General features: G+C 42.5%; 51 protein-coding genes and 1 pseudogene (2 of these 52 cut by a window edge). 27 read left to right on the top strand and 25 right to left on the bottom strand.

Annotated elements, in window-relative coordinates:
- The 6 genes from glyS to ACE01U_RS06670 all read left to right on the top strand — a co-directional run.
- Positions 1-755, top strand: the final stretch of a protein-coding gene (gene glyS, locus ACE01U_RS06695; protein WP_395579006.1) for a glycine--tRNA ligase subunit beta. It extends 1,315 nt beyond the left edge of the window; the window shows 755 of its 2,070 coding nt (coding positions 1,316-2,070); the start codon falls outside the window, past its left edge; it ends in the stop codon at positions 753-755.
- 69 nt (positions 756-824) lie between these two features.
- On the top strand, positions 825-2,825 hold the full coding sequence (locus ACE01U_RS06690) for an AAA family ATPase (protein WP_395579005.1): 2,001 nt from the start codon (positions 825-827) through the stop codon (positions 2,823-2,825).
- A gap of 111 nt (positions 2,826-2,936) precedes the next feature.
- A complete protein-coding gene (locus tag ACE01U_RS06685) occupies positions 2,937-3,326 on the top strand; it encodes a hypothetical protein (protein WP_086209636.1) in 390 nt (129 codons plus the stop codon).
- 299 nt (positions 3,327-3,625) lie between these two features.
- Positions 3,626-4,147 carry a hypothetical protein gene (locus ACE01U_RS06680; RefSeq protein WP_395579004.1) on the top strand — a complete coding sequence of 174 codons (522 nt, stop codon included), beginning with the start codon at positions 3,626-3,628 and terminating at the stop codon, positions 4,145-4,147.
- 166 nt (positions 4,148-4,313) lie between these two features.
- A complete protein-coding gene (locus ACE01U_RS06675; RefSeq protein ID WP_395579003.1) occupies positions 4,314-4,877 on the top strand; it encodes a hypothetical protein in 564 nt (187 codons plus the stop codon).
- Between the two features lie 118 nt (positions 4,878-4,995).
- Positions 4,996-5,499: a hypothetical protein gene (locus ACE01U_RS06670; protein WP_151706457.1), complete on the top strand. Its 504-nt coding sequence runs from the start codon at positions 4,996-4,998 to the stop codon at positions 5,497-5,499.
- Between the two features lie 98 nt (positions 5,500-5,597).
- Here ACE01U_RS06670 and ACE01U_RS06665 read toward each other — a convergent pair whose 3' ends face one another.
- The 3 genes from ACE01U_RS06665 to ACE01U_RS06655 all read right to left on the bottom strand — a co-directional run bounded on the left by ACE01U_RS06665 (position 5,598) and on the right by ACE01U_RS06655 (position 8,292).
- On the bottom strand, positions 5,598-6,554 hold the full coding sequence (locus ACE01U_RS06665) for a 2-hydroxyacid dehydrogenase (RefSeq protein WP_395579002.1): 957 nt from the start codon (positions 6,552-6,554) through the stop codon (positions 5,598-5,600).
- 123 nt (positions 6,555-6,677) lie between these two features.
- Positions 6,678-6,872 (bottom strand): hypothetical protein, encoded by a 195-nt coding sequence (locus ACE01U_RS06660; protein WP_395579001.1) that lies wholly within the window; start codon positions 6,870-6,872, stop codon positions 6,678-6,680.
- A gap of 133 nt (positions 6,873-7,005) precedes the next feature.
- Positions 7,006-8,292 (bottom strand): hypothetical protein, encoded by a 1,287-nt coding sequence (locus ACE01U_RS06655; protein ID WP_395579000.1) that lies wholly within the window; start codon positions 8,290-8,292, stop codon positions 7,006-7,008.
- A gap of 122 nt (positions 8,293-8,414) precedes the next feature.
- Between ACE01U_RS06655 and ACE01U_RS06650 the strand changes: the two genes are divergently transcribed.
- Both ACE01U_RS06650 and ACE01U_RS06645 read left to right on the top strand, forming a co-directional pair.
- Positions 8,415-9,194, top strand: a complete 780-nt coding sequence (locus ACE01U_RS06650; RefSeq protein ID WP_395578999.1) for a class I SAM-dependent methyltransferase — start codon at positions 8,415-8,417, stop codon at positions 9,192-9,194.
- Positions 9,195-9,206: 12 nt separating this feature from the next.
- A complete protein-coding gene (locus tag ACE01U_RS06645; protein WP_291372394.1) occupies positions 9,207-9,767 on the top strand; it encodes a hypothetical protein in 561 nt (186 codons plus the stop codon).
- Positions 9,768-9,814: 47 nt separating this feature from the next.
- Here ACE01U_RS06645 and ACE01U_RS06640 read toward each other — a convergent pair whose 3' ends face one another.
- The 3 genes from ACE01U_RS06640 to ACE01U_RS06630 are packed head-to-tail and all read right to left on the bottom strand — an operon-like array spanning position 9,815 to position 12,158.
- Positions 9,815-10,225, bottom strand: a complete 411-nt coding sequence (locus ACE01U_RS06640) for a GFA family protein (protein WP_086209645.1) — start codon at positions 10,223-10,225, stop codon at positions 9,815-9,817.
- Positions 10,226-10,283: 58 nt separating this feature from the next.
- A complete protein-coding gene (locus ACE01U_RS06635; protein ID WP_395578998.1) occupies positions 10,284-11,495 on the bottom strand; it encodes a TIGR03862 family flavoprotein in 1,212 nt (403 codons plus the stop codon).
- Positions 11,496-11,498: 3 nt separating this feature from the next.
- Positions 11,499-12,158 carry a class I SAM-dependent methyltransferase gene (locus ACE01U_RS06630; RefSeq protein WP_395579050.1) on the bottom strand — a complete coding sequence of 220 codons (660 nt, stop codon included), beginning with the start codon at positions 12,156-12,158 and terminating at the stop codon, positions 11,499-11,501.
- Positions 12,159-12,243: 85 nt separating this feature from the next.
- On the opposite strand from ACE01U_RS06630, the gene ACE01U_RS06625 reads away from it, so the two are divergent.
- Positions 12,244-12,417: a DNA gyrase inhibitor YacG gene (locus ACE01U_RS06625; RefSeq protein ID WP_086209648.1), complete on the top strand. Its 174-nt coding sequence runs from the start codon at positions 12,244-12,246 to the stop codon at positions 12,415-12,417.
- Positions 12,418-12,583: 166 nt separating this feature from the next.
- A complete protein-coding gene (locus ACE01U_RS06620; RefSeq protein ID WP_110974278.1) occupies positions 12,584-12,763 on the top strand; it encodes a hypothetical protein in 180 nt (59 codons plus the stop codon).
- A gap of 50 nt (positions 12,764-12,813) precedes the next feature.
- Here the strand turns inward: ACE01U_RS06620 and ACE01U_RS06615 are convergent, their stop codons facing one another.
- From ACE01U_RS06615 to ACE01U_RS06595, 5 genes are all read right to left on the bottom strand, one after another.
- Positions 12,814-13,458, bottom strand: coding sequence for an MBL fold metallo-hydrolase (locus ACE01U_RS06615; RefSeq protein WP_395578997.1), 645 nt, complete (start codon positions 13,456-13,458; stop codon positions 12,814-12,816).
- A gap of 12 nt (positions 13,459-13,470) precedes the next feature.
- The gene (gene hemH / locus ACE01U_RS06610) at positions 13,471-14,493 is read right to left on the bottom strand and encodes a ferrochelatase (protein WP_395578996.1); all 1,023 of its coding nucleotides are present in this window, start codon (positions 14,491-14,493) and stop codon (positions 13,471-13,473) included.
- A gap of 69 nt (positions 14,494-14,562) precedes the next feature.
- Positions 14,563-15,588, bottom strand: coding sequence for a DUF4062 domain-containing protein (locus ACE01U_RS06605; protein WP_086209652.1), 1,026 nt, complete (start codon positions 15,586-15,588; stop codon positions 14,563-14,565).
- A gap of 132 nt (positions 15,589-15,720) precedes the next feature.
- Positions 15,721-16,590 (bottom strand): glutamate racemase, encoded by an 870-nt coding sequence (gene murI, locus ACE01U_RS06600; protein WP_395578995.1) that lies wholly within the window; start codon positions 16,588-16,590, stop codon positions 15,721-15,723.
- A gap of 47 nt (positions 16,591-16,637) precedes the next feature.
- Positions 16,638-17,249, bottom strand: coding sequence for a DUF1285 domain-containing protein (locus ACE01U_RS06595; protein ID WP_395578994.1), 612 nt, complete (start codon positions 17,247-17,249; stop codon positions 16,638-16,640).
- Between the two features lie 191 nt (positions 17,250-17,440).
- Here ACE01U_RS06595 and ACE01U_RS06590 point away from each other — a divergent pair, with 191 nt between their 5' ends.
- Entirely contained in the window at positions 17,441-19,153 is a 1,713-nt protein-coding gene (locus ACE01U_RS06590; RefSeq protein ID WP_395578993.1) for an electron transfer flavoprotein-ubiquinone oxidoreductase, read from the top strand.
- Between the two features lie 273 nt (positions 19,154-19,426).
- Here the strand turns inward: ACE01U_RS06590 and ACE01U_RS06585 are convergent, their stop codons facing one another.
- Positions 19,427-19,705 carry a hypothetical protein gene (locus ACE01U_RS06585; protein WP_395578992.1) on the bottom strand — a complete coding sequence of 93 codons (279 nt, stop codon included), beginning with the start codon at positions 19,703-19,705 and terminating at the stop codon, positions 19,427-19,429.
- Positions 19,706-19,777: 72 nt separating this feature from the next.
- Entirely contained in the window at positions 19,778-20,035 is a 258-nt protein-coding gene (gene tusA, locus ACE01U_RS06580) for a sulfurtransferase TusA (RefSeq protein WP_086209657.1), read from the bottom strand.
- 213 nt (positions 20,036-20,248) lie between these two features.
- Here tusA and ACE01U_RS06575 point away from each other — a divergent pair, with 213 nt between their 5' ends.
- Together ACE01U_RS06575 and lnt are read left to right on the top strand one after the other, a co-directional pair.
- Complete coding sequence (locus ACE01U_RS06575; RefSeq protein ID WP_395578991.1) at positions 20,249-21,088, top strand: CorC family transporter; 840 nt, start codon at positions 20,249-20,251, stop codon at positions 21,086-21,088.
- Positions 21,085-22,644, top strand: coding sequence for an apolipoprotein N-acyltransferase (gene lnt, locus ACE01U_RS06570; RefSeq protein ID WP_395578990.1), 1,560 nt, complete (start codon positions 21,085-21,087; stop codon positions 22,642-22,644). The genes ACE01U_RS06575 and lnt overlap by 4 nt, the downstream gene beginning before the upstream one ends.
- Before the next feature lie 65 nt (positions 22,645-22,709).
- Here lnt and ACE01U_RS06565 read toward each other — a convergent pair whose 3' ends face one another.
- The 4 genes from ACE01U_RS06565 to gspF form a co-directional block, all read right to left on the bottom strand.
- Positions 22,710-23,048, bottom strand: a complete 339-nt coding sequence (locus ACE01U_RS06565; RefSeq protein WP_119064121.1) for a tRNA-binding protein — start codon at positions 23,046-23,048, stop codon at positions 22,710-22,712.
- Positions 23,049-23,208: 160 nt separating this feature from the next.
- A complete protein-coding gene (locus ACE01U_RS06560) occupies positions 23,209-23,544 on the bottom strand; it encodes a hypothetical protein (RefSeq protein WP_086209661.1) in 336 nt (111 codons plus the stop codon).
- A gap of 282 nt (positions 23,545-23,826) precedes the next feature.
- Positions 23,827-24,264, bottom strand: a complete 438-nt coding sequence (gene gspG / locus ACE01U_RS06555; RefSeq protein ID WP_086209809.1) for a type II secretion system major pseudopilin GspG — start codon at positions 24,262-24,264, stop codon at positions 23,827-23,829.
- Positions 24,265-24,297: 33 nt separating this feature from the next.
- Positions 24,298-25,503: a type II secretion system inner membrane protein GspF gene (gene gspF / locus ACE01U_RS06550; RefSeq protein WP_004692652.1), complete on the bottom strand. Its 1,206-nt coding sequence runs from the start codon at positions 25,501-25,503 to the stop codon at positions 24,298-24,300.
- 152 nt (positions 25,504-25,655) lie between these two features.
- On the opposite strand from gspF, the gene ACE01U_RS06545 reads away from it, so the two are divergent.
- The 7 genes and pseudogenes from ACE01U_RS06545 (at position 25,656) to ACE01U_RS06515 (ending at position 33,079) form a co-directional block, all read left to right on the top strand.
- Positions 25,656-27,878 (top strand): primosomal protein N', encoded by a 2,223-nt coding sequence (locus tag ACE01U_RS06545; RefSeq protein WP_110974269.1) that lies wholly within the window; start codon positions 25,656-25,658, stop codon positions 27,876-27,878.
- 82 nt (positions 27,879-27,960) lie between these two features.
- Positions 27,961-29,802 (top strand): monovalent cation:proton antiporter-2 (CPA2) family protein, encoded by a 1,842-nt coding sequence (locus ACE01U_RS06540; protein WP_110974268.1) that lies wholly within the window; start codon positions 27,961-27,963, stop codon positions 29,800-29,802.
- Positions 29,803-29,852: 50 nt separating this feature from the next.
- Positions 29,853-30,728 carry an Hsp33 family molecular chaperone HslO gene (gene hslO / locus ACE01U_RS06535; RefSeq protein ID WP_086209664.1) on the top strand — a complete coding sequence of 292 codons (876 nt, stop codon included), beginning with the start codon at positions 29,853-29,855 and terminating at the stop codon, positions 30,726-30,728.
- Positions 30,729-30,931: 203 nt separating this feature from the next.
- Positions 30,932-31,283, top strand: a pseudogene (locus ACE01U_RS06530) (DUF2147 domain-containing protein).
- A 144-nt stretch (positions 31,284-31,427) separates the two neighbouring features.
- Entirely contained in the window at positions 31,428-32,381 is a 954-nt protein-coding gene (locus tag ACE01U_RS06525; RefSeq protein WP_395578989.1) for a DnaJ C-terminal domain-containing protein, read from the top strand.
- A 10-nt stretch (positions 32,382-32,391) separates the two neighbouring features.
- The gene (locus ACE01U_RS06520; RefSeq protein WP_086209667.1) at positions 32,392-32,748 is read left to right on the top strand and encodes a chaperone modulator CbpM; all 357 of its coding nucleotides are present in this window, start codon (positions 32,392-32,394) and stop codon (positions 32,746-32,748) included.
- A gap of 70 nt (positions 32,749-32,818) precedes the next feature.
- Positions 32,819-33,079 carry an HP1242/YdcH family protein gene (locus ACE01U_RS06515; protein ID WP_086209810.1) on the top strand — a complete coding sequence of 87 codons (261 nt, stop codon included), beginning with the start codon at positions 32,819-32,821 and terminating at the stop codon, positions 33,077-33,079.
- A gap of 120 nt (positions 33,080-33,199) precedes the next feature.
- On the opposite strand, the gene ACE01U_RS06510 is transcribed toward ACE01U_RS06515, so the two are convergent.
- From ACE01U_RS06510 to rpsO, 3 genes are all read right to left on the bottom strand, one after another.
- Positions 33,200-34,435, bottom strand: coding sequence for a magnesium transporter CorA family protein (locus ACE01U_RS06510; protein ID WP_119064125.1), 1,236 nt, complete (start codon positions 34,433-34,435; stop codon positions 33,200-33,202).
- 140 nt (positions 34,436-34,575) lie between these two features.
- Entirely contained in the window at positions 34,576-36,663 is a 2,088-nt protein-coding gene (gene pnp / locus ACE01U_RS06505; RefSeq protein ID WP_395579049.1) for a polyribonucleotide nucleotidyltransferase, read from the bottom strand.
- A 274-nt stretch (positions 36,664-36,937) separates the two neighbouring features.
- On the bottom strand, positions 36,938-37,207 hold the full coding sequence (rpsO, locus tag ACE01U_RS06500) for a 30S ribosomal protein S15 (protein ID WP_004692669.1): 270 nt from the start codon (positions 37,205-37,207) through the stop codon (positions 36,938-36,940).
- Between the two features lie 253 nt (positions 37,208-37,460).
- On the opposite strand from rpsO, the gene ACE01U_RS06495 reads away from it, so the two are divergent.
- The gene (locus ACE01U_RS06495) at positions 37,461-38,759 is read left to right on the top strand and encodes a serine hydrolase domain-containing protein (protein ID WP_395578988.1); all 1,299 of its coding nucleotides are present in this window, start codon (positions 37,461-37,463) and stop codon (positions 38,757-38,759) included.
- Between the two features lie 4 nt (positions 38,760-38,763).
- Here ACE01U_RS06495 and ACE01U_RS06490 read toward each other — a convergent pair whose 3' ends face one another.
- The 4 genes from ACE01U_RS06490 to ACE01U_RS06475 all read right to left on the bottom strand — a co-directional run bounded on the left by ACE01U_RS06490 (position 38,764) and on the right by ACE01U_RS06475 (position 49,787).
- Positions 38,764-39,711, bottom strand: a complete 948-nt coding sequence (locus ACE01U_RS06490) for an IS30 family transposase (protein WP_395578987.1) — start codon at positions 39,709-39,711, stop codon at positions 38,764-38,766.
- 815 nt (positions 39,712-40,526) lie between these two features.
- The gene (gene recD, locus ACE01U_RS06485; RefSeq protein WP_395579048.1) at positions 40,527-42,311 is read right to left on the bottom strand and encodes an exodeoxyribonuclease V subunit alpha; all 1,785 of its coding nucleotides are present in this window, start codon (positions 42,309-42,311) and stop codon (positions 40,527-40,529) included.
- Positions 42,312-42,350: 39 nt separating this feature from the next.
- Positions 42,351-46,103, bottom strand: a complete 3,753-nt coding sequence (locus ACE01U_RS06480; protein WP_395578986.1) for a UvrD-helicase domain-containing protein — start codon at positions 46,101-46,103, stop codon at positions 42,351-42,353.
- 3 nt (positions 46,104-46,106) lie between these two features.
- On the bottom strand, positions 46,107-49,787 hold the full coding sequence (locus ACE01U_RS06475) for an exodeoxyribonuclease V subunit gamma (protein ID WP_395578985.1): 3,681 nt from the start codon (positions 49,785-49,787) through the stop codon (positions 46,107-46,109).
- A 178-nt stretch (positions 49,788-49,965) separates the two neighbouring features.
- On the opposite strand from ACE01U_RS06475, the gene ACE01U_RS06470 reads away from it, so the two are divergent.
- Entirely contained in the window at positions 49,966-50,508 is a 543-nt protein-coding gene (locus ACE01U_RS06470; RefSeq protein WP_395578984.1) for a hypothetical protein, read from the top strand.
- 175 nt (positions 50,509-50,683) lie between these two features.
- Here the strand turns inward: ACE01U_RS06470 and pap are convergent, their stop codons facing one another.
- Positions 50,684-52,114: a polyphosphate:AMP phosphotransferase gene (gene pap, locus ACE01U_RS06465; protein ID WP_395578983.1), complete on the bottom strand. Its 1,431-nt coding sequence runs from the start codon at positions 52,112-52,114 to the stop codon at positions 50,684-50,686.
- Positions 52,115-52,309: 195 nt separating this feature from the next.
- On the opposite strand from pap, the gene ACE01U_RS06460 reads away from it, so the two are divergent.
- The 5 genes from ACE01U_RS06460 to ACE01U_RS06440 all read left to right on the top strand — a co-directional run.
- Positions 52,310-53,014, top strand: coding sequence for a DUF8198 family protein (locus ACE01U_RS06460; protein ID WP_395578982.1), 705 nt, complete (start codon positions 52,310-52,312; stop codon positions 53,012-53,014).
- A gap of 167 nt (positions 53,015-53,181) precedes the next feature.
- Positions 53,182-54,126, top strand: coding sequence for a bifunctional demethylmenaquinone methyltransferase/2-methoxy-6-polyprenyl-1,4-benzoquinol methylase UbiE (gene ubiE, locus ACE01U_RS06455; protein ID WP_395578981.1), 945 nt, complete (start codon positions 53,182-53,184; stop codon positions 54,124-54,126).
- Between the two features lie 23 nt (positions 54,127-54,149).
- Positions 54,150-54,821 carry a ubiquinone biosynthesis accessory factor UbiJ gene (locus tag ACE01U_RS06450; protein WP_086209678.1) on the top strand — a complete coding sequence of 224 codons (672 nt, stop codon included), beginning with the start codon at positions 54,150-54,152 and terminating at the stop codon, positions 54,819-54,821.
- Positions 54,822-54,833: 12 nt separating this feature from the next.
- Positions 54,834-56,453 (top strand): ABC1 kinase family protein, encoded by a 1,620-nt coding sequence (locus tag ACE01U_RS06445; protein WP_151706438.1) that lies wholly within the window; start codon positions 54,834-54,836, stop codon positions 56,451-56,453.
- A gap of 161 nt (positions 56,454-56,614) precedes the next feature.
- Positions 56,615-57,671, top strand: the 5' portion of a protein-coding gene (locus tag ACE01U_RS06440) for a patatin-like phospholipase family protein (protein ID WP_395578980.1). The gene runs 20 nt beyond the window's last position; 1,057 of the gene's 1,077 nt are visible here — the first part of the coding sequence; the start codon lies at positions 56,615-56,617; its stop codon lies off the right edge, out of view.

Genomic DNA, 57,671 nt, shown 5'->3' with positions numbered 1-57,671 from the left:
GTGATGTTTTACCACAAACTAAAACAGGTACTACGATTGCCCTTGCGGACCGTTTAGATACTTTGACTGGTATTTTCGGTATTGGTCAAGCGCCTACAGGTTCTAAAGACCCGTTTGCTTTACGTCGTTCTGCGATTGGTATTTTGCGTTTAGTGACTGAAAATAATCTTGATGTTTCGATTGAAGAATTGATCAAGCTTGCTTTGGCTGCCTATGGCGATGTATTGAAAGACCATGACAAGACTTTGGCGGATGCTGTTGCATTCCTTGAAGGTCGTTACCGTGCCAAGTATGAAGACCAAGGCGTTGCAGTTGATGTGATCCAAGCTGTTCAAGCGCTTTCTCCAAAATCACCTCTTGATTTTGATAAGCGTGTGACTGCGGTAAATCATTTCCGTAGCCTGCCTGAAGCGGCTGCTTTGGCTGCTGCGAATAAACGTGTTGCAAATATTTTGGCGAAAGAAGCTGCACCTACGGGTGAAATTGTTGAATCTAAGTTAGTTGAAAATGCTGAAAAAGCACTTTATGCAGAGATTCAAGCTATTCTGCCTGTAGTTCAACCGCTTTTGGACGCGAAAGACTACACGGCTGCACTTTCTAAGTTAGCTGCGTTACGTGCGCCAATTGATGCTTTCTTTGATGGCGTTATGGTGATGGCAGATGATAGCGACTTGAAAGCAAACCGTTTACGTTTACTAGCTCAGTTACGTGATTTGTTTACCAGTGTTGCGGATATTTCGGTGTTGCAACACTAAAGTCTTAGTTACTTGAATTTAAAAGAAAACCCTGCTTGAATGAGTGGGGTTTTCTTTTGAGCAATAAAAATGAAGCTAGTCAAAGTACATGTACAAAATTATAGAAGTATTTCAGATAGTGGCGAAATTGAGATTGAAAAGATCAAAACGGTATTGGTTGGCATCAATGAAGCAGGAAAAACAGCACTATTAAAAGCTATTAATAACTTAAATCCAGCAAGTGATATTGAAAAAGTTGATATTTTAAGAGACTTCCCTCGTTCTAAATATTCTGAATATGTACAAAATAAATCTGCTGAAGAATTAAAAAAGACACCTCTAGTGAAAGGTTGGTTTGCGCTAGAACAATCAGATATAACAGAAATAGAGACATTACCTAATTTTGTAGACAATCTGATTGATTATAGTACCTTTATATATGTCAGGAATCAAAACTACGATTATTGTTCTCATGATATTCAAAATTTTTCCAAAACAACTTTTGGTGATATTAGAAAATCAACACTCCGACTTATCGAAGCTCTAAAAATAAATCCAACCTCCCAAGAGATAATTACGGCTATAGAAAGTTTTTTAGAAAAGAATAAATATGATGTATTTCCTATTTCTGAGCAAGATTCAAAAGAATTTATTCAATTTCTTGAAAAATCGGAATTAAAGATAGATGATGATAATGAGAAAGAAATTAATAGAATCGCTGAACTAACTCAACTAGCTAAGAAAAACATATTTCATGCTGAACTTTTAGGAATCCTAAATAAAAAACTTCCCAAATTCATATATTTCAACAATTATATAAAAGTTAAACCACTCATACACTTACAACAATTGGCAGATAGGCAAGAGCGACAAACTATTGATGACAAATATTACGACTATGGAAATTTATCATTACTAAAATTTCTTGGCTACACACCAAGAGAGCTATCAAACTTAGGAGTAGAAAATAATAGTACTGATACTGATGAATTCCGAAAAAAACGAGATGAGCGCCAATATAAATTAAATGCGTCAAGTATAAGACTCACAAACTCCATTACAGAAATTTGGAATCCGAATAATTCAAAAGATGAAGCATCCCAACTTCGAGTAATTGCCGATGGTCAATATTTAAAAGTTGCAGTAACTGATAGATTAGGAGCTGAAATAGAACTTGATCAAAGGTCTGAAGGCTTCCAATGGATGGTTTCTTTTTTCATAGTCTTTGAATCACAAGCTGATAATGATTATAAAAATTGCATTCTTTTATTAGATGAACCAGCTACTAGTTTACACGCTTTGAAGCAAAAAGAATTTATTAAAACCATTAGTAAATTAGCTGAGAAGAATCAAACTATTTATACAACACATTCACCATTTATGATTTCTCAGGATGAGTTAGATTTAGTCAGAATTGTAGAATTAACAGATAGAGCAATTGGTACAAAAGTTAATAATACTATTATTTCCAATGATCCTGCTGCACTTTTCCCATTACAAGAAGCTCTAGGCTATAACTTAGCTCAAAGCATGTTTACAGCTAAAAAGAATGTACTTTTAGAAGGGTTAACAGATTTATGGTATTTAGAGGGTATCAACTCTTTATTTGATAAAAATTTAGATCAAAATATTGCCCTTCTGCCAGTAGGCACTTCTGCAAAAATTTCATACTACGCATCCATGCTGAGTAATAATGATTTGAAATCTGTAGCTCTCTTAGACTCTGACTCAGCAGGTGATAAAGCTGCACAGCAAGAAGTTGTAGTTCATGCATTAGGTACTAAGAATATTCTTAGAACTAAAGAGTTTTTATCACGTGAAATTAAAAATTCTGAAATTGAAGATATTATACGTGAAACTTTAGCTTCAATTTTCTTCACTGAATATGCTATTCAAATTAGCTCCGAGGATTTAGCATCTGATAAAACCGTTGTTGATATTTTCAAAAAAGCTGATCCAAAATTTTCTAAATTTAAGTTATCAAAAGCTTTCCTAAACTGGGCTAGAGAACATTCATCTAAAGATTTAACACAAGATGAAATTAGAAATTGTGAAAAACTACTTGAATCAATCAATCGAAGATTAAAATAATAATTGCAGCTGCTTTGTTATAAAAAAGTAGCTGCCCCTACTTTTAAACCTAGGCTTTTATAAATTCATTCCCTATACTCAACCTAACAACTCGCAACAAGAACGAACCTTATGAAATTAAAAACTGTACTTTTCGCTACTTTTGCTACCCTTTCTATTACAGCATGTACATCTCAACCAACGATTCCACAGTTGACAGCTGGTGTATTACAAGAAGTCCAAGACATTGAAGTCTATCCGGACACAACCAATAACAAAGCAAAACTCACCAAATTTGAAGACAAATGCGTCATCGAATTTACTGGCAACCTCAAAGCGGGCAAAGTCGTAGAACAGTGGGCGTTCCGTGACTACACTCTCATCACAGGTGGCTCAGCAACCTTTGCACTCGATGGCACAAGCACAGCAACCAAATTTGAATTACACGATGCAGAAGTACAGAAAAACTTCCTAGCTCTACGTAATCACTTTGCAAAAGAAGCCTTAGCGCAATGTAACTAAGTAAATCGTCATCACTGGTGCAACATCAGTGATGACTTCCTCTCAAATGCCTTGCGCTTCATATCTTTTATTTCAACGCTAGTCTCCATACTCTTTACATTTAAAACAACGACCACGCATAAACTTACATAATTTTAATGAATTAACTGAACGACACAATTTTCAGCCCATTGTTCATGCGCTGTTGCCGCATTGTGCGACTTTCATATCAAATGCTATTTTTGAGCTCTTTTCTGTCTATGATGACTGCTGTTCTGAACTCCTCATCGGGTTCTGTCATAAGAGGTAGAAAATCAAAGATGAAAGTTTTAACAAAAACACTCACCGCTTCGGCTTTAACCACTGCACTTTTAGCCTCCACATCCCTTTTTGCAAATACCGCAGCCAATACATCGGCCAATGTTCAAGTCCAAACCTCGCAGCCAAGCGTATTGCAAAACTTAAAACATGATGTCAAACATGTCGCGCATGCGACAGGAGAAACGGTTGAACATGGTGTCGACAAAACCAAAGCATTTAGTAAAGAAAAATGGCAAGACACCAAAGAATTTTCAGCTGAAAAATCTGCTGTCGTAAAAGATAAGGCTGGTGACGTTAAACAGTCTGTTGAGCATAACACCAAAAAAAGTGGTCACTATATAGCGGATAAAGCGAAACAAGGCCAACAAGCGACCAAACAAAAATGGCAGGAAACTAAGCAGGCTGTCAGTGGTCAACACAAACGTGCTGACATAAATGGGCAAGCTCAGCTCCAAGTAGACACGCCTGTCGCTAAAGCCAAAGTTGGTTCATCTGCGGATGCTGCCGTTGGCGCGAAGTAAAAGTTAAACTCCTCCAGAGTTGAGAGAGCCCGCATGCTGGGCTCTTTTTTCGCTATAGACATTTGCACACAACGCTTATTTACAACCAAGCACATGAAATTCACACAAAGAGGCTTTATGCTAAAACGCTGATTTATGCACGATAGCCCAAGAGGTACACTGCTCTATGAACATGATGAAAACAACACTCTTCTGCACTCTTTTAATGACAACAGCAGGTGTATGGGCACAAACAGAAACCACTACTCAGCAAGCACAAAAGCCTATTACGCCTTATGGTAAAAATCCCAACATCTTTCACGTTTGGGCTTATAAAACTCAAGAAGGTGTGATTAACACGGCGGAAAAAGTTGGTACTGCAACAGAAAAAGTCATCCAAAAAATTCGCCCTTCTGCACACAAAGCCTTGGACAGCGCAAAAACCATCACCAACAACACCGCAGAACAAGCCAAAGAAACAGGACAGCAAGTCACCCAAAATGTGAATAAAAAGTTGCATGAAACCAAGCAAGTGATTACTGGTCAAACGGATCAACCCGCTCCCATTTACCAAGGCAGCTTGAGTCAACCTTCATCTGCACCCGTAGATGCTCCTGCGGTTCAAGCACCTTCAGTCTCATCTCCACAGCCTGTCCTGCCCCAAACCCTAAATGAACCCACGATTACCCAAGCACCGTCATCATTTACACCTGCTCAAGCAGAAGAAGAAATTAAAGTGACTAAGCTTTAATGAAAAAAAAGCCCATCAGTTGATGGGCTTTTGACTAAAAAAACAAAAAAACTTTTGAAGTTATTGAGCTTAGGCTCTAGCATCGACCTATAAAAGCCACATAATCATAAAAATTTTCATGAAAATAATCATTGGCATCATTATTGGAATATTTTTAGTACTTATAGCGTTATTTACTTATTCTAAAATTCCTACGCCACAACACGCTGCAACGTTGAATCTTTTACAACAGCATCTAATATTGCCACAGTACAGTCATGAGGCTGAGGGACGTAAGCTTCAATCTATTGAAATGATTGAGGATGAAGAATATAAATCAACTGAAGGGAATGAAGCCTCACTGTATCAACTTAAAGATCAGTGTAAGCTGACACTCGAAATTTATGGTGAATCATTCCAAAGCCAACGCAGTTTTTACTTTCATCAAAATAAAATTCTACGAGCATTTGAAACACATTGGACCTATCCCAATGGGGGATTTTATGCTGAAGAGGGAAAGGCTCAAGCGTTTGCACGCCAACAAAGTTATTTTATGCTCATGAATCCTGAAAATAGCGATACACAGCGTACTTTGACTCACCTGCAACAATATTTCGATCCTAAATTTATTAAAAATTGTTAAATTTCTAATATTTAAAAAATAGGATTAAAGCTAAACTTAAAAAGAACTACAACGAAGAAGCCGTCATCTGACGGGCTTTTTCGTTGTCATCATTTGATTTAATTCACCCGACGGATTGGCTGTCCGGCTTGAAAAGCTTGAGCATTTTCCACCAACTGCTGCACCATGCGCTGGCGCGCATCAACACTGCCCCACGCACTGTGTGGCGTGATGATTAAATTCGACAGACCAGCATCTAATAAAACATTGCCCTCTTTAGGTGGCTCAACGGTTAGTACATCAGTAGCAGCGCCCGTAATTTCACCCTGTTTTAATGCGTCTGCCAAAGCTGCTTCATTGACAATTCCACCCCGTGCACAATTAATTAAAAAGGCACTTTTTTTCATTTTTTTGAAAGCTTGAGCATCAATCAGGTTAAGCGTGTCATCGGTTAATGGACAATGCAGACTGACAAAATCCGATTGCGCCAGCAAGTCATCAAAACCCACTCGAGTTGAGTCAGCATGTGGACGGTTCGGCAAATTGCCCACTAAAACTCGCATGCCAAATGCTTCAGCGAGTTTAGCCACTGCCTGCCCCAACTCCCCATACCCTAAAACACCCAAGGTCTTACCGGAAAGTTCAATAATTGGATAGTCCAGTAGGCAAAACTGCGAAGCTTTATTCCATTCGCCCTGTTGCACCGCGCGGTCGTATTGTAAGCATGAGGTTGCAAGATTGAGCATCAACATTAAAGTGTGCTGTGCCACTGCTGCAGTGCCATAACCCTGACAATTACACACCACAACACCTTGCGCTTTGGCTTGCTGCAAATCGATGTTATTGGTGCCAGTAGCAGAGATTAAAATCAACTTTAACTGAGAGCATTGTTTTAAGGTATCGTCATTCACCATCACTTTGTTGCTAATAATCACATCTGCGTCTTGCACACGCGCAACAAGCGTCTCAGCATCGGTACTTGGGTAGAGGATCAGTTCATCAAAAACAGCATGCAGTGCTTGAAAGTCCAAATCATTTTTATCTAAGGATGCATAATCTAAAAATACGGCTTTCATTGCTCACGTCCTGTTGTTTTGCATAATGATAGAACGCTTATTTAAACCAACTCAACCCCATTTTTCAATGTAAACACTGCCCTAACCACCTAAAAACAGCCACCACACACAGAAAAAAGCCCGCTATTTAACGGGCTTATTACGATGAATACGAATAGAAATACTGATCTGTTTAATCACATAAAACGTCAGGATCAGCAGAAGAACTAAGCCACCACCGAATGTCAGATAGGCGGGGTCTACACTTTGTGCCAGTACGCTTTGTGATGTTGAAATAAACAGTAATGTTATAAATACAGCCGACCAATGTCTTTGCATTGCTTCCACCCTATTTGATCTTTATCCGCATTGTTTAAAATACAAACAATAGTTTCATATTAAACCAAATAGGACGGAAAACAAGCGATTGGCTTTAGACCAAAGCTCTATATGAATAAATCACATGAGCACATTATAGAAACACATCTGATTCAGTATCGCTTGAGACTAAAAACTGCGCTGTTTCTGGAATATCCTCGACCAAATCAAAGCCACCATATTCATCACAGCTAAAGTTAAACTGCTTATAGCTAATCAGATAATAATCACTGTATTTTTTCATTAACAATGGATGCATTCCAGCGCTCAACTCGGCTTGTTCATGTACCAATTTCATGATCTGTCTGTCATTCATGACGATGGTATAACGCATGTCGTTATAGTAAATATGTACTAACCCATTGCCCTTGGCAAAAATCGGCAGCAGAAACTTATGATTCAGTGCAATAGCATCTGGTGCATAGCTTTCAATTTTCTGACTGATCATATTGAACACTAAACCATGTCCAAAATTATCCATCAACTGACAGCTACTTTCTTGTGGCAAATTGACCTGAATGCCCAATTTCAGTAGATCGGTCTGGCTCACTTGTCGATTGCTGAGTAACTCACGGATAATACTTTGTTTGAGTTTGCTATCAAAAAACTGACCATCTAACTCAAGGTCATTATTTTTCAGAATGCGTCCCAAAGAAAAGCGGTGACGTGGCAACAAGTTTTCGATCACTTTCCGGTAATAAAACTTGCTGTTCTTTTTCACTTCACGAATTTTTTTATAAAAATACGGCGCATCAAACTCATGACGTAGAAAGTCATGTAGCAAATCTGAACTGGCTAAAACGGCAATCGCATCATGCCCTGTAAAAGGTAAGTTCAGGGTTTTCAGGTTCGGCACGACCGTTTGTAATTTTTCATAGTGCGCACGGTCTTCAGGGCAGTAAGGGTCATAAATAACGATGTATTCACACTCTGCCGAGACATCCTTCGGCTGTACCTGCATGTCATGGTTCAACTCAGGCTGATAGAACATGTTATAGCGGTTATCCATCACCTGTTCAGGGTCGATCGAATACTGTGGCACCAAGGCCACCACGCGCTTAAATCCAAGTAGCTTTGAGTATTTAATCGCGGCATAGCCCCCCATTGACCCTGCATAGGCAATACGGGTTTGAAAGGGTGCAATCCAAGCGCGAATCGCGTCCAACATAGCCAACATCGAAGACTCTGGAAACCATGACTTTTGTTTTGGCATAATGCCGACCACATTGAAGCCAAACTTCGCCAGCGACTTTTCTGCATTGATCGACGTTCCCTTGGCACGGGTAATCAGGTCGCCAAAAGAGAAAATAAGTTCGTCCGATGAACCCTGTAAAAAAATGACACGAATCTGTTCATCTTCAAAAATAATTTGTTTCGCCATGTCCATGCTGAGAGATTTCATTCCTATAAAGTGAGGTCATGTTCGTTCCATACAGCATAAGCGATTTCATCGAACCAAATGTGTTATTTTATAGATGCAGAGCAGATAAAAAAGCGCAAAATATGACACAATTACTCCATCCTGCGGCACAACATGGGTTTAGCGCAGCTGCTGAACTTTATCAACAAGTGCGTCCAAGTTATCCACAAGAGATCCATGCATGGCTCACCGAGCAACTGCATTTAAACACAGATTCACATGTGATTGATCTTGCCTCGGGTACAGGTAAGTTTCTGCCTTATCTGATTCCACATAGTGGACTACTCACTGCTATCGAACCTGTTGCCGAAATGTTAGCTCAGCTCAAACTGGCTTATCCACAGGTAGAGACTTTACAAGCCTTTAGTGACCATATTCCCCTGCCTCCGCAAAGCATTGATGCCGTTTTATCTGCGCAGGCCTTCCACTGGTTTGCCAACATGGACAGTTTAAACGAAATCCATCGTGTCCTAAAACCGCAAGGGCATTTGGGCTTGGTCTGGAATCAACGCGATACTCAAGTCGACTGGGTCAATGCTCTGGCAGAACGACTTGCTCCTTTAGAAGGAGATACCCCACGTTATCATAGCGGGCTATGGCAAAAAGTTTTTGAACATCAAACCTTATTTCAGCTTAAAAGCTTGCATCAGTTTGCACAGCAGCAAACAGGTACAGTGGAGCAAGTTGTGTCAAAACGTCTCCTTTCGACCAGTTTTATTGCCGCAATGCCTACGGAGCAACAACAGGATTTAAAACATCAGTTTGAACAAATTGTGCTGCAGTACACGGGCAAACAGCCACAGGACGAAATCAGTTTTCCTTACATCACCTATGCCTATCACTTTCAAAAAATAGCAGAATAATAGGACACCGACATGAACCCAAATACCCTTTCATTGAAACAGGTTCTACTGCCGCTTGTTTTAGGTGGCAGTTTAATCCTGACAGGTTGTAACAAGGCCGATGAACGTGCTGAGCAAGACACGCTTTCGAGCGATGATAAAGTTCTGCAAGAACTCAGCTCCGAACCCGTTAAAAACTTTGCTCAAACAGCTGATGATCCACACGATATTACGCTCTTGGTCGACTATGACCAACGCTTTAGCAGCATGAGTGACGAAATGGAAGATGAACTCATCAAAATGCGCGAAGCAGGTACACTGACAGATGAGTTTGCAAAAACACGTAAACAAGACAACATTCAGTCTGCGCTGAATATGCTGAAAGAGCTGGATTTGAAAACAGAGCAAGGGCGCTACATTCAAACGTTGATGTACCAATATTGGGACAACCAAGCCAAAATTATCCAGAATAAAAATGCTACGCCAGAGCAGAACGTGAAAGGTCTTGGTGAACTTATTCATGCTCAAGAACAGCTTGAGCACTGGCAGTCGCAATACTCTAAGCAAAAAGATACAACAGCTACAGGCTACTAAGTGACAAAAAAAAGGGATCATACGATCCCCTGAATTCAAGTAATGAACTACGGGCGCTCTGCATATTGTGGCAATGCATCACAAATGTTGTCCCACTCAGCTTGAGATGCCACAAAAATATGTTGCGTCGGCTTTTGCGCTAAAGGGGTATCTAAAGTGCCAATACGCAAACGGTAAAAGTCAGGAGTGTCGGCCTTAATGCTGATAATCGGTGAACCACAGTTGCCACAGAAACAGCGCTCTGTGCCTGCACTCGATGCATATTTTTTCACAACATCCTGACCAGACGTCAGTTTGAAATCCGCCTTAGCAATCGGTGCATTGGTTGCATAGGCGGTTCCATTGGCCTTGCGACATTTTTGACAATGGCATTGGACAATATCGCCAATCGGCCCATCAATTTGATAAGTTACTGCACCGCATAGGCAACTGCCCACATACTGCTGAAGATCTGACATCATGATGCTCCTTGAATTTTTTATTCAAATTAGCACAGCTGATTTTCAGTTGCATTGCTTATGGCGAATTTTTTGCCACATTCAAATACTGCAAAACCCCATTACCCGCGGCACGTCCCGTTGCAAAACATGCAGTGAGTAAGTAGCCCCCTGTCGGCGCATCCCAGTCCAACATTTCCCCACATAAAAAAACGGCGGGATTAGATTTTAATTGCAACTGCAAACTCAGCACCTCACGGCGCACACCACCTGCACAACTAATCGCTTCTTCAATCGGACGAAAACCAGTTAAAGGAATCTGGAGTTGCTTAATCTGCTGAGCCAGTTGTTCAGGGTGATTCCAGTGTTCTTTTGCAACCAACTCACGTACTAAATTTGCCTTGGCTGCATCTAAACCAGCTTTACGCCAAACATTACTTAACGACTGTTTTTTCGTGGGTTTCAACCGTACAGCCAATTCGTGAACCGTGACATCAGGCAGTAAATCAAGCGTTAACACTAAAGACTGTTGTTGCTTCTGCTGTGCGCGAAGCGCTCGTCCTTGCTTATAGACCAAACCACTTTCTAGACCGTAATGGGTGATCACGATATCGCCCATACTTTTTTCTGTATCACCCACCCATGCTGCGATACGTTTCAGGGGTTGACCGAAAACGGGCTGCATGTAGCTTGACCATTCATGTTCTACCCCAGCATTACTGGCTTGAAAAGGTTCAATTTCATCGCCATCCAACCAATCTTGCCATGCACCATCACTACCGAGCTGAGACCATGACACTGCTCCACAGGCCAAGACAATGGCATCATAGCTCTGGCTGTGTACTTGATCACTGATCAAAGACTTGATTTCAAGCGTATGCTCTTTGAGGCTGAGGCATTGATGACGATAATGAAACTTGACGCCTGACTCAACCAAGCGTTTCAACCATGCACGCAGTAAAGGCGCAGCTTTCATTTCAATCGGGAAAATACGCCCAGACGTTCCAACATAGGACTCAATGCCTAAACCTTTCATCCATGCTTGAATCCATGCGGCATCCCACTCACGAATCCAAGGCGCCAACCATTCGGCTTGATCATAACGACCGATAAACTGCTCCACAGGTTCGGCATGAGAGATATTCAGTCCTGTTTTACCCGCCATCAGGAACTTACGTGCGGCAGACGGTTTTTGTTCAAATACATCGACCTGAACCTCATATTGGCTCAACACTTCTGCCGCCATCAAACCTGCTGGGCCCGCCCCAATAATTGCAATACGCTTTGGCATGATTTATTCAGCTTGATCTGAAGATTGCGCCTGTGAGTTCAGACCTTGCAAAGCCTGAAACACGTCAAAACGTGTGCAATAACCTTCAGGTTTGGTGATGATCAACTGTTGGCAGAGCTCGCCTCGTTCTAAATATTTAATTTCAAAATGCGTACGTGCAGAATGATCCGCAATGCGCTCTTTCACAAACGGTAATTTCCATACCTCAATCAACTGTTGCTGTGCTTCTTCGATATATTCTGGAATATTGCTGGCTAGAGTGATTTGTCCACCCATTTGTAAACGTGAAATCAGAAATTCAAAAAATGGCATATTCAACCAGCGCTGCGCAGGATTATGCGGTTCAGGATTCGGATAAAGAATAAAGAACTGCTCAACTTGCTGTGGCTGCAAAGCATGCACCACCCACGGCAGAGCATCGGCATGTACCAGTTGTAAATTCTGCTGACCTTCCAAGCCATGTTGTTTCTGCATCGCTACAAACTTTTCACGGGTTCGCTCAACTGCAATCAGCTTTTTCTCAGGGTGATTGGCCGTAAACAATAAGGCATGTTTACCCTTGCCCGCCCCAATTTCCACACAAATAGGATCACGGCTGATCATTTTGAAATCACGAGGGGCTTGCATACGCTGGGCTTGAAATTGACGAATTGGCATAATCAGATCAAACTAAGAAAAAACCGCATCAGTCTAACAACTGCCAACGTTTTTGCCTATTTCAATCCGAAAATTTTATCTGGAGCACATCATGCCACATACGTTTCCATGCCCGCGCTGTGGTGAAATGAGCCAATGGGAAGATAACGCATTCCGCCCATTTTGTTCAGAGCGTTGTAAGCTAATTGACTTAGGCGCATGGGCAAACGATGAATATCGCCTCCCAACACAAGATGCTCCACAGGCCGATAATTCTGAAGAATAGTCAGCCTTATTTCATGATATTTTTCATATTTTGATGAGAATTGTTCACTATTTAATTGATCAATATTTATTCAAAAATAATATTCTTCATCTATAATCCTCCTTAGGTTTTTACTCACTCACATTTGAATAAATCATAAAAATAAACCTTATAGGGGGAGGAAAAGATGAATCTACTCAGTAAAATTATTGTGATTATTGCGTCTTTACTTTCGGTCAGTAGCTTGATGTTTGGCATCTATATACAAGATCTGTTGATCCTTTCTGTTGGACTCTTATTCGCCTTATTCTCCATCGTGTTTGCTCTCGAAACTCAACACATTTTGAATAATCCATTTCGAAAATAAAAAAGTCAGCACCAGCTGACTTTTTTATTTTCAACTAGACAGCGAAACACTTAGCCTGCTTTTCCTGCCACAAAAGGGTTATGTTTTTTTTCAAAGCCGATGGTACTGATTGGGCCATGTCCTGAAATAAACTGTGTCTCATCAGGTAAGCTAAAGCATTCGCGCTGAATAGAGTCAATCAATTGCTGATGATTACCACGCGGAAAGTCGGTACGACCTATTGAGCCTTTAAACAACACATCGCCTGTCCACAGTAATCCATAGTTCTTATTATAAAACATCACATGACCAGGAGTATGCCCAGGGGCAAAACGCACTTCAAACTCTTCATTTCCCAGTTTAAGAACTTCCCCGCCTTCAAGCCATGTCGTGACATCTACCTTTTCTGGAATAGGAAAACCATAACGCTGCGAAACTTCTTGGATCATATCCAACCAAAAAGCATCTTCTTTATGCGGGCCAATCACAGGGACATCCCACAGTTTTTTTAATGCACCCACAGCACCCGCATGATCTAAATGTCCATGCGTCAACCACAGCGCTTTTACTGTCAGACCCAACGCTTCGATTTCAGCTTTAAGTTTCTCAGGCTCTCCACCTGCATCAATTAAAATTGCTTCTTTACTGTCACTGTCCCAAACAATCGAACAGTTCTGCTGAAATGCCGTTACAGGCACAATTTTAACTTGCAACATAGCGTGTCAACCTCAATTCGTTTTGCTGGCTAATGTCTGTTTTAAGGCATCAAGATTAGCCTGAACCAAAGTATTGAGCAATTGCAAATGATCTCCGCGGCTGTTCAAGGCTGGAATATATTGATACCGCTCTCCACCGTGAGACAAAAACAATTCAGCATTCTGAATCGCCAATTCCTCTAAAGTTTCTAAGCAATCCGCTGAAAACGCAGGGCTCATAATTTGAACCGACTTCACTCCTTGCTCTGCCCATTCGGTCAGTAAGGCATCGGTATATGGTTTTACCCATTCTTGCTTGCCAAAGCGGGATTGGAAACTGATGGCCCATTCATTCTCTGCCAGTCCCAACTCTTCTGCCACCAACCGCCCTGTGATGCGGCAACGGTCGGCGTAGGGATCGCCTTTATCGGCATAAGGCTGTGGAATACCATGAAAAGACATTAATAGCTTTTCAGTCACGCCATGTTCAGCACGGAAATCGCGCACACTTTGCGCCAAAGCCTGAATGTATAAAGGGTGCTGATAATAATCGCGAATAATACTCAACCCCGGCAAATTGCGTTGCTTGGGAATCCACTTCGCGAAAGCATCATATAAAGGCGCGCTAGATGTTGCAGAGTACTGCGGAAACAAAGGAAAAAGCACAATATGATCTTGGGGCTTTTGACTCAACTCAGCAAGCAAAGGCTGAATACCTGGATTGCCATAGGTCATTGCAGGGACGATATTCAATTCAAATTCGGGATTATCCACAAGAAGTTGCTGTTCTAATGCAGTAACTTGGGTTAGCAAAATCTCTCGCATTGGCGAGTCATTACCCCACACCATTTCATAAGCATGGGCAACGCGCTTCGGACGAAACGGCAAAATAAATAAACGAAGAATAATCTGCCAAAGCGGTTTGGGAATTTCAATCACACGCGAATCAGATAAGAACTGATCTAAAAAGCGACGCACTGCGGAAACCGTCGGTGCATCTGGCGTCCCCAAATTTGCCAAAATAACAGTCACTTTTGCTTTTGCTGCAGTAGACATTCAGCCCTCGTTGCTCGTTTTTGAATGTCCCTACTGTAACAGTTTTCCTTTCATTTTCTAAATGGATAACTACGAAGACTGAAATTGGAAAGCCCGATCATTTTCCAATAAATTACTCTCCAAAAGCTTACTGGCTTTTGGGGTCAACTGCCAAAGCATACGTTGACGATCGTCGCGACCCGACTGAATGATCCAATCATTTTGACGCATTTGCATTTTAATACTATGTAAGGCACGAATATTAATTTGTGAACGAGCAACCGCATGCGCACGTGGCATTTCTTGCCGTGCATCATTTAAACCCGTTTCATTTAAATATTCATTCATGCGTTTTGAAAAATACTCTTCAGGCGTTGGATGAATAAATGTCGAACCCAGAACCGAGAGTAACTGTGCCCAGGTCATCTGCTTTTGAATTTTCAGTTCCTTAAAGTTTCCATCCTGATAAGCATGCATCCGATAATCAAATACAAAAAACTCATGCATAGCTACTTTCGGCAATGTCAGGAATGGATCGACTTCGCGTTTACCTGCTTCGGTTTCTAACTGCATTACCTTCGCTTTGAGCTTATCTATCTCGTCATGCAATACTTGGGTATTCTGTGGACGAACCCAGCCTGATACAGGATAACGCTCCAACATCTGGGTCATATTCAAACGAACAGCCATCTCCAAATCACGCATCGTTCTATACGTAAAAACCTGATCAACTTCTTGCTGCAGTAGTTTTCTAAAATCTTTGAATTTTTCACGTAACTCAGGCTTGTCATCATGCAAATTAGGATCACGCGCATCTGGATCATCATGCATAAAGACAATAATCGGCTTTTGTTTGGTCACTGCATAAATGTATTCGAGATGCATATAGCCCACACCCGATACAGACTGCTCACCGTACTTGCTTCCAAGCAACAAAATGACATAGTCACAGTCATCAATCTGACGGCGTGCAAAAGCCGTTGAAAGTGGTGTCCGTTGTTCTAATCCCCAAGAAAAAAAACCCATACCTACTAAAGTCTGGGCCAAAATCATCCGTTCTGGTTGCATTTCACTTCCAGAGGTCGTAATAAAAACTTGATAACGCTTATCGAGCATCGGTTATCCTCATTATTTTTCGCAGTATCCCATCCCCCAATTTTAACTAGATGGATACAGCGACTAACTCAAGCATGTTAGGTTTCAATTTTTTGACTATATATCAAAATACTAGACTCATTTTTATAAAAATCAATCCGATATATTCGAAATTGTCCAATTTAATTCTGGTTCAAGCAGAAGTTCTAAGATGGGTCTTAAACTTTCTGCGTTATTTCCACTGACAAAACATTCGATTCGAACATCATCAGCATGATTTTGTTCAAATAATAACTCATTTTTGATTAAAATACGGGCTGTTTGTCGTGCAACTGCCTGCCCAGAGTCAATTAATGTCAGTTTCTGACCAAAAATAGATTGTATCGCTATTTTCAAAAAAGGGTAATGGGTACAGCCTAAAACTAAGTAATCTGCGCCTTGATCGACAACAGGTTGTAAAATATCTTTTAAAATGGCTAAACATGCCACACTCATCTGTGCGCCACTCTCAACAAAAGGCACTAAATCTAAACAAGTCACAGGAATTACGCTAACGCCCGAAGGTTGCGCAAATTTTTCGACGACGTCTTTGATGAGCTGTCCACGAAAAGTCGCAGGAGTGGCTAGTACAGCCACGGTTTTAGATTTACTTTGTAGTACCGCAGGCTTCAAGGCAGGAACAAGGCCAATAATCGGAAAGCTATCGCCATAATGTTCACGTAAATAATCCAAACTAAAGGCTGAAGCGGTATTACATGCTACAACGGCAACTTTACAGCCTTGGCGGTACAACCATTCAATAGCATGTGCAGACAGCTCTCGAATATTTTGGTCATCACGTGGACCATAAGGCACGTGTGCAGTATCGGCAAAATAAATAAAGCGTTCATTCGGCAAATGCTTGGCAATTTCTTGAGCGATGGATAAGCCACCTATTCCCGAATCAAATATCCCGATTGGCGCATCGGCTGTCGCTTTTGGCATGGGGTTGATCAGGGGAAATAAGGGCTGAATGGCACTCATGGGGACTCGTTGCAGTATAAAGTTAGAAGATCAATCAAGCTTAAACCTCAGGTGCCTAATTGCAATAGCAAATCACCACTTTGTAAGCACAGTTTAGCCTGTCCATCTGCATCGTCGCTTAGCTCACCCATTTCCACCAAATGAAAAAAAGCAGCACGCTGAATCAATGCATTAATCCCAAAGCGAACATGCACATAAGGACGTAGCTCCCCTTGGAAGGCACGCATAAAAAGGGGATGGGCTTCATCAACAATCACCACATCATGTGTGGTCGTGGTCAGTTGTAGGTAGATTTTTCCTGCAATTTCGACTTGATCGACCTGATTGACAAATAAAGGCTCATCTTCAACCTCGATTTCAATCTGCTCGACAGGGGTTTTAAGATAAAACTTATCTTCTTCTTTCCAAAGCACGGTTGCAAACAGCTCAATCATGGCTGGACGTTTGATCAATTGACCTTCGTGCCACCATTCTCCATTGGCCAAAACCTTCAAATCCATTGCACCACAATGCTTTGGGTGCCATTGATCTAAAGGAGGGATTGACCTTTTGTGACCGGACTGTCCATCTTTTATGTATTGTGCAATATCAGTTAAGTTTTTATTATCAGCAATAGCTACTTTTTTCGTCGGATTTGCTGAGTTGTGCTGCTTATCCATAAAATTCATGCCTGTCTGACGGAAAAATAATATGATTCAGCCAATTGGCTAGAACTCGGTTTAAACCTATACTAGCTCACAATATAAAAGACACGATGATAAATTTTGTGTCTGGGAACTAAGAACACTCATGGCAGCACCGTTCTTTGAGTCAAAACGGTTGCCACCTTTAACCATATGAGGAGTCCTACATGGAACACATCGAACGTGAATCGATGGAGTTTGACGTAGTCATCGTAGGCGCAGGCCCTGCTGGCCTTTCTGCTGCGATTAAAATTCGTCAACTTGCAATTGAAAACAACCTTAATGATCTGTCCGTTTGTGTCGTAGAAAAAGGCTCTGAAGTTGGTGCGCATATCCTTTCAGGTGCTGTGCTCGAACCGCGTGCGATCAATGAGTTGTTCCCTAACTGGAAAGAAGAAGGCGCGCCTTTAAATGTTCCAGTAACTGAAGATAAAACCTATTTCTTAATGTCTGCTGAAAAGTCACAAGAAGCGCCGCACTGGATGGTTCCTAAAACCATGCATAATGATGGCAACTATGTGATTTCACTTGGTAACGTGGTGCGTTGGTTAGGCCAAAAAGCTGAGGAATTAGAAGTTTCTATTTTCCCAGGTTTTGCTGCATCTGAAATTCTTTATCACGCTGATGGTACGGTTAAAGGCATCCAAACCGGTGATATGGGAATTGGTAAAGATGGTGAACCAACACATAACTTTACCCCAGGCTATGAACTACATGCCAAATACACGATTTTTGCTGAAGGCTGCCGTGGTCATTTAGGTAAGCGCCTGATTGCCAAGTTCGATCTCGATAAAGATGCAGACCCTCAACACTATGGTATCGGCATCAAAGAGCTGTGGGAAATTGACCCTGCGAAACACAAGCCAGGTTTGGTGATGCACGGTGCAGGTTGGCCTCTAGCTGAAACAGGTTCTTCTGGTGGTTGGTGGTTATATCACGCTGAAAACAACCAAGTCACTTTGGGTATGATCGTGGACTTATCTTACGAAAACCCACACATGTATCCATTTGCAGAAATGCAACGCTGGAAAACGCATCCACTGATTAAGCAGTATCTTGAAGGTGGTAAGCGTATTTCTTATGGCGCACGTGCTGTAGTGAAAGGCGGTTTCAACTCACTGCCGAAGTTTAGCTTCCCAGGTGGTTCTTTAATTGGTGATGATGCAGGCTTCCTAAACTTCGCTAAAATTAAAGGCTCTCACACGGCTATGAAGTCTGGCATGTTGTGCGGCGAAGCAGTATTCGAAGCGATTCAAGCAGGCGTTGAAAAAGGTGGTGATCTTGCCATTGCACGTGTGCTTGAAGGCGAAGACTTCTTTGCAAAAGAGTTAACCGCTTATACAGACAAGTTCAACAATAGCTGGTTAAAAGAAGAGTTATATCGTTCTCGTAACTTTGGCCCAGCAATGCACAAATTTGGTACGTTCGGTGGTGGTGCATTTAACTTCATCGACCAGAACGTGTTTAAAGTCCCATTTACATTGCATGACTTAGTGCCTGACTTCAGTACACTGAAAACTGTAGATACGGCAACATTTAAGCCGAACTATCCAAAACCAGATGGTAAGCTGACTTTTGACCGTTTATCTTCAGTATTTGTATCGAATACCGTACATGAAGAAAATCAGCCAGCACACTTGAAACTGACTGATGCTTCTATTCCTGTAAATATAAACTTACCAAAATGGGACGAGCCAGCTCAGCGCTACTGCCCTGCTGGTGTTTATGAAATTATGGAAGATAACGATGGTTCGAAGCGTTTCCAAATTAACGCGGCTAACTGTGTGCACTGTAAAACGTGTGATATTAAAGATCCATCTCAGAACATTACTTGGGTAACTCCTGAGGGTGGTGGTGGGCCGAATTACCCGAATATGTAATTCCTTGCGACACGGCAAAGCGGTTACTTTGCTAACCGTGTCTCATACCCGAACATGTAATGTTAAAAGAGGCTTACGCTGAGGCATATTTCCGCACAAGTGATCTCTTTTAGATTAAAAAAATCCCTTCAGCACTGAAGGGATTTTTTTAATTAATAGGCATCTGACTTTCTGCTAAAAACCATCACCGTTGGCCCTATCGCAGTATGCCCAACTCCATGATCTTGATAAATTTCAATCCGATAATCATCACACTGATAAACATATTTATTTTCAACTTGTTTCCAGCCGTTTTGCGCCACCTGAAATCTTTTTTAAGACTCGACTTTTAAAAACATCTAAATCGGTTTCATACGTCGCAAGAGGCCCATCTAAAAAACTTAAACTGTATGAAACAATCATTTTAGAATGTGGATCATAACGAATATGCTGTCCAATTTTTAAACCTGCAACATTCATCGTGTCTACAGGAACTTCACAAGATTTTGCCCAAGAAATTGAACAAAATAATGCAAAAATATGAGCCCATAAGAATACAGTTATTTTTCTCATTCTGATTTGCTTGGATGAACGTTATTTATTTTTCTCTACTCAAGCTCATTTTAAAAGGCCAAGACAAATCTCCTAACCTTTTTTAACCAAATAATGAAATTCCTTATTGCCATTTTCATCTAAACGTTCTTCTTGTAATAACAATTCATGCCCAAGATGCATACAAAATTTGGGAATATCCCAAGAAGTTGAATTGTCCGTTGCAAACACCTCAACCACATCTCCCGATTTAGACTTACGAATGGCCTGATGCAGCATCATCACAGGTTCAGGACAACGTAAACCACGGGTGTTTAATTGAATGCTTGGGCTTCGTTCCAAATCAGACATATTCAAACTCAAAAATTTAAAAACCTACCAATTTTAACACAACTCACCTTTCTACATTTCAATTCAATCACCCTTCGACGGCTCAAGTCTGCTATTTCAAAACATTTGATCTGATCATTCACTCAATCCTTGCTTAATTACAATAGACAACTGTGTTTTCTACGGTATGATAAAATTAAGTTTTTTAGATATTAAGCGTCTTTAGGAAAGATCATGCACGAGGAATCAGGCCCGTCGTGGGGAATGCGTGGCTTACGCAAATGGTTAGGTACCGCGCCAGAAACTCGCGATGAACTGTTAAAGTTAGTTCAAGATTCACGTCGTTTTTTAGAACCCGACACTGTTGCGATGTTAGAAGGCGTATTAGACCTTCCAGCAACCAAAGTCCGCGAGGTCATGACACCGCGTACATCCATGATCAGCCTACAAGAAGATGATGAGTTACTCGACATTTTACATACTTTGGTTGAGTCAGCACATTCACGTTTCCCAGTCTTTTCATCAGATCAACCTGACAATGTCGTCGGCATTTTGTTAGCGAAAGACTTATTGCCTTTCTTGACTGAACCAAACAATAAAGTGGATATACGTGCGCTAATGCGCCAGCCTTTATTTGTGCCTGAAAGCGCACGTTCAGACCAAGTGCTTCGCATGTTGAAAAATACCCAAACACACATTGCAGTGGTGATTGACGAATACGGTACAACCTCAGGTTTGGTAACGCTAGAAGACATTTTGGAAGAAATTGTCGGTGAAATTGAAGATGAGCACGACAAAATTGATGAAGAAGCGGAATATATTATTCCTGACAATGACCCAACCACGGCAAATACTTGGCTGGTTCAGGCACTTACACCAATCGAACACTTTAACAATCTTTTAGATGCAGACTTTTCTGATGATGAGGTTGAAACTGTGGGCGGTTTATTGCTTCAAAAAATTGGTTTAGTGAGTGATTTACAAGGTCAGGTGATTGATCTTGGAAATTGGGAATTTACCATTGTAGAAGCAGATGCACGTTCTATTCATCTGATTCGAGCCGTTCGTAAATGAGAGCTTACTTTGACAAACTGTTAACCCCTACTTCACAACAAAAACAGTTACCTTTAATTTATCCGCTTTTAATTGCCTTATTTTCTGGTGCTATTTTTAGTTTTGCACTGGCTCCGTATTACTATTGGTGGTTGGCAATTCTATCCCCAGCACTGCTCTATGCGACTTTACGCAAACGCAGTGCAAAGCAGGCCTTTGGCATTGGTTGGGCCTATGGTTTTGGCCTATGGTTCGTGGGGGCTTTTTGGCTCTATACTTCCATTCATGTCTATGGCGATACCAATAGTGCCTTAAGTGTTGGCATGATCGGGATTATGGCCTTGGTCATGGGCTTATTCACGGCTGTCCAAAGCTTTATTTACCGCCGTTTTTTCCCTGAAACACCACTGACCTTCGCCCCACTTTGGGTGCTTTTTGAATGGGCAAAAACGTGGGTCTTCACAGGCTTCCCTTGGCTGTTTGCAGGCTATGCCTTTACCGAACGTTTACTGGATGGTTATGCGCCATTATTTGGTATCTTCGGGGTGTCGTTTGTGGTCTTGGTTTTGGCCTGTGCACTGGTCGAAGTTTTAAACCGCCGCATCTTCTGGGTCATTCCTTCTGCCTTATTGGTACTTGGTGCATGGGGTGCATCAAAAATTGAATTCGTCTCCGCAAAAAATACGCCACCACTATCGGTTTCTTTAATTCAGGGCAATATTCCACAAGACTTAAAATGGCTCACTGAATATCAACTGAAAACACTCGGAATCTATGCCGATTTGACTAAAACAGAATGGGGACGTGACCTCATTGTTTGGCCTGAATCCTCTATTCCAATGTTCCAAAGTGATATTGAACCCTTTTTAGGTGCGATGACTGCGCAAGCCAAGAAAAGCAACACGGCGTGGGTCACGGGTATTCCGTATTGGGATATTTCAGGCTCTGAAGTGGCAGGTCGCCCCCTATACTACAACAGCATTATGGCCAATGGTGCTGAAGCTGAAGGCCTCTATAAAAAGCAACGTTTGGTGCCTTTTGGTGAATATATTCCGCTATCTGGTTTACTGAAATGGGTCTTGCCAGCTATGCAAAATGATCCGTCGATGAGTGGTTTCTCACGTGGCGAGCAACAGCAAAAACCGCTGTCTATTCATCAGCAACATTTAGGTGCAGCCATTTGCTATGAAGTGGCTTATCCGAACTTGACGCGTCGCAATGCCAGCCAAAGTGATTTCTTGGTGACGGTTTCCAATGATGCATGGTTTACGGGAACCGCAGGCCCTTTACAACATTTACAGATGGTGCAGATGCGCGCCAAAGAAAATGGACGCTGGTTTATCCGTGCCACCAATACAGGTGTGACGGCATTTATTGACTATCAGGGACATATCGTAAAGCGTGCTCCGCAAGATGTGGCAACCGTGCTTCGTGGCGAACTACCTGCTATGCAAGGTCAAACCCTATATACCCGTTTAAGTGACTGGCCAATTTTAGGTTTTTCAGTCTTTTTACTGATCTTGGGTTGGATCTATCGTCCACGTAAAGTCGATGTATCGTTTAAGTCTCGTCGATAATTCCTATTGTTAGATCAGACTTTTCCAAGGAAAACTCAAGCTGCGCTTGGGTTTTTCTTTTTCAGCTACAGTAACTTGGTACCTACTGGAACATCTGTATCAGGCACACACAGCACCACGCCTGCATCTGAATCATGAAAGCCTGTCACTAAGCACTCAGATTGGATAGGACCAATTTGTTTCTTCGGAAAGTTAACCACTGCCACCACCAATTTACCTAATAACAGTTCAGGTTGATAACGCTCAGTAATCTGTGCACTCGATTTCTTAATGCCAATCTCATGACCAAAGTCGACATGTAAAATATAAGCAGGCTGACGTGCTTGCTCAAAGACTTCGGCCTGAATAATACGTCCGACTCGGAGCTCGACTTTTAAAAAATCTGCCCAATCAATCTGTTCCATATTTCACTCTATCTTTATATTTTTTACAGTATAGAGAGCGAACACTAGGATCATATACGACGAAACAGACAAGTGATCCTATCTTTCTGCCATTCTTCATGACGCAATAAAAAACCGAGCATATATGCTCGGCTTTTTATCACAATGATGCATGTCAGTATTAAATTTGACTGACCAAATAGGACACCATCCCAGCTAAAAAGAGCATCGGGGTATAACGATAGACCATAACCACTTTTTGTTCTAATGCTGTAATCTGTACTTGATCGAGTGTGAGTACGGTTGCTTTTAACGCGGACCAAAAGCTCAAAACTGCCCATGTACTGAACAGACTGATTGCAAAGAAGCCTACCATAATTTGACTGCTGCCTTCAGTCGATTGCCAGAGACTTAAAACACCTTGAGCAACAGGAAGCATACTCAAAATCAAAAGAACAGATTTGAGCATCGACCAATGGAATTGGCTAACGTCATCCAACAAGGTTAATGCTTTCATTCTATTCTCCTCAGGCAAATCAGTTGCCATTAAGAACATTATGCAAGGATTTAAATAAATAAAAAGCCTATTTTTATCCATAATTTACATTATTTGTAATCAACAAATATGGGAATAATTCTTATTATAAATCTCAACCATTTTTATTATATTTAATATTTTAAAATCAAAAACTTAGATATTAATTTTAAATTAAGATGTATTATCATTACAGTGTCTATTGGCATAAGCTATGCACTGTAATGATATATTCAATTAAAGCCAATATATAATAATTCTCAATTAAGGTTGATACTGAATATCAGCATTGGTTTCTTCACCACCTTGTTGTCCATCCGCACCAAAAGAATATAAATCAAATGGTCGTCCATCGCTCCCAGGTGCAACATATTGAATGTCATTGTCCCAACTGTCTTTGGGATATCCACCTTTCACATAACCGCCTGGCAACCAATTTTTTGCAGACTCAGGCTTATTCACCAAAGCGTCAAGTCCACCCTCTTGCATCGAAGGGTATTTACCATTGTCCAATTTATATTGATCCAATGCTGCGGCAACCCCTTTAAGCGTAATAACGGTGGTATCCACTTTGGCTTTTTCACCGCGTCCCATCACATTAGGAACAATTAAGGCTGCCAACACACCTAAAATAACAATCACCACCATAACTTCAATTAAAGTAAAACCTGAAGCTTGGCGTCTATAGATTTTTGATTGCATGTGAATTTTCTCTTCCATCTTATATTTTTAAAATTAAATCATATTGTTCATGTTGACGATCGGTAGCATCACGGCAATCACAATCACCAAGACAATGCTTGCCATCAAAACCAACATCAATGGCTCAAGTAAAGCCAGCAAGGTCGATATCAGCGTTGTCACTTCTCGGTCTTGCATGGTCGATGCGCGCTCTAACATCCGATCCAATTCACCCGAGGTTTCACCACTTTTAATCATTTGTACCATCATCGGTGGGAAATAACCACTACGCTCCAACTGGGTCGCCAGGTTTCCACCTTCGGTCACTTTTTCTGCGGCATGATTGACCGCATCGCGAATCACCCAGTTATTACTCACTGCCGCGCCAATTTTTAACGCATCCACCAAGGGCACACCTGACTGGGTCAAAATCGACAAGGTGCTGGCAAAGCGTGCAGCATTTATACCACGCGAAAGTTTACCGAATAATGGCAGTTTGAGCGTTAAGCGATCAAAGGCATAATGCCCTGCTGTGGTTCTTAAAAATCGCAATAATAAGCCGATGCCTAACACACTGCCCACCAATAAAAACGGCCATGCCACGCGAATAAAATCACTGGCTTTCATCAAAGCCACAGTAATCCATGGTAAGGCATCTTTGCTTTGGTCAAAGGTTTTGACAATGTCAGGCACCACATAGGTCATGAGTCCCATCACAATGGCAAAAGACATCAGCATTAAAATAATCGGGTAAATCATCGCGCCTTGGATTTTCTTTTGCATCGCAAAGCGGTTTTCAGTGTAGTCTGCCAACTGATCTAAAATTAAGTCCAAATGTCCCGAACGCTCGCCAGCGGCAATCGTGGCAATGTACAACTCTGGAAAACGCCCCGACTGCTGTAAACCTTGTGCTAATGAATGACCTTCCAATACTTTAGAACGGACTGACATCAACAGGTTTTGTACGTGTGCTTTTTCTGACTGCTTTCCGACCGCACGAATGGCTTCTTCCAAAGGAATGGCCGCAGCGACAAGGACAGAAAGTTGACGTGTCAATAAAGCCAAATCATAAGCGGTAATTTGTTTTTGAAACCATGTTTTGCTGCTGTGCTTATCTTTTTGTTCAACAGGATCAACCGAGACTGGAATCAGCGCTTTATCACGAAGTTGTTGCCGAATTTGACGCGCTGAATCCCCTTCGAGCACGCCTTTTTGCTGCTTTCCTGCGGCATCGAGTGCGGTAAATTGATATGCTGGCATGATTACGCTTTCTAATTGTCCATTTAGTTATTTGGTGCTGTTGCATGTCAGCATCAAAATCATTCATATTCTAAGTTATAAATTATGTCATCACTCTAACACAACTCATTCATCACACAATCACAATTTCATCAGGACATTTTGAGCTTTTTATGCCAGAGAATACACTTTCCACCACACCGAGCTACCGTATTCGTGTGGCTGTTCCTGTTTATCTATATGACTGTTTTGACTATAGTTTAACGGCTGAACAATACCACCAAGCTGAAGTCGGTGCACGTGTGGCTGTCTCATTTGGTCGCCAAAATGTGGTCGGTGTCATTGTTGAGAAACTCACTGATGAGAAACCACTCGATTTAGGCTTTAAACTCAAAGCCATAACTGAGTTGCTCGATGACAGCGCTATTTTAGATGCTAAAGTTTTAAGTTTATTGACATGGGCAGCACAATATTACCAATTTCCGATTGGTGAAGTGATGCATGCCGCGTTACCTAGCTTTTTACGCCAAGGTAAGCCTTACAACCTATTGGCACGGATGTGGAAGCTGATTGATGACCATGCCGAAGACAAATTAAAGCGTTCTGAAAAACAACAAGATGCCTATAAAATTTTAAAACTACATCCCACAGGAACTTCTGAAAACATTTTAAATTTGGCTGGTGTAGAAACAACAACCTTAAAAACCTTAGAAAAAAAGCAAATCACCCAGTGCATCCTTGAAGCTCAAGACTTTAAACCGCAAGCCATGACACTGGCACAAATGCCTCTCACCCCCAATGAGGACCAAAAGCATGCCATTCAGCGTATTTTAAAAGTACGGAACAGCTATCAAGCGTTCTTACTCGATGGCTTAACGGGTAGTGGTAAAACTGAAGTCTATTTGCAAGTCATGCAAGAGGTTTTAAAACAAGGCAAACAAGTCTTGGTTTTAGTGCCTGAAATTGGTCTCACCCCACAAACAGTGAGTCGTTTTCAATCTCGCTTTCACTGTCATATTGCGCTACTACATTCAGGTTTGAATGATTCTAAGCGCCTGCAAGCTTGGCAAAGCGCACAAACAGGTAAAGCCTCAATTGTGATTGGCACACGTTCTGCTATCTATACGCCCCTTCCACATCTGGGTTTGATTGTCTTAGATGAAGAGCACGACTTATCATTCAAGCAACAAGAGGGCTTCCGCTACCACGCTCGTGATGTGGCCTTATACCGTGCACACTTAGAAAACTGTCCAATTATCCTCGGCTCTGCAACGCCCAGTATCGACAGTTATGCACTGGTCGAACAAAGTAAAATGATCCGCTTGGAACTGAACCAGCGGGCTGGTGCAGCAGTCATGCCAAAAATGCATGTGATTGATCTAAAAGTGGCACAAAAGCAAAATGGTATCAGCCAACAACTAATTCATGAAATACAGAAGCGTTTAGACAAAAAAGAACAGGTCTTGGTTTTTTTAAACCGTCGAGGCTATGCGCCCGTGTTAATCTGCGAGAGTTGTGGCTGGCAATCAAAATGCCCACATTGTGATGCCAATTTCACCGTACATCGAAAGCCTTATCAGCATCTCCACTGTCACCACTGTGGCACCATCCACCGTATGCCTGAGCACTGCCCGCAGTGTCAACATAATGAACTGAAACCGATTGGTTTAGGTACCGCAAAAGTTGAAGAAAACCTACAAGCGTTATTTCCCAATTTTGACGTGATTCGGGTTGATCGCGACTCCACCAGTCGAGTCGGTAGTTGGCAAAAAATTTATAATAAAATCCAAAAAAGCGAACCGATCATTTTACTCGGCACACAGATGTTAGCCAAAGGACATCACTTTCCTTATGTGACTTTGGTGGCGATTTTAGACATCGACTCAGGCTTACTCAGTGTTGACTTTCGTGCCACAGAACGTACCGCACAGCTCATCATCCAAGTTGCGGGACGCGCTGGACGTGGTGAGAAAAAAGGTGAGGTCTATTTACAAACTCTACGTCCAGATCATCCTTTGCTGAATACCCTTTTGGAATCGGGCTATCGTAGCTTTGCCAAGCAAACACTGAAAGAGCGTAAAGCTGCATGGATGCCCCCTTATCGCTATGCAGCTTTATTGCGCTGTGAGTCTAAACAACAAGAACTGAACCAAAGTTTTTTACAAGAACATGCACAAGCCCTGCGCCAAGCCTCAGAAAACACTATTGATATTTGGGGACCTATTCCTGCACCAATGGAACGTAAAGCTGGGCGCTATCAGGCGCATATGGTACTGCTCTCAAAAGACCGTGCACGTATGCACTTCTATATTCGTCAGTGGTGGCAAAATGTCTGGCACAACAAGCCGCATGGCATGAAATTAAGTCTCGATATTGACCCACAAGAGTTAAGTTAAGACCGTAGGTGAATAAGGCTTAGACCTGAGTCGCATTCTCCCTTAAACTTTAAACATAAAGAAAAAAATTTAGGACAGGGCAATGTCTCTACTGCTTCAAATCACCCTCTTTTTGGCTGCGGCACTGATGATCGTTCCGCTAGCCAAACGGCTCGGGATTGCCACCGTACTCGGCTATTTATTTACAGGTATTTTACTTGGCCCCAGTGTTTTAAATGTCGTCCATGACCCTGAGGATATTCATAAACTCGCTGAATACGGTGTGATTTTCTTGATGTTCATTATTGGACTGGAACTCCGACCACAACGTCTATGGGAAATGCGTAAATCCATATTCGTGATGGGGAGCTTACAAGTCGCTGTCTGCGGAATTCTACTCGCTTGCATCGTCTTTTTTGCCTTGCAACAACAGATTGCAGCCAGTGTTGTGATTGGTTTTGCCCTCGCTCTTTCCTCGACAGCCTTCGTTCTGCAACTTCTGAGCGAAAAACAACAACTCAACACCACGTTTGGTCAACAGTCCTTTTCCATTTTACTCTTTCAAGATATTGCTGCAATTCCGCTGATTGCAGTTATTCCCCTTCTTGCGGGAACAAGCTCAACCCATCATGGCATTGCCTACTTTGCCGCTATTGTTGCTACCTTTACAGGCTTATTCTTATTTAGTCGTTATCTCATGCGTCCATTTTTTCGCTTTGTGGCCAAAAGTGGCGCGCATGAACTGATTACCGCAGTCGGCTTATTTATTGTCTTAGGCGTGGTCGCGCTGATGGATGTCTTAGGTATCAGTACCACCTTGGGCGCATTTTTAACGGGAGTGTTACTTGCTGACTCTGAATTCCGTCATGAACTGGAAGCCAGTATTGCACCATTTAAAGGTCTACTTCTCGGTCTGTTTTTCATGACCGTCGGGATGAGTACCCAAGTTTCGCTCCTGTGGGAAACCCCAAGTCTGATTATTGGCGGTGCGTTATTGCTGATGTTGGTCAAACTGCTGGCATTAACGGCCATAGCTCGCTACTTCGAGTTTTCATGGCGCAATAGTTTGATGCTGGCAACCTGTTTGGCACAAGGCGGTGAATTTGCTTTTGTAGTGCTCAATGTGGCCATGAGTGAACATGTGATTACACAGGCCATTTTAGAGCCGATCAACCTGATCGTGACCTTGTCGATGATTCTGACGTCTATTCTATACTGGCTAATGAGTTCTTGGGTGGTACCGCTATTTGAAAAAGAAACTACTCCCGTCTATGACGACATTCCCGATCAACACAACCCAATGATTATTGCGGGTTTCGGGCGTGTTGGACAAATTGTAGCGCGACTGGTGCACTTACAACACCAGACTTTTACAGCCATTGATAGCAATATCGACAAGGTTGATTTTGTCAGAAACTACGGTGGTAAACTCTACTATGGAGATGCCACTCAACCCGATATCCTGCGTGCCGCAGGGATCGAACATGCCAAAGTTTTTGTGTTAGCCATTGATGACATTGAGGACTCAATGAATGTGGCACGCCATATTCGACTCAACTACCCTGACCTAAACTTACTGGTGCGGGCACGAGACCGACATCATGTGCACTTGCTGCGTGATCTAGGGGTCGAACATATTTGGCGTGAAACCTATTTATCATCCTTGGGGATGGCTTATTTTGCGCTGCGCAATCTCGGAATTGCTGAAGCTGATGCTTATAAGAGCATCGAATTATTCCGCGATTATGATGAAAAACTGCTCGCACAGCAGCAAAGCATTTATAACGATGAGCAGAAAGTGTATGAAACACATCGTAACGCTTTAGCCGAATTAGAACATCTGTTTGAAAGTGATACCCAATTGCGCCAAAGCCCTGTGGGGGTTGACCTACAGCGTGAGTTACAACATGACCGAATAGATGTGACACGGGATGAAGTAAAATGACTTGTGTTTTACAATATCGTCACCATTAAGACAGGATATTGGAGAAATTTATGTCTGATTTGCGTCAACGCTTTTATATTGAAGATAGTCCTGTTCGTGGTGAAGTGGTTCATCTTGAAGAAACCCTACAAACCATCTTGGCACAGCGTGATTATGCCCCAGCAATCCAAATACTGTTAGGCGAAATGCTCAGTGCCACGGCATTGCTTGCCAGCACCCTAAAAATTAAAGGCCGTATTAGTTTACAAATTCAGGCGTCAGGTAGCTTTAAATGGGCTATGGCGGAATGCAATCACCTCGGTGAAGTACGTGCTTTGGCGGATTATGAAGCTGACCCACGTTTTAACAGCGCTGAAAGTAGCAGTACCGTGTTGAGCACACTCGTCAGCCCAGTGCTGTTTATTAATATTGAACCTGAGTTTGGTGAGCGCTATCAAGGAATTGTGGCTTTAGATAAGCCAAATCTTGCAGGTTGCTTAATGCAGTATTATGACCTATCTGCACAAATTCCAACACGTATCGTCTTAGCCAGCTCAGCTCAGCGTTCAGGCGGATTACTCATTCAACTGTTACCGCGAAATAGTGAAGAAGAACAAGAACGTGTTGACCAAGACCTTTGGCCACGTCTAACCATGTTGACGGAGACACTTAAAGCAGAAGAGTTGACTGAGTTAGACACCAGCGAAATTCTTTACCGTCTTTATAACGAAGAAGACGTTCGTTTACCCGAAGTTGAAGCATTGAAATTCGGTTGTACCTGCTCAAAAGAACGTTGTGCTCATGCGCTTGAGCAAATTGGTGTAGAAGCTGTACGTGAAACACTAGAACATCAGAACCCCATTACCATGGACTGTCAGTTCTGTAACACACAATACAGCTTTAGTGCAGAAGAAGCGCTCGGCTTGTTTGGTGAGCACTTAAGCTAAGTCTTTCTCCTAGACATAAAAAAAGAGTAGCATCGCTGCTCTTTTTTTATGTCTTAAGTTTCATAAAAGTCATATTTTTCACATAAACCATCACTCTTATTCATAGATATTTTACTGGTCATTCCATTTAAATTTCGTTATAAATAAAACCATAATTTTTTTATGCCTTTTTTATATTTATTTTTCCTCGGGGCTTGGTTGTTATGAAACGATCTGTTTATCTTTTGGCACTCACCAGTAGCTTGGCTTTCTCCTGTTTTGCAGCGTCCGACCCATTACTTGGAAAATGGAAAACTATTGATGATAAGACGGGCTACTCGCTTGCAGATGTTGAAATTCAAAAAGATAAAAATAATCTCTATAGAGCTATCATCCTGAGTACACGTGAAATTCCAGGAGCAACCAAAATAGAAAATTGCACAAAATGTGATGGTGTGAATAAAAACCAGCCGATCATCGGGATGACGACTCAGTAATAATGGTAAGCACTTACGGATTCGAGGAACTTCGACCGAAAATGGCGGTGGACGTAACATCATCTGGGTCAAATATTAAGTATCCCTCATCAATCAAAGCCCCTTTCATTGGGGGCTTTTTTCTTGTCATGTTTTGAAACAATAAGGAACATATCTTTACTGTAGAAATCGACTAAAAGGCTGAATAATGATTAAAACTTAATCAATTTATAAATTCTTACTTATGCCGAAGAACCATTATGAAATACTCGGTTTAACGCGAGATGCGACAGCCGATCAAATTAAAAAAGCCTACCGTAAATTGGCGCGTAAGTACCATCCTGATGTCAGCAAAGAAGCCGATGCTGAAACACGTATGCAAGAACTCAACGTAGCTTATGACACCTTGAGTGATGAAACAAAAAAAGCGGAATACGACTTTGAGCTTGACCATCCGCAAGGTGCTCACCAATTTAATCAAAATACAGGCTTTGGTGGCTTTGAGGGTGCCTTTCGGAATGCACAGGGTGGTCAACAGGCACATGATTTTTCGGGCTTTGAAGACTTATTTGGTCGTTTTGGATCAGGCTTTGGTGGATCAAATTATCAATATCAACACCAAAATCGCACACCCCATAAAGGTGAAGACCAACATGCACGTTTAGATGTAAATTTGGATGTAGGCTTCCACGGCACTACCCAAACCATTACCTTACAGATCCCTACTTTAAATGCTTATGGTGAGGCCGAAATTCAGCGTAAAACGCTGGAAGTTAAAATTCCCAAAGGCATGAAAGAAGGACAACAGATTCGTTTAAGTGGTCAAGGACAGTCGGGTATTCAGGGGGGTGAAAATGGCGACCTCTATATCGAAATTTACTACAAAGACACAGACACCACACGTGTTGAAGGGCTCGACGTCTATCACCAATTCAACATTAGCCCGTGGGAAGCCGCTTTAGGACTGAGCACAACTGCCACCCTGCCAAATGGCCGCACACTACAAATCCAAATTCCTAAAAACGCGAAAAATGGGCAACAACTACGTTTAAAAGATCAGGGGATTCCAGCCAAAACCGCTGGGCATTTATATTTAATTTTAAATATTGTTCAACCTCCTGCGCAAAGTGAGCAAGAGCAACAGGCTTACCAAGCCTTTGCTGAAGCCTTTCCTCACTTCAAGCCGCGTCAGTCTTAAGGAGAAAATTATGACGACTATTCATTATCGTGAAATTATTTTAGACGGATGTCGACACGCTGAAATTGTTGATGAACAACATAGCTTTGATTTAAAGCATTTTGCTGAAGCTTGCGGACAAAGTCCGGAGTGGGTTTTACAGCTGTTGGAATATGACATTCTGCCTAACCGACCCGATAACCGTATTCACCAGTTTTTTGGTGATGATGTCTCACGTGCACGGCGAGCCTATCGCTTACAACGTGACTTTGATGCCAGCTTTACTGCTGTTGCAATGATGCTGGATTTAATTGATGAGGTTCAAAAACTCCGTCGTGAAGTGAAACACTTACACCTCACCGACCCAGTTAAACCAACTCAGCACTAGTTCTATAAAGAAAGATTGGCGCATGCCTTTCTTTCTTTTTTTTATGCTAAAAGAGGATTTGACGGCAACCATGAAACTTAAAGTTTGTAATAAAAAGACCAAGCACATGTTTCCTGAATACCGAGACATGATTCAACAGCTTAGAGAAGACAATCCGCATTTTTCTAAAATGTTTGATGACCATGAAGCGCTGGACAAGGAAATTTGTTTACTCGAACAAGATCCTGTTCGGATTCATCGTGGAGAGATTGAGCCCCTCAAACGCAAAAAGTTGTTCATTAAAGATCAACTTTATCGCATTTTAAAAGGAGCTCAACTCAAAACCTCTTAAATTTAAATGCTCTGCAACGCCCACATATCCGACTAATAAATTGAACAAGGATAGCGTTTGCCTCAAGAGCGTCAGGTTACAGCGCATTTGCTTTAACTGTCGATACAGAAAATCACCCAATTATTTTAATTTGGTGATTTTCTCTAAATCTTTAATCGTGCCTTTCACGGTTTGTTTAATCGGCTCATAATCCATAAACCAAAACAGGTTCATATGTTGATCCGCATGTTGTTGAGCCAGCATATCAATAACACTCTTTTCCCCGCGACCGACCAAATGCCGTCGATAGAAATAATAAAGCAACGTCATGGTGGTCATAAGCATAATGCCGAGCATAATCCAAAACCCTGTAGGTGACTTCAGCCCAGGAATAAACTCAAAATTCATTCCATATACCCCAGTCAACAAGGTCAGTGGTGCAAAAATAGCAGTGATAATCGCCAAAATACGCATGTTTTCATTGGTTTGATTAGCAATCGCTGAGAAATGCAGATCAATAGCGGCCTGTACCGCACTTCTCAAACGAATCGTGTGCTTTTGAATACGTTCAATATGACTGGTCAAATCGTCCACACGCACCAACATGATGTCTTGTTTTTCACTGCGCTTTTTCCCTTTCAAGTGCGAATAATTATCCACAATTTCATCGCGCAATTCCTGCAAAGTTTCGATCTGTTCTTCACACAAATTTTCTACCTGCTGAAAAGCCATATTTTCCTGCAATAATTGATGCCATCTGGTAAAACGACGATGCCCTTGCAAAAGCTCCTGCTGCCAAAACTCGACCCGCCGCGTGAGCGGAACTCGCAAGTCCAAATAACCATCGACCATATGGTTTAATAAACGCAGTGCTAAATCTAATGGAGTCGATGGGAGTTTTCGTGGCTTATTATGTTCTTCAATCGGACGCCCCAAAACAGTTTCAATCCGTTGAATATAACTTTCAACTTCTTTATTGCCCTGCTCTCTAACTGTAATCAAAACTTGTGGCGTGAGCATAAAACTAATGGGTGTCGTCGCCAAACCAAATACGCGCTCATGCTTTTCAACAGCCTGTGCATCAATCTTGATTTGGTCATCAGGTGTAATCAGCTTTCGGAAGATCAATAAATCATAGTCTTCCAACGTGTCGAATGCACAAGGATGTTCTAAATTTAAAATATCACGTAGGTGGTATTCATTTACCCATATCCCTGTTGCCGCGTAAATGTCTTGTTGCCAATGTTCAGCGCGATTTACTACGTCTTCACGGCTACACTCCACCCAGATAAATTCGGCTTCCTGCTCTGCAATCGGTTGTTTCTGCACATAGGTATGCTGTGCAGTAGGATGTTGATAGAAATAATAGCTTTGCATATCTCATTTATTATTGTCTGTCTTAGCCAGCATGATGCCATAAAAAAAGCCCTGAGCAAGCCAAAGTTTAATTTGGCAAAGCTCAAGGCTTTTCAATATCGCTCAACTCACATAGAACATACTCTGTGAATTGTCAGAACTTAAACTTGCTCGATGTCTTTCATCGTCAATTTGATACGACCACGGTTGTCTACGTCCGCAACTTGTACCTTAATTTCTTGACCTTCTTTCAACACGTCTGCCACGTTCGCAATGCGCTCGTTTGAGATTTGTGAAATATGAAGTAGACCATCAGTACCTGGAAGAATGTTAACAAAGGCACCGAATTCAACGATACGAATAACTTTACCAGTGTAAATTGTACCTGGTTCAATCTCAGCAGTCAGTGCTTGGATTTTTGCAACAGCAGCAGAAGCGGCTGCTTTAGTTTCACCAAATACACGTACTGTACCATTGTCTTCGATATCAATCGCTGCCTTGGTTTCTTCTGTAATGGCACGGATGGTTGCACCACCTTTACCAATCACGTCACGAATCTTGTCAGGGTTGATGTTGATGACTTGGAATGTCGGCGCATGCATTGAAATTTCAGGACGCGCACGTGAAATCACTTGGTTCATTTCATTGAGGATGTGCATACGACCCGCATACGCTTGGTTCAATGCAACTTCCATGATCTCTTCAGTGATACCTTCGATCTTGATATCCATCTGAAGTGCAGTAATACCGTTCGCAGAACCAGCTACTTTAAAGTCCATGTCACCTAAGTGATCTTCATCACCTAAAATGTCAGAAAGAACTGCGAAGCGCTCGCCTTCTTTGACTAGGCCCATTGCAATACCTGCAACTGGTGCTTTCAATGGAACACCTGCATCCATGAGTGATAATGAAGCACCACATACAGAAGCCATAGAAGATGAACCGTTTGATTCAGTAATATCCGATACAATACGAATCACGTACGGGAAGCGGTCAGCCGCAGGAAGAACAGCTTGAACACCACGACGCGCCAAACGACCGTGACCAATTTCACGACGCTTAGGACCAGATTCACGACCAGTTTCACCGACAGAGTATGCAGGGAAGTTGTAGTGCAACATGAAGTTGTCAGTTTTAGTCCCTGCTAGGGTATCAACCATCAACGCATCACGTGTATTACCTAAAGTCGTGGTTACCAATGCCTGAGTTTCACCACGTGTGAACAATGCAGAACCGTGAGCACGATCTAACACGCCAACTTGAACGTCAATTGCACGTACAGTTTTCGTGTCACGACCATCAATACGTGGCTTACCAGACAAGATGTTGTCACGTACTGTACGGTATTTTAAGTCTTCAAATAATTCGTCAACTTCAGCAGCAATACCAGTTTCATCTTCTTCAGGAACAAACTGAGCAACAGCTTCAGCATGAAGCGCATCTAATGCAGCATAACGGTCTTGCTTAACAGCAATTGTGTATGCTTCAGAGATTTTCGCTTCGAATGCTTCTTTCAATTTATCAAGAAGTTCTTCGTTTTTAACTGGCGCAACCCAAGTAGATTCAACTGCGCCCGCAGCTGCAGCAAACTCTTTAATTGCTTGAATTGCAATTTGCATTTCGTCATGACCGAAAAGTACAGCGCCTAACATTTGGTCTTCAGAAAGCTCTTTCGCTTCAGATTCAACCATCAATACAGCAGCTTCAGTACCTGCAACCACAAGGTCAAGATCAGATTCTTTAAGCTGTTCTAAAGTTGGGTTAAGGATGTATTCACCGTTGATTAAACCAACACGTGCGCCTGCGATTGGGCCTGCAAATGGAACACCAGCAATAGACATCGCAGCTGAAGCACCCAACATTGCAGCGATATCGCCTTCCATGGTTTTGTCCGAAGAAATAACAGTCGCTGTTACTTGGATTTCGTTGTAGAAACCTTCTGGGAACAATGGACGGATTGGACGGTCAATAAGACGTGAAATTAAAGTTTCAGCTTCAGACTGACGACCTTCACGCTTGCCATAACCACCTGGGATACGACCTGCAGCATATTGTTTTTCTTGGTAGTTAACAGTCAATGGGAAGAAGTCTTGACCTGCTTTTGCTTTTGGTTGAGCAACGATTGCAACAAGAACCTGTACACCACCCATCGTGATCACTACAGTGTTTGCTTGACGAGCAACACGACCTGTTTCTAAAACAACCGTGTGTTGACCATATTGGAATTCTTTACGAATAATATTAAACATAGACATGTATTGTTTTTTCCTAGTTCTTTTGAACAGTTATTTATCTAGTGGAGACCCCTAAGGTTTGGCATTCACATTACTTTTTTCAAGTAACGGTGGAAATGACAAAGCTTAGAAGCCGACCTCACCAGAAATTAAAAACATGATTTTAAGACACAAAGAAGGAGCGAAACATTCGCCCCTTCCCCATTACCTCGCGAAAGCGAGGTAGACTTTCTTTTTCAGCGATAAAGCATTCAAGATGCGATAGCCCGAAAATAAAAGTTTAATCGAATTAACGACGTAAACCTAAAGCAGCAATCAAGTCGCTGTAACGAGTAGCGTCTTTACCTTTAAGGTAGTCAAGAAGCTTACGACGTTGGTTAACCATACGGATTAAACCGCGACGGCTATGGTGGTCGTGTTTGTGCTCTTTGAAGTGACCTTGTAAGTCATTGATTTGAGCAGTTAAAAGAGCTACTTGAACCTCTGGTGAACCAGTGTCGTTTTCAGCGCGAGCAAATTTAGCAATGATCTCTGCGCGATCTGCGTTTGTTAAAGCCATTCGATTTCTCCGAGATGCTTATAAGTTACATTTGATACAAATCAAATTGATTCTTCAAAACCAATTTGACTGCCGTGCATCACTACAGCAAGTTCGATATTTTAAGGGATATGGCGCTATATTGCAAAAATGTTTTAAGTTCACAGTCAATTCAGCAACTGACTGCTTTGTACAAATCATGCACACTAGTGACAATGAGAATTTTCAATCGCAGACTCAAGTCAAATAAAAAACAAAGAATAGTGAGAAATTTGTGAAATTTTTATCCGCCAATACCTGTTATGTTCCCCAAGACCTCAACCACGTGATTCGTTCTAAGGATGAGGTCTCTGCTACTTTGGGTGGCATGAATGACGTACAAATTCAAAGCATTTGGGCCAGTGTAGAGTCCCTATATAAAACAGGAAACTACCCTTTTATCAGCCTCTGCTTACGTCGTCAGGGACAAATATTGTTAAATCGCAGCATTGGCTATGCCCAAGGCAACTCACCCGATGGTTTAGCGGCAGATGCAAAAATTGGCACACCCGATACACCAGTTTGCTTATTTTCTGCCTCTAAAATCGTCACAGCCATGTTGATTCATCTGTTGAATGAACAGGGCCAACTTAATTTACTGGATCCGATTAGCCACTATATCCCTGAATATGCGGTAAATGGCAAACAGCGTGCTACCATTTTTCATTTGCTGGCACATCGTGGTGGCATTCCTCGTATAGACAGTCAAGTCACACCCGAACTGCTATTTGATAAACATCAAATTTTAGAACAGCTTTATGCCGCACGACCTGTTTCAGCTTCGGGCACACACTTGGCTTATCATGCAGTTACCGCTGGCTATATTTTAGGAGAAATTATCGAGCGGGTCACAGGTCAGACGGCTCGTGAATTTCTAGCCCAAAATATCGAAAAGCCTATGGGACTAGATTATTTCAACTATGGTTTAAAACCTGAGTATCGAGCAGATGTCGCTTTAAACTATGCCACAGGTCTACATCCCAGTTTAGGCACAGATCATTATCTTGGTCGCGTCCTTGGTGGTGGTCTACAGCTCGCTGTCGATATCACCAATGACAGCCGTTTTATGGACACGATTTGCCCCGCGGGCAACATTTATACCAGTGCTGAACAAGCTGGTCGTTTCTTTGAAATGCTCTTGAGTGGTGGTGAATACCAAGGCAAACAAATCATGAGTAGCCAAACTGTATTACGCTCGACATTGGCTACATCAGGAGTCAGTTTAGATCGGACATTATTAGTCCCAATGCGTTATGCCTTAGGCCCAATGTTAGGCAGTAATCCTATTGGGTTATTTGGACCCATGACGGGACAAGCCTTTGGACATTTAGGCTTTTCCAATATTCTTTGCTGGGCCGACCCAGAGCGTGATATTAGCGTGTCACTGTTAACGACAGGCAAATCAGTCGTCGGGACTCACTTACCCGCTTTAGCAAAAACGCTTTATCAGATCTCAAAGCATTGTCCAAAAATTTTAAAGAGTCAGCGTCGCTTATTGTTTGCTACAGATCGGACAGAAAAAGATTTCATTTAAATACTTAGATTAGCATTTGAAGTGCAACACCATGCTCTTGAAATAATACCTGACTCGGACTTCTAAAGCCGAGTCTTTTTCTTGGTCGGTAGTTCAGTTTTGCAGTGATCTCTTCAATATATTGATCTGAATAATCATTTAAATCACTTCCTTTCAAAATATATTGTCTAATCAAGCCATTTGTATTTTCATTTGTGCCTCTTTGCCATGAGCTATATGGATCTGCAAAGTAAAAATCTATTTCTAATGCTTTTGCAATCTGTGCATGCAAACTAAATTCTTTACCATTATCTGCTGTGATCGTCTTTAAATTTATCTTCATTGGACTAAGCAATTCAATCGTAGTTGTTAATATATCTTCTCTCTTACGATTACAACATTTCTTCAACCAGAGATATCCTGTTTTGCGATCAACGATCGAGACCAATGATTGCTGATGATGTTTACCAACGATCGTATCAATCTCAAGATCTCCAAATCTTGAACGCTCTTCAACAACTAAAGGTCTCTCTTTGATATTTCTACGATTCGTGAGTTGACCACGTGTTTCAGGGTGACCATATTTTCTTTTACGTTGATTTCTAAAGCGTAGATTCTTATACAAACTTCCTCCAATACGTTTATCTCGATGAATATAGCGATAGATAGAATGCAAACTCACGGCAATATGCGAAGAAATTTGTTCTGGGCTCCATTGCAAAGACAATAACTTTTTTACCTCTTGCCATTGATCTTGTGAAATGGTTCTAGGATTTGGAGATAAACGCTTGCGAGCTAACTTATGAGCATGCTTTGCAAAGTAACCATTTCGACTTTTATTACGTTGAATTTCACGAATGATTGTAGAAGGTGTTCTTTGAAGTCTGAATGCGATATGCCGTTTAGAAAATCCTTCACGCAGTAAAGCGTAAATCTGATATCTTTCTTCTTGGGTAAGATGAGTATAGTTCATTGTGAAACTTTGACTTTGGTCGGTCGGTAGCAAAATGCTATTTCATCTTGCTCCAAACCTAAATTAATCTCTGTTGCACTTCATCTGAGAATCTAAGATATAAAAAAAAGCCCAAGTAGAACTTGGGCTTTTTTGCGCTGTAGTTTCTTCTATTTTTGTTCTTGTTGTTTTGTTTATCATTATAATTATGCGCTTTTCCGCGCTTTTTATTAAACATTCCATGTTTAATCAATCACGTCCTTATGTGACATATTTTGCCACATACTGCATGAGAAAGAAGTCGTATTTTTCGCATCTCTATGTAAGCGATTGCTTACAAAAAATCCTCAATTCATCCATATTTATTCAAAACATGTAGAGGAAAAATCCACTTATAAATTTAAATATATATTAAAAACAAAATATTAGATTAAAAAACTATCTTTTCAAGCTCTTCCCCTATCTCCTTTAAAAAACATATACTCACACAAGTACGCACAATATTTTTCTCAGTTGCAATGATGGGTCAAATCTCTCTGGATAAATGAATAAACAATTTTTGTCACAATCTGCCAATCCAGCAGACATAAAAAAGCCTTGTAGTCTCTCCCAAAACTACAAGGCTTAGCGGCTGTAAGTTTCCTCTTTCACTTACTTCACTGTAAGTTCGCTGTCTACTGACGTTATTATTATCTTTTTGCGATTATACTCAACATTCCGTGTTGAGCTCTTTATGTGAAGCCATCTTCTCAAAAACCTCAGTAAAGCTCTATGCGCAAATCTCCTGAATCAATGTAAGCTATTTCGTACAAAGCTCTTGTTTGTTTATTAAAACTTCACAATTGAATTTGTTGGTTAATTTTTCTTGATAGACCACTCTGCCGTGTCGTTCGTGTCACGATTGAGTGCACAAATGCATCACTATTCGCTAGTACGCTCACTACTTTTTTCGCACGTGTAATTGCAGTATAAATCAACTCTTTACTGAGTAATTTTTCAGCCTGCTGATCTAAAACCACCGCAGTATGAGTAAACTCAGAGCCTTGCGATTTGTGAATGGTCAGCGCAAAAGCTGTTTCTATATTTTTGGGTAATCGTGTCGCCATAACCCATTTATCCAGACTGGGGAAATAGACCTCAAACTGTAACTTACCTTGTTGAATACGCTCTAAGCACAGGCCAATGTCTCCGTTCGACAACCCCAGTTGATAGTCGTTATAGGTCATCATTACTGGACGGCCTAAGTACCATTCGCCTTGTTTGATTTGTTTTGATTGTTCCAATAAACGTTGCTCGATTTGCAAATTCAGCTGTTTTAAGCCGAAATGCCCATGACGTATCGCAGCAAGAATTCGATAATCATCAAAACATTGAACTACTTTGGATACGAGAGACTCATTAGGATTTTGCTGATATTGCTTTAAAGCTTCGATATAGCCCTGAAAGCCGAGCATCAACAGATCATAATAATGTTGTAACTGCTCTGCAGATAAAGCTTGCTCAGGCAAAAATTCGAGTTGTAGACAATCAACCTCGACCTGATCCAGCTCAACCACCTTCAAAGTCGTGGCATGTACTACTTGCTGTTGAAAAGTGTGCAATACGGTCTGTTTTTCGGCAGGATGCTTACTTAAATCAAAACACGGTTGCTGTTGAATAAATTGTGCCAACTTTCCAATCCGTGCATCTGATTTGAAACGGCGACTATTGACCAAATTGACTCTATTCTCAGCCAAAGCGGGTACGTGTTGTAAATCGGCAAGTACAGAACCGACATCGACCGAAGCCAACTGATCGGCATCTCCCAATAAAATCAAACGGGCTTGGTTCGGCATGGCTGCAAATAGCATCTGCGCCAAATTTAAATCCAACATGGAGGCTTCATCAACGACAATCACATCATAAGGCAAGGGTTGTCTGCTATGAAAACGCGGCTGTTGCGTGTTTCCTAGGCCCAAGAGTCGATGCAATGTCACAGGGTTTAAGTTTTTCAAATCTGGGCTAACTAAGTCTTGTAATTTTTCATCCTGAAAAGAATTCTGAAGGGCCTCTTTCATCCGCTGCGCCGCCTTACCTGTCGGTGCAGCCATCGCAATACGAATATCAGGCAGACTCTGCTTAAGCACCGCAATAATCCGCGCCAAGGTATAGGTTTTCCCTGTGCCTGGGCCACCTGTAATGATCGCGAGCGCCTGCTCGGCCACCATCGCCAAAGCCTGTTTTTGATAGGGATCTTCAAGTAAATCGGCATAAGCTGAAAGATCCACTTGCGTTAAATTTTGCAGTTTTAACCGTGCTACTTGCTCGGCCAAGGACTGCTCTAAAGCCCAATAACGATACAAATATAATTGCCCCTGATCATAGACAAACGGCGCTTTTTGTTGCTGTGCCTGCTGTTCATCTATCATCAGATCATTTAAGACAGTGGTAGCTTCAGCTGAAACCGAAATACAACTCTCACCGCGTAGCATGGCTTCAAGGACCTGTTGAATCACTTCACTTCGGGCTTCGGTGGGGCCTGTTTTACTTAGCGGTGACTGCTGAATAAACTGACTCCAACGCGTTAACCATGTATCTATCTCGACAGCCTGATCAATAGTGGCTTTACACACATTTTCCACACGGTTATCCTCAAAGTTATCCACAGCTTAATTGTTTGTTTATAGGTGACTAATTTCACTTAATTCAGCAGTTTTGCCTACATGATTTTCAGTAGAAGTATCCTCAGCAAAATAACCCAAGATGGCATCTAGTCTTAAAATAAACTCTGGGCTGGCATGCCAACTTAATACACCTTGGTTGGGCTGCCCATTCATCCCTCTCAAATAGAGATAACTCGCCTGACCCAGATGTTCTTCAATATCATAGTCCAGCAAATTCACTGTTAAATAACGATGCAAAGCCACCAAATACAAGCCCGCCTGCAACCAATAACTGGCATGTGACATATTCAATTGGATTGCGTCATAACTATAGCTCTGCTGATCTGCCCCTAAGAAATTACTTTTATAATCGGCAATGTGATAACGCTGACCATCAAAATAAACCAAATCAATCGAACCCGTCAGGTAACGAGCAGAGTTGGCTTCATTTAAGTCGAGCAGATCAATACCATATTCTTGAAACAATGCCTGTATGCGTTTAATCGCCAACACATGATCGGACAAGGACAAATAAAAAGGAAACTCAGCCAAGTGCTCATCGGCTTTGAGTTGCTTCAACTGAAAACCTGCATGCAAAGGCGTTTCGAGCACATCTGCTAACCACTCTTGCATCCACAGCACCAATTGAGTTTCATCATCCTGCCCAAATTCGTGTTGATATTTGCCCAATAACTCTTGCCACAGTAAGGGGCTATCATTTTTAAAACGACGATGAATTTCCAGTCCCCAGTCACGTGAGTCCTGAAAGTCAATATGCTCGAAAATTTCGTGCAGGAAAGTTCCCGCAGTCGTCCCCATTGGAAACTGCCGTTTAATCCACGCCAAAGGCTGACTCAGTTCCACATCCTCAAGTACAGGATGATTGATCTCATCATCCGCACTGCCAACTTTCTCATTCAAAACCGCCAAGGCATCCATTGCCTCTTTACGACTCAAATGCTGTGCCAACGCGCTAAAACTGGTTTTGGAACGTGGATAAAAACGCTGTTCAGGAAAGGCCAAAGCTTGCAACTGAATCACCTCTTGCTGCTCCGCTGGCTGTAAACGGATCGGCTTTTCAGTCAGCAGCACCTCATCACCACTGGCAGGATGCTCAAACAGATTACCGGCTTGGCCACGCCAAAATGCCAATGCCGTATTTGATTTATATTCCTGATCTTGCAGTAAGGCATATACGCGGTGGCTGGCGCGGGTCAGTGCGACGTACCATAAGCGATGCTGTTCTGCTTCGGCTCGTTCATTGTGTTGATCAATTGCGGCGGGATCTAACAGATTGGCATCATTTACCGCTACGATACGCTGTAACTCGCTCTGCCCTGTCGTCGGATTGATCTGTTCCAGCGTTGAAAAATTTAAGGTTTTATTCATTTCCTTAAAGTCTTTGTCGGCACCCAGCAAGAACACAATTTTAAACTCTAGACCTTTGGACTGATGAATGGTCATCAGCTGTACGCCTGTGGCATTGGAGAGTTTTCGCTCCAACTCCCACTCACGTTCCGCTGGTAAATGTAACTGTTTGAGATACCAATGATACAGTTTCTGCGCGCCTTGAAACTGCTCACTATGCTGACTCAATAACTCAGTCAAATGCCGTAGATTGACCACAGTCCGTTCGTTGTCTCGGCTTTGGTAGGCCACCAAGTTTTTCCACACCTTAAACAGGTTTAAAGCGTACTGCCATGCACTTAAAAAGCCTTTATTGATCCACATGTCACGGATATCATCAAAATCCGCCATAAACTGGCTCAGACCGTTGGCTTGCTTTTCCAGTTCCAGTAACTGTTTTAAATCAATTGCCAATAGCCTGCTCAAAAGCGCACGGCGAACTTTGGCTTCATCAAAAGGATGCATCATTGCAGTCAATAGCGCACCGACATCTTTCGCGACCTGACTTTCAAACACACTGCGTTTAGACGGACGGTTGACCAAAATTCCCAAACGCTCTAGTTCAAACTGAACTTTGTCCAAGCCATCATGGTTTTTCGACAACACTGCGATATCATTTGCACCCATAAACTGTGGCGGATCATCTGCCACATACAGTTGCTGTTGAATGCCTTGGTTGATTAAATCACGGATTTTCCATGCCACTTGTTGAGCTTCATTCTTTTTATCTTCAAGTAACAGCCAACGCAGCGGAACATGGTTTTCACCCTGTGCATCGACCAAAGCGGGATGGGGTCGAGTCCCTGCTTCTACAGGCTGATAATAGACCTGCTCACCAAAGTCCTGTTGGCGTTGGAATAAAGCATCCACCACCTGTACCAGCTTTTGCACAGAGCGATGATTATATTTCAAACTATACTGCCGACCTTGCTTTGCCAAAACATCTAAACGTGCCTTGTTATAGGTCAGCATGTCCCCCCCACGAAAGCCATAAATAGCTTGTTTCGGATCACCGACCATAATCATACAGCCTTGATGATAGCGCTCGGCATCACGCCAAATCCGCGCTAGCATGTCATCTTGGTCTTGGTTGGTGTCTTGAAACTCATCCACTAAAATGAGTGGATAGCGTGCTTGTACAAACTGGGCAAAGCGCCTGCCCTGCTCGCCCTGTAAAGCTTCTGACAAGGTCCGAATTTGTTGGGCAAAAGTCGTTTCACTCTTTTGCTGCAACACTTGTGGTAAACGCTTTTTCACCTCGGAGCTTAAGTGATATTTTAAATACGCATCCAGCACATCCAAATTAAGCTCTAGCTCTGCCAACGCCTCTAGGAAACTGCGCACCTGTCGCCACACTGGATGCTGTTCAAACTGTTCCAATACATCCACGGCACATTTGTTTAAGACTTTTTTCGTCGCGAGGTCGGTCAAGTGCTTTAAGGTTTTTTCAAAATGTGGCGCAAACAAGGCATAAGCCCGTTGCTCTTTCAGTGCAGTCAAAAAAGCAGGTAAGTCCTGACATAAAATACGCTGCATCAAAGCATCGGTGCGCCACTTTTTCCCCAGCACTGCATGGTACTGCCCCTCAGGAGCATAATAGTCCTTCAAGCTTTCAATTTGCGTCACATCCAGCGCAGTAAATTGATCAATGGCTTGTTCAAATTGTGTCAAATCAAGTGCAGGTTTTTCCACCTGTTGAAACTGTGCTGATGCAAAGTTCAAACTATTTTCGACAATCGGCACATAAGCCTGTTCGGTTTTTAATTTTTGTTTTAACAGTAAATAATTCACCACAGGCTGCGGCTGTGCCTGAATCCACTCGCGTAACACATCATGAATGAGCTGTTGAGTATAACTCTGCGCATCATCGGTGATATCTGCACGCTCAATCTTGCCACTTTCAAAAGAAAACTCACGCAGTAGCTTTTGACTAAAACTGTCCAATGTCCCGACAAATAACTCATCTAACTGGTCAATCACTAACTTCAAACGCTCTTGAGCGAAACCGACCCGCTGTGCATAGTCTGTCAGCACTTTGATAAAAAGTGGATCCTGTTCAACAGATATTTTGGCCTGTATTTCTCGCTCGGTCAGACTCTGGCAACCTTCAAAATAACGTAAGGTTTCAATCAAACGTGCTCGAACGCGACTTTTCAGCTCCGCGGCGGCAGCACGGGTGAAGGTGGTTGCAATCACCTGATTCGGCAAATAGGCTCCGAGAAAAATGCGTACCATTAAACTGGATAAAGTAAAAGTCTTGCCTGTACCTGCTGAAGCCTCAATCCAATGCAAGCCCTGAAAGCTCATATCGGCAATGGGTTGATAAGACATGTTCGATGGAGTGACCTGAGACTGGGCTGTCATGACTTAGTCCTCAAGGCTTTGCTGATGCAAAAAAATCGGATGATATAGCTCATAAGAAAACTGCTCACAGGCATGGGCAAGTAATGCTTTGGCATCCTGCTCTTGTAAAATAAACTGCCAGTCGCGGTGTGCTTTATTGGCTTCATTTTCAGTCATTGAAAAACCACTAAAGCGACCATCTTCTTCCCAAACTTTATAAATGGCATCCATATCCGCAATCACCATCTGTTCCTGATCATTCAGTTGCCATTCATGCATTTTATCTTTTTCTGCAATTTTCAACAGCAAGGCCGCAGGTAAAACCAAGGGCTGAGTTTGTGCATACTCCCATGCTTTCAACCAAGGCTTGAGCCATTCACGCGCCTGATTTGAACTCACACCAGTACATAAAATGGTTCGGTCACTAAACACCACAATGCGTTGATATTGCTGTCCGCCCTCACCTAAATTCACATAAGCCAACCACAATAAATACTCCAACCAAACTTTGGCACGGCGCTTTGCTCTTGCACTAGACGCTTCCAGACTGACCCATTTTTCAGCACTGTATTTGGCTAAGGTAATATTGATCTGTAAATGTTCATTCACCTTCCAGACTTGTTGGGTCGTGGCTGTGGCCTCAGGTGCATAGCGTTGTAAACGGGTCAGCAAGCGCTGCTGCTCAAGCACGCTCATTTGCCAGACCCCATCTTGCACTTTACCAATCGGGAGTTGATCCATCAGAAGGTTGGCATCTGCTTCTGCTTCATGTTGTTGTAAAAAATGACGAATGGCATAACGTCCTAAACCATCAAGTAGTAACGGCTCTTGCGTTGCAGGAATCTCTTCTGGTTTTAAGTTTTCCACGCCTAAAGTCTTGAGATACAGCCGTGCAGGGAAAGTGATGTCCTGAATCCACTGCTGACTATCAAGAACTTGAATGTCTTGCTCTAATTTTGGATACCGCGTGTTGACCCAACTGCTGCGTTGCCCTGATGCATGTTGTAGTTGTCTCGCGACCTGAAACCATTGATCTTGAAAACGGATACTGTGCTCAGACTCAAAACCACATGGATCAAAAGGCAATAAAGGATGAACATGATACAGCGATGCCAACTGTGCAGGCACAGCCACGCCATGCTGATCAACCGTTGCATTGACACTCTTGGTCTGTGTGTCAGGCTGCACAATAAAGGCCATATGCTGAATCAGTTCTTGCAACACTGTAGACGGATCACGGACTTCACCATCGTTGATATCAAAGCCATTATAAAATAACCATACGTTCTCTTGTGCCAACAACAACGCATCTAGAAAAGCCCTTTGATCGTCTTCCAAACGCGAACGATCCCCCAGCTGTGGCTTCAGTAAATCCATCAAGTCAAAAGGCAAATGCGCACTGCGGTTAGGAAACTTGCCACTGTCCAAGCCCAACATCACAATCAGCTTATACGGCACAGGTCGAATCTGACCAATTTGACTAAATGTGATCTGCCCTGTAGGTTCAGCATAGTCCAATTGCGCTTCTAAGGTCTTTTGAATTTCCTCTAACACATAAGGTAAAGGTAAACTTAAACTGCGCAGTGCATGATGATCGTGTTCGTCATAGAAACTTGCCAAAGTCAGCATACGTTCTTGTTTTTTGACGATCTTATACACTGCGGCCAAAGACTCGACACCTGCAGCTTCAAACTCGCGAATATCATCCATCAAACAATTCAGCCAAATTTCTGCCGTCGTCCGTTGTCCTGTTTCATGCGCGATCATCCACTCGGAACGGTGTTTAAAATCCTGATAAATTTCAATCAAAACACCAATCAGCTCAAAATCACTCGACTGTACTTGGGCATAGCTCAAGGTCTCATGAAACAGCACATGTTCTGGTACAGCGACGCCCAAAGCCAAACGATCTAAAGCAAACTTCAGACTATAACGATAGTCCTCATCCCCTGCGGCCAGACTGCGTTTTAAATGTTCAGCATCTAATCCGCGCTTAAAGCCCGCGTTGATCAATAGCTCAGTCATCCGCTCAATCATATTCATGTCTAAGCCATAACGTTGCTGCGTTGCATTTAAACTGAGCCAATCGGCAAAGTCCTCAATACTGAAACGCCCCCGCACCAAGACCATCCGTCCCAACACAGCTCGCCATGCATTTAAAGCATCAAGTTGAGTCACGCCTGCCAGCTTAATTGGCAAATAAATACTGTCTTTACTCAGTTGATGGCCCTTTTGCAAAGCCTCACGCTCATGCGGAGGCGGTGCAAAAACACTGCGAATAAACGGCTCTAGCTCAGTCAAACTCGGTGTCAACACCAAAATATCGCTTGGACGTCGCGGTGCTTCAGCCGTACCCTGAGCCAACCAATGCGTCAGTTGATCTTTGAGGACTTCAAGCTGTCTGAGGCTGGAATGACAGACATGAATCTGAATTGAATCATCCTGTTCAGCCAAGACATACTGATGCTGTTCAGGCTCTACCAAATACAGGACATCAGACTGAATTTTACCAAGTAAAGTTTCTGGGTATTCATCCACAAAGACATCGGCCCATACTCCATCTTCACCTGAAGAAAGACTGGAAAGTAAAGAGAAATGGTCGCGTGCCTGTTTACCAAATCGGGTCAGTAAAGGATGACGAGACTCTCGGGTTTCTGCATTAAAATTGAGGGTAAACTCATCAAAAAACTGCTGAATCTCTGCATCATTGGCATTTGGATTTTTTTCAATAAAACGCTGCTTTACCCGCGCGTCATAACGCGCTTTCCAGTTAGGATCGACACTGTCCGCCCAGTATTCTTGCGATGGGTTATAGTGAAAAATAAAGATATCAAGGTATTGCCCCAAGCGGTGCAAAAACTCCAATTGCTTTGGCGGTAAATCTAGAACAGTAAACACCACCAACTGCGCAGGTAACTTTTTCAGCGCAGCTTCTCGGGTCTCTGCTTGATCGAGTAAGTCCCAAAATGCCGTATCAATACGCTGAATTTGTTCAAAGTCGGCATGGAACACCACCTGCCAGAGCCAACGTTGCCAAGCCTCTAGCTCATGCGCTTGATTGAGTTGGAAAGCACTGAGTTCTTGCTGAGTTTTAAAGAACATCTGCTCCAAATCAAGCGGCTGGTTTTTGCCCCACGCTTGTAACCAATTGGTCTGACAACGGCAGCTTTGCACTGGACAACCTTTGGTGCAATGCCCACGATAATCCATATAAAAACTAAACAGCCGTGAAACCTGCTCCGCCACCCAATACAGCATGCTTTGTTTTTTCAGCTGTTTATCAATGCCTTGTTGCAAACGGTCAGCACTGGCATAAATCCGCTGAATAATAGGATATAACGGATGGGCAACCTCTAAAGGATTCAGCTCAGCCTGTATAAATTCTTTTAAGGCTTGGAAGACGCGCCATTTAATAATCAATCGCGGAATATTGGCTTTACGGACTTCATCTTTTTGATCGAGCAAAACCCACTGATAAGCCGACCATTGAAAACCACGGATACGATGATGAAACTGTGTGTTGGCACTGATGCCCTGCTGTTCTGCCAACTTTTGTGTTAGCCATGCCTCAACCGCAGGTGAAGGGACAATAAAGTGCTGTGCTTGCAGTACTTGAAAGGCATTTTTGGCCGGTTTAAAGACGGTTTTTTGCATGGCTTGCAACAGAACATCAATACGCTGACTTTGTATTACGTGTATTGCCATGTTTCCTCTCAAATGACCATCTTATGAAAAATCTACAAAAGCACACAGATTATTGACTATACTTCTGGTTCTGTCTATGTCACTTTGATGACATATTTCTATTTAAAATTTGCTTTAAAATAGACACTTTAAGCAAAACTAGAATCAATGTGAATCAGGATATTTTAGGGTTTAAAAGATGAAATTAGAGCACATTCCAGAAAAAATTGATCCCGCTTTAAATTTAGAACAAATTCGCGAAGAATGTTTAGAACTGGTTAAAAAACGGGCTTATGTTTCCGCAGGTGCAGCGGTCATTCCTGTTCCTTTTCTCGATGTGGTGATTGATGTCGGGATTTTGTCACAACTAATCCCTGAAATTAATGCCCGCTTTGGCCTAACCCCTGAGCAAGTCAGTGTTTACGACCCAGAAACCAAGCAAATACATTGGTCAGAACTGCGTAAACGTGGCGTGGAATTCTCTGGACTGGTGGTCGCACGTACAGCCGTGAAAAAATCCATCAATAACATGGCAGCCAAATTCATTACCAAACAAGTCACCAAATTTATTCCCCTTGGTGGACAGATGATTGCAGCAAGTTTGGGCTACTTTGTGATGAAAAAAATTGCAGAAACCCATGTCGAGGAATCGTATAAGTTGGCTAAAGGTATTCAACTAAAACAGGTCGTTGAACAAGGTGTTCCTGTTGCAGCGCCGGTGACCCAAATTCCTTTAGGTTAATAATTAGAGCTGAATTATTCTCTATATAAAGATGGTCAAATCACCGTCATGCCAGTCCATTAGAAACCTGACTGGCATTTCTTTTTAAACCCTAAATTCTTTCCATACGCGACAATATCATTCGCAACCTGCTCAACCTTGAATAAGCCAAATGACCTTCCTCTGGGTCTCTTACTTAATCTGAGGTTTCTCGATCTGCTTTGAGCTGTTTTAAAATTGCCCTTAAAACCTCAATTCGTGCCTGCTGCTTATCATTGGTAGAAATGATATACCAAGGGGCACAGCGCGTATCGGTATGTGCGAACATATCTGCAGCTGCTTTTAAATAGTCATCCCACTTGTCGCGATTACGCCAATCTTCTTCCGTAATCTTAAAGCGTTTATGCGGAGTACTTTCACGGGCTTTAAAACGCGCCGCTTGCTCATCTTTATCAATCGCCAACCAAAACTTTATCAGCACCGTTTGACTATTCACCAAATTTTTTTCAAAACGATTAATTTCCGCATAGGCCCGTTGCCACTCCACCTCGGTTGCGAAACCCTCGACTCGTTCAACCAGAACACGCCCATACCACGTCCGATCAAAAATGGTAATGTCATCCGACTGCAACTTACTCCAAAAACGCCACAAATATGGACGACGTAACTCATATTTTTCAGGTGCGCCAATGGTATGAATTTCATATTCCCGTGGGTCGAGCTTTTTCACAATGCGCTTAATCGCTCCCCCTTTACCCGCAGCATCCATCCCTTCAAAAGCAATCACCACTTTACGGTCATCACAGCGGATGGCATCAGCCACTTGTTTGGTCAGTTTCTTTAACTCTGCTTTATAGCTGTCCGCCTCCGCGGTCACAGGGGCAAACTGCGTCAAACTTTCTGGTACAGCGGCCTGCTGCCACTTTAATGCCGCCTTTTTCTCGTGTTCTGGACAGTGACATAACGCCGTTAAAATGGCTTGTGCAAAATTGTGATTACGCACATCTTCATCTTCACCATCAATGATTTGCCAGTCGTCAGTGAAGCGCATACGTAGTTTTTGCAAAGTGTCGTATTGTTTTTTATTACGCCAGTCTAACCCATGCAACTTATGCCAATGCACTTCACTCGGGTCCATGTCATCTAGACGTTTTTGCAGAGACTTCCACGACAAATCGAACCAGACTTTTAACACATCTACATTGTTGTTTTTTAAGTCCTGCTCAAAAGCCCGCATATTGCTGATGTATTCGTCAAACAAAGTGTCGTCTAAAGGCTTGGAAGCATGCATGGCCGTAGCCAACAAGTCCCCATACCAGTTACCAAACCACACCATAATTTGTCCCTCAGCAGGTACAAATCGAGTATAAGGCTGCCAAAACGGTTGTTTTAGATTAAACAAATGTGGAGTATCTGCTTTGACATATAAAAACCGCGGATCGACCCATTCACGCAGTTGCTTCACTGCTTCGCCCTTGCCCGCAAGCTCGATTCCACTAACCAGAATCACTAAACTTTTTGCATTACTCTGATCACGGGTATTCATCAACGCATATTGCGCTTCAATTAAATCCAATGAAAGTTGTTCTTCATTCAGCTCTGTATTGACTGTTATTTCTGTGTTCATAACCCCGCCTTTCTTGTATTTAATCAGATCACTAGACCCCAAAAGATCATGCTATACATGGTTTTCAAAGCTACCTTTTGACTACTTCTACAGCAAACTGACTGCAAATAAATAGTTTTTTTGTCACTTTGTCATAGCGAGTTCGATCATCACACACTAAGATTTAACTATCTTAAAATAGAACTGAGACAGCAAATGTCCAAACTCGCCGCCCTCGATGAGCTTTTAGAACAGTATTACCAGTTACATTATCATCAAGATTCGGTGCTCTTCCAACGTTTGCAGGATGTACAAAGTTGGCAAAAACAGCGAATGCAGCGCACTCACAACAAAGCTTTCGCAGAAAAGCAAAATCTGTTGATGGCCGAGTATTTTATCAACCGTTTATATGGTGGCCCAGATTTTGATGCTTTGGCGGGACAAATTGCACGTTTAAATCGCTATGCACACAAAGCTGAAAAATTGATTCCTGAAAATGCCATTAAAACAGGTACCTCGGGAGTTGAATTGGCGATTTTGGCCGTACGACTAGACGAACAAGTGGCGATACAGCTCCTCAAGGAACATCATCCTAACGAGCCTTTAAGCGACGACTTAATGCGCCAAGCCTATTTAAAACTGGAACAAGGCGAAGATCGTCTCAAACAATTGTATTTACTCGACCAACTCGGTAAAAACCTCGATAAATACATGCGCTCTTTTATGGTCTATACCGCTTTTAAGATGTGTAAAGGCACCGCCAATAAATACAACTTCAATATCATGTATGATTTTATGCAAGATGGCTTTTTGGCCATGAAACCGCTAAAGTCGGCGGAGAAATTTGTGAAAGACTTTACTGCGGTGGAACGTCAAATTATTGACAAAGTACATTCGGGTCATCTATACCCATTTCAGTAAATTTCAGATTATTCCTTGATAAAAATAAGGCAGTGGCTGCATAGCTCTGCTGTTTTTCTGTATATTATTCAGCACAATTGCATGATGGTTACTGTACAACGTCTTAGAATCTGTCATCATGCATGCACTGCAACATTTACCCTATTGCTATGTTAGGAGTGACTCCCATGTCGAATGAAAATCAAACGCCTACCGCTAATCCAGAGTCGGCACAAAACACAGACAAAGTGAGTCCATTTTTAACTGAACCATTACCCCAAGGCACAGCACAAGGTCAGCAAAAATCATTACAACAACAGTTGACTGAAACCCCAGTGACGGGTTCTGTACCCAAATACAATCTTCCTCGCGGTGCTAACACAGGCAACGTCGGTAGTACCACACACTTTGGTTACCAAACGGTCAGCAGTGAAGACAAAGCTCAAAAAGTGGCTGAAGTTTTCCACTCAGTTGCGAGCAAATACGACATTATGAATGACTTGATGTCGTTTGGTATTCACCGTCTGTGGAAACGCTTTGCGATCAATATGTCTGGGGTACGTCGTGGTCAACGCGTGCTAGATATTGCTGGCGGGACAGGTGACTTGGCTAAAGTATTTAGTCGTGAAGTCGGTCCTACTGGTCATGTGGTACTTTCAGACATTAACGAATCTATGCTTAATGTTGGCCGTGACCGCCTGATTGATGCTGGCTGTACCAATGTTGATTTCGTATTAGCCAATGCTGAAACCCTAGAGCCATTTGAAGACAACAGCTTCGACCTACTCACCATCTCATTTGGTCTACGTAATGTGACCGATAAAGATGCGGCACTTGCTGCGATGTATCGCGTGCTTAAGCCAGGTGGTCGTTTATTGGTCTTAGAGTTTTCTAAACCTGTATTTGAGCCATTTTCAAAACTGTACGACCTATACTCGTTCACCGCACTGCCGATCATGGGAAAAATCATTGCCAATGACTCAGAAAGCTATAAATATTTAGCCGAGTCGATTCGTATGCACCCAGACCAACGCACGCTCAAAGGCATGATGGAAAATGCAGGCTTCCAAAACTGTGACTATCACAACCTGACAGGTGGTATCGTTGCTGTACACCGTGGTTTTAAACTTTAAAATTAAACGTTTAAGGGCAAATTATGTGGTCGATTCTGGCACTCGGTGCAGTTGAACGATTAATTCATCATGTGATTAATTTGGATGCGATCACTCGCATCCAGCTCAATGAACTACAAGGCAAGATGTTACGTGTGGTGATCGCATCCCCGCAACTGTCTGTAGATGTGTTCTTTGACCACACTAAAGTGCGCTTAGAACCTACCGTTACGGGGCATAGTGAAACAGCATCCATTTTTGAACAACGCCCTTTTGATCAAGCTCAGTCTCACACCCCAGCAACCGCGACTTTAACGGTGGCCAATGTGGTTGAGCTATTCAAGCTTTTACTGGCGGATGATGTTGGCAATATCCCGCTCCAAGGTGATTATCACCTTCTGCAAGATATTCAACGGATTATGCAACAAGCTGAGCCAGACTTGGCTGCGCATCTAAGCCCGTGGCTTGGCCCAAGTTTGGCGCATGAACTGGCCAAAATCCAACTGGCACCGAAGCACATCAAACAAACCTTACAAAGTCATTTGTTTTTTGCTGAAGATGCCTTAAAAGAAGACAGTGGTCTATTTGCCCCGCGTTGGCAAATGGATGATCTACACCAAGACACCCGTATTCTGAATCAAAACTTAGATCGTGCCGAAGCCAAAATTCAACAGCTTCAAGCACAGATTGACACTCAAGACTCAACTCAAAACTAGGTATTTGCATATATGATTCCGCACGTTTCACGTTTACTCGAACTTTGGCGCATTGCCGCGCACTATAGACTCGACACGTTGTTTCCTGCGGAAGAATTGCCTGAAAAAGCACGTCATGCACTAGGGCTAATTCGCATGCATCCAGCGGCATGGTCCAGCCGTGAACGCAAAAACCCATTGAAGCTGAAACTGGCTTTAGAGGAAATGGGACCACTGGCGATTAAAATGGGACAACTCCTGTCTACTCGTCGTGACCTGATTCCACCTGAAGTGCTACAACAACTGGTTTTACTCCAAGACCGTGTCAAACCGTTTGGTTCTGATGTGGCGAAAATGCGTATTCAAGAATCACTGAAAGCCGATGTAAATACGCTGTTTGCACGCTTCGACGAACAGCCATTGGCAGCCGCCTCGATTGCTCAAGTCCATACGGCGGCTTTACATGATGGCCGCGAAGTGGTGGTGAAAGTCACCCGTCCCGATATTCGTAGTCAAATTTTACAAGACTTTGAAATTTTAGAATGGCTGGGCGACTTTCTGGAAAAACGCCTAGAAGCCGCGCGGGCACTGCACTTATCTGAAATTATTCAGGACTATCGTCAAGTCATTTTAAATGAACTGGATTTGACCTTAGAAGCCGACAACACCCGTCGTATGCGCCATTACTTTACAGGCTCAAGCATGATGTATGTGCCTGAAGTCTATATGGACAGCAAAGACGTGATGGTGGCTGAACGCATTACGGGCGTTCCCATTTCAGACATTGAAACCTTTGAAAAGCTGGGCATGGATCGTAAAGATCTGGCGGAAAAAGGCTTAACCATTTTCTTTACCCAAGTCTTCCGTGACAACTTTTTCCATGCCGACATGCATCCGGGCAATGTCTTCGTTGAAACCCTCAACCCAAGCCAACCACGTTATATTGCGTTGGACTGTGCCATTATGGGTGAGTTGTCGAAGCACGACCAAATGACTGTGGCACGTATGCTGCTTGCAGTCATGAACAGCGACTTTATGCAACTGATTCAAATCGTGCATCAAGCTGGTTGGATTCCACCGGGCACAGACCAAGATGCTCTAGCACGTGAAATGCGTCGCACGGTCGGGCCAATGGTGTCCAAACCCATGCATGAATTGGACTTCGCAGGCATTTTGATTCAAGTGATGGATATCGCACGTCGTTTCCATTTGGAAATTCCACCACAGTTGATGCTACTGCTTAAAACCCTCGTGCATGTTGAGGGTTTAGGCACAGACCTTTACCCTGAGCTGGACATTTGGAGTTTAGCAAAGCCAATCCTGACCGATTGGATCAAAGCACAAATGAATCCACAGAAGAACCTAAAAGAGCTGGGACAAAAAATTCCGGACTTACTTTTAGGGGCGCAAGACTTCCCAACGCTGTTGGTCGATAGCTTAAATGGTCTTAAAAACCAATCGGCTTGGCATGCTAAACAGCTCAATGAATTACAAAGTATGCGCTTGCAAATGGAGCATCAGCAAAAACGGAGCTGGATTTTTGGTAGTCTCATGGCCATTTTGCTGTCGATTGCGATTATCTCGCCATGGTTTATTTCAGTGATCTTAATTGTCCTCACTGGCTTACTGGCGGTGTGGCGTGTGTTTAAATAAACGCGTTCTGCTGTATTAAAAGCCTGAGTCTCTCAGGCTTTTTTATGTTTAACGTTTAAGTAGGAAGTGACCTCCAAGTCATTATTGGATCACTTTTGCCAATGCGCTGGTTCTCTCGTCAGTTAAAATGACAATATATATTGTCTCTTTGAATAATCACGATGACTCAAATCCTGCATAAACACCCTCCCGCTTTAAGCATTCGTGCAGGCAAATTAGCACGTCAACTCATTCAAAGCGAAGGCTTACAAGCTGAACAGGTCGATATTGTACCCGGTGCCGCAGGCGGGCCCAAAGGCATCGGAATTCAAGGTTTAGACCAAGCTATTTTTGGTGAGTTCTTTGCCCGTGCACCACAAAGACGGACACTGATTGGTTCGTCTATTGGCAGTTGGCGCTTTGCCAGCATCTTGGCGCATGGTGCAAAAGCAGGTACTGAACGTTTAGGTGAACTCTATACCAACCTGTATTTTGACAAAAAAATGCAACGCCAAGAAGTCAGTGATATTTGCCGTGGCATGCTGCTCGACTTGGTGCAAGGTAAAGAAGAGGAACTAGTAGATCATCCAGACTACCACCTTGCAGTCCTCTCGATTAAAGCACAGCACATCTTCCAAAGTGACCAAGTTCTACCGCTCTTGGCCTCTGTCGCAGGGATCATCGGCACAACCGCTGTTGCACGGAAACATAGCCGCCACTTTATGCAACGGGTGATTAGCCAGCCCAACATTGGCAAACAATTTAAAGTAGAAGATGATTTCCTCACTCATTATCACAGTCTCACCGCTGCAAATGTTCTGCCTTGGCTGATTGCCTCAGCCTCTATTCCAGGCGTGATGGCCGCGATTCGCGATATTCCAGATGCACCCCAAGGCAGTTATCGCGATGGTGGTCTGATTGACTATCACATTGATCTGCCTTTTGAGAGTCAAGGCATTGTGCTTTATCCACACTTTACGGACAGCATTACGCCGGGCTGGTTTGATAAACTGTTTAAACGTCGCGCCAATCCTGAAAATCAAGCCCGTACCCTGCTCCTGTCTCCATCCCAAGACTATTTGCAAAGCTTACCTTTAGGGCGCCTGCCCGATCGTAAAGATTTCACCCTCAAAGGGCTCGACCAAAAACAGCGCATTCAAATGTGGAACCAATGTATTTCTGAAAGTCAGCGCTTAGGCGATGAGTTCTTGGAAATGGTGGAAAAACAGCATTTTGCAC

Origin of the sequence: Acinetobacter halobius (assembly GCF_044130335.1) — a bacterium.
In the GTDB taxonomy this organism is placed as follows: Bacteria; Pseudomonadota; Gammaproteobacteria; order Pseudomonadales; family Moraxellaceae; genus Acinetobacter.
Note: the sequence above shows the minus strand (reverse complement) of the source record. Positions and strands in the feature narration are given on the sequence as shown.

Coding starts and splice junctions, on each gene's coding strand:
- ACE01U_RS06525 (WP_395578989.1), top strand. CDS start 31,428: ATGCCGAAGAACCATTATGAAATACTCGGTTTAACGCGAGATGCGACA.
- ACE01U_RS06680 (WP_395579004.1), top strand. CDS start 3,626: ATGAAAGTTTTAACAAAAACACTCACCGCTTCGGCTTTAACCACTGCA.
- ACE01U_RS06670 (WP_151706457.1), top strand. CDS start 4,996: ATGAAAATAATCATTGGCATCATTATTGGAATATTTTTAGTACTTATA.
- ACE01U_RS06560 (WP_086209661.1), bottom strand. CDS start 23,544: ATGAAAGCATTAACCTTGTTGGATGACGTTAGCCAATTCCATTGGTCG.
- ACE01U_RS06650 (WP_395578999.1), top strand. CDS start 8,415: ATGACACAATTACTCCATCCTGCGGCACAACATGGGTTTAGCGCAGCT.
- ACE01U_RS06645 (WP_291372394.1), top strand. CDS start 9,207: ATGAACCCAAATACCCTTTCATTGAAACAGGTTCTACTGCCGCTTGTT.
- ACE01U_RS06540 (WP_110974268.1), top strand. CDS start 27,961: ATGTCTCTACTGCTTCAAATCACCCTCTTTTTGGCTGCGGCACTGATG.
- gspF (WP_004692652.1), bottom strand. CDS start 25,503: ATGCCAGCATATCAATTTACCGCACTCGATGCCGCAGGAAAGCAGCAA.
- hemH (WP_395578996.1), bottom strand. CDS start 14,493: ATGTCTACTGCAGCAAAAGCAAAAGTGACTGTTATTTTGGCAAATTTG.
- ACE01U_RS06620 (WP_110974278.1), top strand. CDS start 12,584: ATGAATCTACTCAGTAAAATTATTGTGATTATTGCGTCTTTACTTTCG.
- ACE01U_RS06655 (WP_395579000.1), bottom strand. CDS start 8,292: ATGGCGAAACAAATTATTTTTGAAGATGAACAGATTCGTGTCATTTTT.
- pap (WP_395578983.1), bottom strand. CDS start 52,114: ATGAACACAGAAATAACAGTCAATACAGAGCTGAATGAAGAACAACTT.
- hslO (WP_086209664.1), top strand. CDS start 29,853: ATGTCTGATTTGCGTCAACGCTTTTATATTGAAGATAGTCCTGTTCGT.
- pnp (WP_395579049.1), bottom strand. CDS start 36,663: ATGTTTAATATTATTCGTAAAGAATTCCAATATGGTCAACACACGGTT.
- ACE01U_RS06545 (WP_110974269.1), top strand. CDS start 25,656: ATGCCAGAGAATACACTTTCCACCACACCGAGCTACCGTATTCGTGTG.
- ACE01U_RS06675 (WP_395579003.1), top strand. CDS start 4,314: ATGAACATGATGAAAACAACACTCTTCTGCACTCTTTTAATGACAACA.
- ACE01U_RS06595 (WP_395578994.1), bottom strand. CDS start 17,249: ATGGATAAGCAGCACAACTCAGCAAATCCGACGAAAAAAGTAGCTATT.
- ACE01U_RS06660 (WP_395579001.1), bottom strand. CDS start 6,872: ATGCAAAGACATTGGTCGGCTGTATTTATAACATTACTGTTTATTTCA.
- ACE01U_RS06490 (WP_395578987.1), bottom strand. CDS start 39,711: ATGAACTATACTCATCTTACCCAAGAAGAAAGATATCAGATTTACGCT.
- ACE01U_RS06615 (WP_395578997.1), bottom strand. CDS start 13,458: ATGTTGCAAGTTAAAATTGTGCCTGTAACGGCATTTCAGCAGAACTGT.
- ACE01U_RS06565 (WP_119064121.1), bottom strand. CDS start 23,048: ATGGAACAGATTGATTGGGCAGATTTTTTAAAAGTCGAGCTCCGAGTC.
- ACE01U_RS06640 (WP_086209645.1), bottom strand. CDS start 10,225: ATGTCAGATCTTCAGCAGTATGTGGGCAGTTGCCTATGCGGTGCAGTA.
- ACE01U_RS06510 (WP_119064125.1), bottom strand. CDS start 34,435: ATGCAAAGCTATTATTTCTATCAACATCCTACTGCACAGCATACCTAT.
- ACE01U_RS06470 (WP_395578984.1), top strand. CDS start 49,966: ATGAAATTAGAGCACATTCCAGAAAAAATTGATCCCGCTTTAAATTTA.
- ubiE (WP_395578981.1), top strand. CDS start 53,182: ATGTCGAATGAAAATCAAACGCCTACCGCTAATCCAGAGTCGGCACAA.
- ACE01U_RS06625 (WP_086209648.1), top strand. CDS start 12,244: ATGCCACATACGTTTCCATGCCCGCGCTGTGGTGAAATGAGCCAATGG.
- ACE01U_RS06590 (WP_395578993.1), top strand. CDS start 17,441: ATGGAACACATCGAACGTGAATCGATGGAGTTTGACGTAGTCATCGTA.
- lnt (WP_395578990.1), top strand. CDS start 21,085: ATGAGAGCTTACTTTGACAAACTGTTAACCCCTACTTCACAACAAAAA.
- ACE01U_RS06450 (WP_086209678.1), top strand. CDS start 54,150: ATGTGGTCGATTCTGGCACTCGGTGCAGTTGAACGATTAATTCATCAT.
- ACE01U_RS06475 (WP_395578985.1), bottom strand. CDS start 49,787: ATGGCAATACACGTAATACAAAGTCAGCGTATTGATGTTCTGTTGCAA.
- ACE01U_RS06665 (WP_395579002.1), bottom strand. CDS start 6,554: ATGAAAGCCGTATTTTTAGATTATGCATCCTTAGATAAAAATGATTTG.
- ACE01U_RS06605 (WP_086209652.1), bottom strand. CDS start 15,588: ATGCTCGATAAGCGTTATCAAGTTTTTATTACGACCTCTGGAAGTGAA.
- ACE01U_RS06480 (WP_395578986.1), bottom strand. CDS start 46,103: ATGACAGCCCAGTCTCAGGTCACTCCATCGAACATGTCTTATCAACCC.
- ACE01U_RS06460 (WP_395578982.1), top strand. CDS start 52,310: ATGTCCAAACTCGCCGCCCTCGATGAGCTTTTAGAACAGTATTACCAG.
- tusA (WP_086209657.1), bottom strand. CDS start 20,035: ATGTCTGATTTGGAACGAAGCCCAAGCATTCAATTAAACACCCGTGGT.
- ACE01U_RS06635 (WP_395578998.1), bottom strand. CDS start 11,495: ATGCCAAAGCGTATTGCAATTATTGGGGCGGGCCCAGCAGGTTTGATG.
- murI (WP_395578995.1), bottom strand. CDS start 16,590: ATGAGTGCCATTCAGCCCTTATTTCCCCTGATCAACCCCATGCCAAAA.
- ACE01U_RS06585 (WP_395578992.1), bottom strand. CDS start 19,705: ATGAGAAAAATAACTGTATTCTTATGGGCTCATATTTTTGCATTATTT.
- ACE01U_RS06445 (WP_151706438.1), top strand. CDS start 54,834: ATGATTCCGCACGTTTCACGTTTACTCGAACTTTGGCGCATTGCCGCG.
- ACE01U_RS06515 (WP_086209810.1), top strand. CDS start 32,819: ATGAAACTTAAAGTTTGTAATAAAAAGACCAAGCACATGTTTCCTGAA.
- gspG (WP_086209809.1), bottom strand. CDS start 24,264: ATGCAATCAAAAATCTATAGACGCCAAGCTTCAGGTTTTACTTTAATT.
- rpsO (WP_004692669.1), bottom strand. CDS start 37,207: ATGGCTTTAACAAACGCAGATCGCGCAGAGATCATTGCTAAATTTGCT.
- ACE01U_RS06690 (WP_395579005.1), top strand. CDS start 825: ATGAAGCTAGTCAAAGTACATGTACAAAATTATAGAAGTATTTCAGAT.
- ACE01U_RS06575 (WP_395578991.1), top strand. CDS start 20,249: ATGCACGAGGAATCAGGCCCGTCGTGGGGAATGCGTGGCTTACGCAAA.
- ACE01U_RS06685 (WP_086209636.1), top strand. CDS start 2,937: ATGAAATTAAAAACTGTACTTTTCGCTACTTTTGCTACCCTTTCTATT.
- ACE01U_RS06520 (WP_086209667.1), top strand. CDS start 32,392: ATGACGACTATTCATTATCGTGAAATTATTTTAGACGGATGTCGACAC.